Raw genomic sequence first — 57,671 nt, forward strand, 5'->3', positions numbered from 1 at the left:
CCCCCCCCCCCCCCCCCCCCCCCCCCCCCCCCCCCCCCCCCCCCCCCCCCCCCCCCCCCAGATCAGCAGCCATGATCGGCAATGGCCTGCGACCAGAAATCTGGGACGCTTTCCAGCAGCGCTTCGGCATCGAGCACATCGCCGAGTTCTACACGGCCAGCGAATGCAACCTGGCCTTCATCAACGCCCTGGGCCTGCCGCGCACCACGGGGCTGTGCCCGCTGTCTTATGCCATCGTGCGCATGGACCTGGACACCGAACAGCCGGTGCGCAGCGGCCGCAGGCAGCATATGAGCCGGGTCCAGCGCGGCGAGGTCGGGCTGCTCATCACCGAGATCACCACCCGCGCGCCGCTGGACGGCTACACCGATGCCAAGGCAACCGAAGCCAAGGTGCTGCGCAACGTCTTCAAGAAAGGCGACGCCTGGTTCAACACCGGCGACCTGGTGCGGCACCAAGGTCTGCATCACATGCAGTTCGTGGATCGCCTGGGTGACACCTTCCGCTGGAAGGGCGAGAACGTGGCGACCACCGAGGTGGAAGGCGTGCTCGCGCATCAGCCGGAGGTGGCGGAAGCGGTGGTGTACGGGGTGACGGTGCCGGGCACCGACGGACGGGCGGGCATGGCGGCGTTGACCTTGCGCTCACCGGATCAGCCGCTGGACGGGATGGCGCTGGCGCGCGCGCTGTACACCCAACTGCCGCGCTATGCGGTGCCGCTGTTCCTGCGGCTGCGCGACGACCATGCGGTGACCGCCACGTTCAAGTACAGCAAGGTGGTGCTCAAGCGAGAAGGCTATGACCCGACCGTGGTCCACGATGCCTTGTATGTGCTCACACCCGGCGGTTACATGCCCATGACAGGCGAGATCTGGCAGGCCTTGTCGGCCGGCACACACCGGTTCGACTGACGCTTGGCATCTCAGCGCATCCGCTGGATCGCCCGGTTCAGTCCCAGGTCGAATTCAGAACGAGGTTCAAACAACAACGGCCAAAAACCCCCTGCGACCGGCAAGGCGCAGGGGGAAAATGGCAACAACGAGAGAGAGCGCGAGATCAGTCGGCCTGACGACGCAGGAAGGCGGGGATCTCGATCTCGTCCATGCCGTTGCTGGCCAGCGTGTCCACCTTGGCAGCCGCCTGGGTGCGGCCACTGCGCCACACGCTCGGGGTGTTCAGGCCACTGAAGTCACCACCGGCGCTGGCACGGCCCATGCCCAGGCCGCTCGGGTGCGGGGCCACCGGGTCGGTCAGCACGGGGATGTTGTCGGTGCCGGTGCGCAGGGCGCTGTGCACCACGGTCATCGGGGCGGCGGCACGCTTGGCCGAGCTCAGGCCCGTGGCGATCACGGTCACGCGCAGTTGGTCGCCCAGGCTTTCGTCGTAGGCCGTACCGTAGATCACGTGTGCGTCTTCGGCGGCGTAGCGGCGAATGGTGTTCATCGCGTTGCGCGACTCGCTCAGCTTGAAGGTGGCCTTCGAGGCGGCGATCAGCACCAGCACGCCACGGGCGCCCGACAGGTCGATGCCTTCCAGCAGCGGGCAGGCCACGGCAGCTTCGGCCGCCTTGGTGGCGCGGTCCGGACCACCGGCGGTGGCGGTGCCCATCATGGCCTTGCCCGGCTCGCTCATCACGGTCTTGACGTCTTCGAAGTCGACGTTCACCAGGCCGGGAATGTGGATGATGTCCGAGATGCCGCCGACGGCATTTTTCAGCACGTCGTTGGCCTTGCCGAAGGCTTCTTCCTGGGTGACGTCGTCACCCATGACTTCCAGCAGCTTCTCGTTGAGGACGACGATCAGCGAGTCGACATTGGCCTCGAGTTCGGCCAGACCGGCATCGGCCTGCTTCAGACGGCGGTTGCCTTCGAAGTCGAAAGGCTTGGTTACCACGCCGACGGTCAGGATGCCCATTTCCTTGGCCACACGGGCGATCACGGGTGCGGCGCCGGTGCCGGTGCCGCCGCCCATGCCGGCAGTGATGAAGACCATGTGGGCTCCGTCCAGCGCGTTGCGGATCTGGTCCACGGCCTCTTCGGCCGCGGCCTTGCCGGCTTCAGGCTTGGCGCCAGCGCCCAGGCCCGAATTGCCCAGTTGCAGCAGCACTTCGGCGCTGGAGCGGTTGAGTGCCTGCGAGTCGGTGTTCGCGCAGATGAACTGCACGCCTTGCACGCTCTCGCTGATCATGTGCTCGACAGCGTTACCGCCGCCGCCGCCCACGCCGATCACCTTGATCTGTGTGCCCATGTCAAAGTTGTCGATCATCTCGATGGCCATGTCGTACCTCTCTCTTGTCTAACGGTTGCCGGTTGAAATCGTGAGAAAAACTATTTTTTAGAAACTGCCTACGAACCAGTCGCGCACGCGGCCGAACAGGGTCTGAACCGACCCGACCTGCTGCGCCGCCTTCATCCCGCGCGTGCGCGCGAGTCTTGCCTCTTCGAGCAAGCCCATGACGGTGGCCGAGCGGGGGCTGGCCACCATGTCGTGGAGGGGGCCTGCGTACAAGGGCGTCCCCTTGCGCACAGGCTTGAGGAAGATGTCTTCGGCCAGTTCGACCATGCCGGGCATGACCGCCGAGCCGCCCGTCAGGACAATGCCCGACGACAACAGTTCCTCGTAACCAGACTCGCGGATCACCTGGTGAACCAGCGAGAAAATCTCTTCCACCCGCGGCTCGATCACGCCAGCCAAAGCCTGACGTGAGAGCATGCGCGGTGCGCGATCGCCCAAGCCGGGCACTTCGACATGTTCGTTGGGGTCGGCCAGCAGTTGCTTGGCCACGCCGTAATCCACTTTGATGTCTTCCGCGTCCTTGGTCGGCGTGCGCAAGGCCATCGCAATATCGCTGGTGATCAGGTCGCCTGCAATAGGGATCACTGCGGTGTGTCGCACAGCGCCATCGGTGAAGATGGACACGTCCGTGGTGCCGGCACCGATGTCCACCAGGGCCACGCCCAGGGACTTCTCGTCTTCGGTCAGGACGGCGGCGCTGGAGGCGCTGGGATTGAGCACCAACTGCTCGGCTTCCAGACCGCAACGACGCACGCATTTCACGATGTTTTCCGCGGCACTTTGTGCACCGGTCACGATGTGGACTTTGACCTCCAGACGACCGCCGCTCATGCCAATCGGCTCTTTGACCTCATGTCCATCAATGATGAACTCCTGAGGCTCAACCAGCAAGAGTCTTTGGTCGTTGGGAATGTTGATGGCCTTGGCGGTTTCCACCACACGCTGCACATCAATGGGCGCCACTTCCTTGTCGCGGACGATGACCATGCCCGTGCTGTTCTGGCCGCGGATGTGGCTGCCGGTGATGCCGGTCCACACGCGGCTGATCTTGCAGTCGGCCATCAACTCGGCCTCTTTGAGTGCCTGTTGAATGGACTGCACGGTGGCGTCGATGTTGACCACCACACCGCGCTTGAGACCGTGGCTGGGCGCCATGCCCAGGCCGGCAATCCACAGGTCGCCACCGGGCATGACCTCGGCCACGACCGCCATCACCTTGGCGGTGCCGATGTCGAGTCCGACGACCAGATCCTTGTATTCCTTGGCCATGGTGTGTGTTGCGTTATCGGGTTGAAGACTGAGTGGGTTTGGATTTGCCGTTGGGAACGTTCAAGGTCGTCAGACCTCTCATCTTCACGGCATACCCTTCCGGATATCGAAGGTCGGCATACGACAGCGGGGCTGCGTATTGCCTTTGCAATTGGGGTAAGGTGTGCACGAAGCGTGCCGTGCGGGCCAGCACCTCTTCTTCGCCCCCCCGGCCGAGTTCGACGACGGCGTCGTTGTCCAGCACGACCGACCACGAGCCTCGCTCGGTGAGCTTGAGGGTTTCGATGTCGCCCAAGGGCTTGAGCACCGGGGTCAGGCGATGCAGCATGTTCAACATCAGCGCGGCATCACGCGACTCCGGATTGGCCGGCGCCTCCAGCGTAGGCAGGTGCTCGTCTTCCACATCACCGAGGTTGGCATCGAAGACTTCACCAAAGGTGTTGACCAGCTGGTCGTCACGGTCCTCGTGGTGCCAGTAGGCGGCCGGGCGATGCTCTTCGAGCACCACACGCAACTCGTTGGGCCACACGCGGCGCACCACGGCCTTGCGAACCCAGGGCACAGCCTCGAACACATCGCGCGCACGGCTCAAGTCAACACTGAAGAACCCGCCATCCATGCGAGGCACGATGTTGGCGCGGACGGTGGCCACGTTGTTGCGCGACAGGTCGCCCTCCAGCTGCACGCGCTGCAGGTTGAAGTACGGCAGACGGGTCAGCTTGGACAAGCCCGACGCGATCAGCATGCACACCACCACCCCGACCAGCGCAAGCGCGGCCGCGTTCATCCAGCGGATGTCTTGCGGCACCTCGCTGGTTGAGCGGTATTGGTTGAGGGCGGCGGCGGCCTGCATGGCGGGCTTTCAGTCCTTGTCGGTTCAGGCTTGTGCATCCAGGCTGGCAGCAGCCAGCAGGTGCACACACAATTGTTCGTAGCTCAAGCCTGCCACCTTGGCCGACATGGGCACCAGCGAGTGGCTGGTCATGCCAGGAGAGGTGTTGATCTCAAGCAGGAAAGGTTGACGGTCGCTCTTGCGGATCATGACGTCGGCGCGGGCCCAGCCGCGGCAGCCCAGCGTCTTGAACGCGCGCACGACCTCGCGCTGGATTTCGGCCTCTTCGGCCGCATCCAGACCGCTCGGACACAGGTAGCGCACGTCGTCGGTGAAGTACTTGTTCTGGTAGTCGTAGTTGCCATCAGGAGCCTGGATGCGGATCACGGGCAAGGCCTGAGCCTGCCCCTCCACGATCAGCACAGGACAGGTGGTCTCTTCGCCGTCGATGAACTGTTCGCACAGCACTTCCGGATCGTGCTGGGCCGCGGCCGCGTAGGCCGCTGCGCATTGCGAAGCATCGGTCACCTTGGTCAGACCGATGGACGAGCCTTCGCGAGCAGGCTTGACGATCATGGGGGCACCGAGCGCCACCAGCGCCTGCTCGCACTCATGGGCATTGGCCACCATGCGCCAGTCAGGTGTGGGCAAGCCTTCAAAGCGCCAGATGCGCTTGGTCATGATCTTGTCCATGGCGATGGACGACGCCATGACGCCCGAGCCGGTGTACGGGATCTTCAACAGTTCCAAGGCCCCTTGCACGGTACCGTCTTCGCCGCCGCGGCCATGCAGGGCGATGAAGCAGCGATCCACGCCTTCGGCCTTCAGCTCTTGCAGCGGGCGCTCAGCGGGATCAAACGCGAAGGCATTCACGCCTTGCGATTGCAGGGCCTTGAGCACGCCTGCGCCCGACATCAACGACACATCGCGCTCGGCAGACGAACCACCGAACAGCACGGCCACCTTGCCCAGGTCGGCCGGATTCACTGCAGGGGCCTTGAGGGAAACGGTGCTCATGATCAGTTCTTGTCCTTCAACAGTTCAGCGGTCTTGGCGGCCACGGTGCCAATCGAGCCGGCACCCATGCAGATGACGACGTCGCCACCCCGCGCGTTGGCGGCAATGGCCTGGGGCAGTTCGGCCACATCGTCCACAAAGACGGGCTCGACCTTGCCCGACACGCGCACGGCACGGGTCAGCGCGCGGCCATCGGCGGCCACGATGGGTGCCTCGCCAGCGGCGTAGACCTCGGTCAGCAACACGGCATCGGCCGTGCCCAGGACCTTCACGAAATCTTCAAAACAGTCGCGCGTACGGGTGAATCGGTGCGGCTGGAAGGCCAGCATCAGGCGTTGCCCCGGGAAGGCGCCTCGCGCCGCGCTGATGACAGCCGCCATCTCGACGGGGTGATGGCCGTAGTCGTCGATCAGTGTGAATCGGCCACCGTCGGCAGCCGGGTGATCGCCATAACGCTGGAAGCGACGGCCCACGCCCGTGAACGCACCCAGCGCACGGATGATCGGCTCATCGGGCAACTCAATCTCGGTGGCGACGGCAATCGCAGCCAGGGCGTTGAGCACGTTGTGCACGCCCGGCAGGTTCAGGGTCACGGTGATGTCGGGCATCACGGTGCCATTGCGACGCTGCACATCAAAACGCATCTGGCCACCGGGCAAGGCCTCGACGTTGACGGCGCGCACCTGCGCGTCTTCACCAAAGCCATAGGTGATGACGGGACGCGACACCATCGGAATGATGGAGCGCACGCCGGGATCATCCGCACACAGGATGGCCGAGCCGTAGAAGGGCATGCGGTGCAGGAAGTCCACGAAGGCCTGCTTCAGCTTGGCGAAGTCGTGCCCATAGGTGTCCATGTGATCGGCGTCGATGTTGGTCACCACCGACAACACAGGCATCAGGTTCAGGAAGGAGGCGTCCGACTCATCGGCCTCCACCACGATGAACTCGCCCTTGCCCAAGGCCGAGTTGGCCCCGGCGCTGTGCAGCTTGCCACCGATCACGAAGGTGGGGTCCACACCTGCTTCGGTCAGGATGGCCGTCACCAGCGAGGTAGTCGTGGTCTTGCCATGGGTGCCGGCGATGGCGATGCCCTTGCGCAGGCGCATCAATTCGGCCAGCATCACGGCGCGCGGCACCACCGGGATGCGCTTGGCGCGTGCCGCGATGACTTCCGGGTTGTCGCCCTTGACGGCCGTGGAGGTGACGACCGCTTCCGCGCCGTCGATGTGCGCCGCGTCGTGACCGACATGCACCTGGATGCCCAGCGAGGCCAGACGGCGCGAGGTCGCGCTGTCGGCCTGGTCAGAGCCCGACACGACATAGCCGAGGTTGTGCAGGATCTCGGCGATGCCGCTCATGCCGGCCCCACCGATGCCCACAAAATGAATGCGTTTGACGGCGTGCTTCATGCCGACGCTCCCTTGGATGCTGGCTGCACTTGCTGCTCAATGGCATCGGCCACCGCGGCGGCAGCTTGCAAGCGGCCCAGCTTGCGTGCCCGACGTGCCATGACCAACAGGTCATCCCGGTTCATGGCCTGCAGACGCGCGGCCAGCGACTCGGCGTTGAGCTCGGCTTGGGGCAGGTGCACGGCTGCGCCATGCTGGTCCATGTACTCGGCGTTGTCACGCTGATGCGCGGTGGTCGACACCACCAGCGGAATCAGGATGCTGGGCACACCGGCGGCGCACAGTTCGCTGACGGTGATCGCCCCGGCGCGGCAGATGATGACATCGCACTCGGCCAGGCGCTTGGCCATGTTGTTGATGAAGGGCAAGACCTCGGCGTCCTTGGCCGGATCCAGACCTGCCTTGACGTAGTCAGCCTTCACTTCGGCGAAGTTGGCCATGCCGGTCTGATGGGTGATGCGCGGACGCTGATCCACAGGCAGGCGCGCCAGCGCCTGCGGCACGGCATCGTTCAAGGCTTTGGCGCCCAGGCTACCGCCCACCACGAGAATGCGCAGCGGACCGTCACGGTCGGCAAAACGCTGATCGGGCGGTGCAATGGCTTCGATCTCGGCGCGCACAGGGTTGCCCGTGACGCGTGCGACGCTGCGCTGCGAAGCCGCGCCATCAAAACCACAAGCCAGCACATCGGTGATGGGCAGCAGGGCTTTGTTGCTCAGCAGCAGGGCGGCGTCGGCATTGACCATGATCAACGGCAGCCCACGCAGCTTGGCCATCAGCCCGCCGGGGAAGCACACATAGCCGCCCATGCCCAGCACCGCCGTGGCCTGGCGCTTGCGCAGGATGGACCAGCACTCGGCAAAGCTCTTGACCAGCTTGAGCGCGCCTTGCAGGCCGCCCTTGAAGCCTTTGCCACGCAGGCCTGAGAAAGTGATCTTGTCCAGCTCGATGCCCGCGGGCGGCACCAGGCGGTTTTCCATGCCGTTCTCGGTGCCCAGCCAGCTCACGGTCCAGCCACGGCGCTTCATGTCTTCGGCCACAGCCAGACCGGGCATGATGTGCCCGCCGGTGCCCGCAGCCATGATCACGAGGTGACGAGGTGTGGTGCTCATACGCGACCTCCTCGCATCAGTTGTCGGTTTTCCATGTCCACTCGCAGGCAGATCGCCAGGGCAATGCAGTTGAGCATCACGCCGGATCCACCAAAACTCATCAAAGGCAAGGTCAGGCCTTTCGTGGGCAACACGCCCAGGTTCACACCCATGTTGATGAAGCTCTGACCACCCATCCACACCGCCACGCCTTGCGCGACCAGCCCCGAAAACACGCGGTCCAGCGCGATGGCCTGACGACCAATGTTGAACAGACGCACCACCAACCAGAAGAAGGTCAGGATGACGATGGCCACGCCCACGAAGCCCAGCTCTTCGCCAATCACGGCCAGCAAGAAGTCGGTGTGGGCCTCGGGCAGGTAGTGCAGTTTTTCCAGACTGGAACCCAGGCCTTCGCCAAAGATTTCGCCACGGCCGAACGCGATCAGCGAATGCGTCAACTGGTAGGCCTTGCCCAGCGCGTTGTGCTCAGACCAGGGGTCGAGGTAGGCGAAGATGCGCTCGCGGCGCCACGGGCTCAGGGTGATCATCAGCACGAACGCACCCAGCAGCACGGCCGTGATCAGGAAGAACATCCGGCCATTGACCCCGCCCAGGAACAGGATCGCCATGGCAATCGTGGCGATCACCATGAAGGCGCCCATGTCGGGCTCGGCCAGCAAGAGCAAGCCCACCACGCCGACCGCAACGGCCATGGGCGCCACCGCACGGAAGAAGTGCTCTTTGACTTCCATCTTGCGGACCATGTAGTCCGACGCATACAGCACGATGGCCAGCTTGGCCAGCTCAGAGGGCTGGAAGTTCATGAAGCCCAGTGGCAACCAGCGTCGCGCACCGTAAACGACTTTGCCCACGTGCGGGATCAACACCAGCACCAGCAGCACGAGGGACGCCACAAACAGCCAAGGCGCCATGCGCTCCCAACTGGACATCGGCACCTGCGTCACCACCGCCGCCACGGCAACCGCCATGGCAATGGCGATCATGTGGCGCTGGAAGAAAAAGGTCGGCGTGTAATTGGCAAACCGGGGGCTGTCCGGCAAGGCAATCGTCGCCGAATAGACCATGACCAGGCCCATCAGCAAGAGCGCCAGCGTGACCCAGACCAAGGGCTGATCAAAGCCCATCAAGCGCGATGGCTGCCCGGAGTTCACGTTGACGAAATCGCGGACCGGCAACACGCCCACCCCTTCGGCCTGGGCGTGACCGAGCCGAGCGCGCACGGCACTCAGCACAGACGACAACCAGGAACGACGGGTGGAATCGGTCATGCCATCTCCCCACGGTCGATCGCCAGTTCGCGCACGGTGTCCACGAACACTTGGGCGCGATGCGCGTAATTGCGGAACATGTCCAGGCTGGCGCAAGCCGGGCTCAACAGCACGGCATCCCCTGCTTGCGCCTGTTCAAACGCCCAGCGAGTGGCAGCTTCCAGGCTGTCGTGCGCGCACAGCGTCAGGGCTTCACCCGACGGCGTCGTCACGTCGGCCAGCACGGCGCCAATGGCCTGCGCATCGCGGCCAATCAAGGCCACCGCGCGGGCGAACCGGCTGACGGGCTCAGCCAGAGGCGCAAAGTCCTGCCCCTTGCCGTCCCCACCCAAAATCACCACCAGCTTGCCGGGCGACAGATCCGCGCCCAAGCCCAACAAGGCCGCCACGGTAGCGCCCACGTTGGTGCCCTTGGAATCGTCGATGGCATCGATGCCCGTCACAGTGGCCACATGCTCGACGCGATGCGGCTCGCCACGGTATTCCCGCAAACCGTGCAGCATGGGCGCCAGGGGGCAACCGATGGCGGTTGCCAAAGCCAGCGCAGCCAGGGCGTTCGACGCATTGTGCCGGCCGCGGATACGCAAGGCATCGGCAGGCATCAGGCGCTGCAGGATGATCTCTTCTTCGGGCTCGCCCTTCTTGCGCTTGATGGTGGGATCGGCTTCGCGGGCCCGCACCAGCCAGGCCATGCCCGACTCGGTCACCAGTCCGAAGTCGCCCGGGTGACGCGGTGCGTCCAGCCCGAAACGCACCACGCGGCGGTGCACCAGCTTGGCCGGACGGCCGCGCACGCCGGACTTGATCACCTCGGGTGGCGGCACCATGGCGTCCACCTCGGCATCGTCACGGTTGATGACCATCACTGCGTTCTGGCCATAGATGCGTGCCTTGGCTGCGGCATAAGCCGCCATCGAGCCATGCCAGTCCAAGTGGTCTTGCGTGATGTTGAGGACGACCGACGCGTCGGGATCAAAGTTGGTGACGCCATCCAACTGGAAGCTCGACAGTTCGAGCACCCACGCGTCGGGCAGCACCTCGAACACCGGCGCGGCCGGGGGCGGCGGCGTCAGCTCGATCAAGGGGGCATCGGCATCGTCGATCAGCGTCTCGGCGGCATCCTGGGTCGCCACATCGTCTTCCACGTCCTGCGGCGCCTCGGCCACGTCAGCCGCCTCGCCATCGTTCGACAGGGCGGACACATCGGTGGCTGCGGCGGCCGTCATGCCCGCCTCAGCCTCGCATGGCAGCACCACCGCCTCTGCTTGTGCTTCGCGCACAGGTTCAGCGTCCAATGCCACACGCAAGGTATCGAGCAAGGTCGGACCGATGTTGCCCGCAAGCCCCACGCGCAGGCCCGCACGCTCAATCAGTTGCGCGGTCAGCGAGGTGGTGGTCGTTTTGCCGTTGGTGCCCGTGATGGCCACCACCTTCGGCGCATAACCCAGATCGGTCTTCAGGTCGGCCAACGCAGAAGCAAACAAGGCCAGTTCACCGCGCACCGGAATGCCCAAGGCATCAGCCCGGGCCGTCAAGGCGGCGACATCCGGAGCATTGGGCATCAGGCCAGGGCTTTTCAAGACCAGATTCACCCCGTCCAGCAAGGTCACATCCAGCCCGTGGTGCAGCGTGGCGTGCGGCACATCGGCTGCCAAGGTCGCGGCCTGGGGCGGCTGAGCCCGTGTGTCGGCCACACGCACCTGGGCTCCACACCGCGCACACCAGCGCGCCATGGCCAAGCCCGAGTCACCCAGACCCAGGATCAGCACAGTGAGGTTGTGAAGGTCATGCATGACGAACGATCAGCGCAGCTTGAGGGTGGACAGGCCCAGTAGACAAAGCAGCATGGTGATGATCCAGAAGCGGACCACGACCTGCGTCTCTTTCCAGCCAGACTTTTCAAAGTGGTGGTGCAAAGGCGCCATCAGCAAGATGCGGCGGCCTTCGCCGTATTTCTTCTTCGTGTACTTGAAGTAGCTGACTTGCAGCATCACCGACAGCGCTTCGAGCACGAACACGCCGCCCATGAAGGCCAGCACGATTTCCTGGCGCACGATCACGGCGATGGTGCCCAGCGCCCCGCCCAAAGCCAGGGCGCCCACGTCCCCCATGAAGACCTGTGCTGGATAGGCGTTGAACCAGAGGAAGGCCAAGCCCGCCCCCGACAGTGCCGCGCAGAACACCAGCAACTCCCCCGCGCCCGGAATGTGGGGCAGCAAAAGGTATTTGGCGAAGACGGCATTGCCGGTCACGTAGGCAAAAATGCCCAGCGCGGCCGACACCATCACCACAGGCATGATGGCCAGGCCATCCAGGCCATCGGTCAGGTTGACGGCATTGGACGTGCCCACAATCACGATGTAGGTCAACACCATGAAGCCCCACACACCCAGCGGGTAGCTCACGGTCTTGAAGAACGGTACGATCAAGTCAGCCTTGGGAGGCAGGTCATTCGAGAAGCCCGATGCCACCCAGCGGCCAAACAACTCCAGCACGCGCAGGGCGTTCACTTCGGAGACGTTGAAAGCCAGGTAGATGGCTGCGAACAAGCCAATGAGGGACTGCCAGAAGTACTTCTCGCGAGAGGGCATGCCCTCAGGGTCTTTCAGCACGACTTTGCGCCAGTCATCCACCCAGCCAATGGCGCCGAAGCCGGTCGTCACGATCATCACGATCCACACGAAGCGGTTGTTCCAGTCGAACCACAACAGGGTCGACAGACCAATCGACAGCAAGATCAGCGCGCCGCCCATGGTGGGGGTGCCGCGCTTGGCCAAATGCGTCTGCACGCCGTACTCGCGGATGGGCTGACCAATCTTGAGTTCGGTCAGCTTGCGGATGACATACGGCCCCAGCAACAAGCCGATGATCAGGGCCGTCATGGCCGCCATCACCGAGCGGAACGTCAGGTATTGGAAGACCCGCAGGAAGCCCCATTCGGGGTGCAGCCCTTGCAACCAAAGCGCCAGATTAAGCAGCATGGGCACCTCCGGCGAGGACGTTGACAACTTGTTCCATCTTCATGAATCGAGAACCTTTGACCAGTACCGACGCCGCATGAGGCGCATCGGCAGGTGTCGGCAATGCGGCGACGATGTCTGCCGCACTGTTGAAATGACGGGCGGACGCCCCCAGCACCTGTGCGGTGTGCGCGCACAATGCACCAGCAGTCCAGACGTGTTCGATGCCACGCTCGCGGGCATAGGCACCCACTTCCTCATGGAAGGCTGGGCCTTGCGTGCCCACCTCGCCCATGTCACCCAGCACGAGCCAATGGGGCCCAGGCAAGCCAGCCAGCATGTCGATGGCCGCACGCACCGAATCGGGGTTGGCGTTGTAGCTGTCGTCGACCAAGGTGACCGGGCGGCCACCCACCGTGATGCAGCGCAATTGCGAACGACCCTTGACGGGTTCGAATGCCTCCAGCCCGCGAACCACCGTGTGCAAGGGAACCCCGGCGCTCAATGTGGCGGCCGTGGCAGCCAACGCATTGCGCACGTTGTGCTGACCCGCCATGCGCAAGGCCACTTGGGCCAGTCCGTGCTGGGTGGCCATCTCGATCACCCAATGCGGTGATGGCTCCGCGTGCCACTGCGCGCGGCCCGTGACGGCAGCCTCACCTTCGGTGGCGAAATCGACCGTGGCATAGCCCGTCGCTTGCTCGCGCCAGATGGCTGCATGCGCGTCATCGGCCGGGAACACAGCGGTCCCCGAGCGGCTGAGCGAATGCAGGACGGCGCCGTTTTCACGTGCCACCGCTTCAACGGTGTGCATGAATTCCTGATGCTCGCGCTGGGCGTTGTTCACCACCCCCACCGTGGGTGCCGCAATGGCGGCCAGTTGCTCGATCTCGCCGGGATGGTTCATGCCCAACTCGACCACGGCACAACGGTGCACCCCTTCACGCAAGCGCAACAAGGTCAAGGGCACGCCGATGTCGTTGTTGAAGTTGCCCACGGTGGCCAGCGCCGCATCGGGATGACCTTGCTCGGCCATCCAAGTGCGCAGGATCGAGGCGATCATCTGCGTCACGGTGGTCTTGCCATTGCTGCCGGTGACGCCGATCAAAGGCATGTCAAAGCGAGCACGCCAAGAGGCGGCCAGGTGGCCCAAGGCGGCACGGGTGTCCACCACCGTCAAACCAGGCAGACCACTGGCGGCCACACCACGCTGTGCGATCACGGCCGACGCGCCAGACTGGGCAACGTGCGGCAGGAAATCGTGCGCGTCAAAGCGCTCGCCGCGCAACGCCAGAAACAGATCGCCTGCCTGCAAGGTGCGGGTATCGGTGTGCACCCGGCCAATCGGCGTGGCGGGATCCCCATGCAACACCGAGCCAGGCAGCAGTGAATGGGCCTGGCCCAAGGTCATCATCATGTCGCTCATGCGGCACCTCGCTTGGCCAGCGCAGCCGCAGCCTCATCTGGATCACTGAATGGCAACTTGGTGCCTGCAATGTCTTGCGTGGACTCATGCCCCTTGCCGGCAACCAGCACCACGTCTTCCGGCAGTGCCTGGGTGAGCGCATGTGCAATGGCTTCACGCCGGTCTTCCAGCACATCCACACCATCCTGGCGCGCAATACCCGCCAGGATTTGCGACAAGATGAGCGCAGGCGATTCGCTGCGCGGGTTGTCGCTGGTCAACACGACACGGTCAGCGTGCTGCTCGGCCACGGCGCCCATCAGAGGACGCTTGATCGGATCACGATCGCCGCCACAGCCAAACACGCACCACAGCTTGCCGCCGCGCGCCGTGGCCACCGGACGCAAGGCCTGCAAGGCCTGACTCAAGGCATCGGGCGTGTGGGCGTAGTCCACGGCGACCAGGGGCTGAACAGCGGTCGCAGGCACCAGTTGCATGCGACCTGGCACAGCCACCAGACGACTGCAGGCCTTCGCGGCCGTGTGCAAGGCAAACCCTTTGGCACGCAAGGCGCCCAGCACCGCCAGCAGGTTGGCCACATTGAACGCCCCGATGACCGGTGCTTGCACCACCGCCTGATCCGACACCGCGTCGAGCGAGGCGTGCCGCTCCAGAACCGTGAAGCTCAGGCCATTGGGCTGATACGTCACATCGATGGCCTGCAGGCGAACCGGCCCATTCAGGCCATACGTCCACACATCCAACCCGCGCGCACGGGCATGCTCAGCCAGCCGATAGCCCATCGCATCGTCCTGATTGATCACGGCCGCCTTGAGTCCGGGCCAGTCGAACAGGGCGCGCTTGGCCAACCAATAGGCTTCCATGCTGCCGTGGTAGTCCAGGTGGTCCTGTGTGAAATTGGTGAACTGCGCCACGTCAATGTGTGTGGCGTGCAAGCGCAACTCTTCCAGCCCGATGGACGAAGCCTCGATGGCGGCCGCGCTCAAGCCTTGCTGAACAAAGTGACGGAACGTGGCGTGCAAGGTCACGGGATCCGGTGTCGTCAAGCCCGTTGGGACGAAACTGCCAGCCCCCACTTGCCCCACACCCAGGGTCCCGATCACACCACACGGCTGACCCAGCGCCGTCAGGGCCTGCGAGGTCCACCACGATGTCGAGGTCTTGCCGTTGGTGCCCGTCACGGCCACCACGCTCAGTTCCGCGCTGGGCTCACCATAGAAGCCATGCGCGATCTCGGCCACACGCGCTTTCAAGTTCGGCACAGCCACGATGCGTGGATCGGCAAACGCAAACGACGCCACGCCCTCAGCTTCGACCAGGCAGGCGCGCGCGCCCTCTTGCAGAGCCTGCGCCACGAAGGCCCGGCCATCACGTGCCGCGCCCGGCCAGGCGATGAAGCACACACCTTGCGACGACAAGGTCGTCACCTGACGGCTATCCACCGTCAATTGCGACACCGCATGCTGGCGCAACCACGCCAGCACTTGGGCAACGTCCGACATCTGCATCAACGTGGCATTTGTCATCAGAAACTCTCCACTTCGGCCGGCGCGGTGGTGCTGATCTGCGAGCGGACTTCGATGTCGGGCAACACACCCAAACGGTTCAAGGTCTGCTGGACCACCTGACTGAAGACCGGTGCCGCCACCTCACCGCCGAAGTACACCCCATTGCTGGGCTCGTCCACCATCACGGCCACCACGATGCGCGGCTTGCTGATCGGCGCGATGCCCACGAACCAGGCGCGGTACTTGTTGCCCGCGTAACCCTTGCCCTCTTGCTTGTGCGCCGTACCGGTCTTGCCGCCCACGCTGTAGCCCATGGTTTGAGCCTTTGGCGCGGTGCCGCCCGGGCCGGTCACCATGTTCAACATGTGCCGCACGGCGCGCGCGGTAACGGGCGAGATCACAGGCGTGCCACGAACGGGCACAGGCTCGGCATTCTGGGGAGCCTCTGGACGTGACGAAGCCGCCTCCGGGCGGAAGGCGGCCTTGAAAGCCAGAACGGGGCGAGGTTGGTCAGCGCCGGCGGTTTGCCGCGCCACCTCCCCTGCATCCCGTTTGATCAGTGTGATGGGAATCAATTCGCCATCGCTGGCAAACACGGTGTAAGCCTGCGCCAGCTGAAAGAGGCTGGCCGACAAACCATAGCCGTAGCTCATGGTGACTTGCTCGATGCGACGCCACGACTTGTAGGGGCGCAGACGTCCGGTCACCGCCCCCGGGAAACCGAGTTGCGGTTTGCGCCCCAACCCAACGGCCGTGAAGATCTCCCACATTTCGCGGGGCTGCATCTGCAGCGCCATCTTGGCCGTGCCGACGTTGCTGGACTTCTGGATCACTTCCTCGACGGTCAGGTCACCGTGCGGGTGCGAATCGGAAATGGTGGACCCGTCAATGGTCAGGCGACCCGGCGCGGTCGAAATCACCGTGTCCGGGCGCACACGATGCGTCTCCAATGCCAGCGCCGCGATCAGCGGCTTCATGGTGGAGCCAGGCTCAAATGTGTCGGTCAAGGCACGGTTGCGCAACTGCGCACCCGTCAGGTTGCTGCGGTTGTCGGGGGTGTAGCTGGGCACATTGGCCAGCGCCAGCACTTCGCCGGTCACGGCATCCAGCACCACGACGCTCCCCGCCTTGGCTTTGTGCTGCTCGACCGCATCGCGGATGCGTTGATAGGCGTAGAACTGAATCTTGGCGTCGATCGACAAACGGATGGCATCGCCATCTTCGGCGGGCACCACATCGCCCACGGCCTCGACCGCGCGACCCAGGCGGTCCTTGATCACATGGCGCGAACCATTGCGCCCGGCCAGTTGCTTCTCGTAAGCGAGCTCAATGCCTTCCTGACCCTGGTCTTCGATGTTCGTGAAGCCCACGATGTGGGCAGCCGATTCCCCTTCAGGGTATTGCCGCTTCCACTCGCGCAACTCATACACACCCTTGATCTTCAGGGCGGCCACCGATTGCGCCACGCTGTCGTCCACCTTGCGACGCAGCCACACGAAGTTGGGGTTGGACGCCAGGCGCTTTTCCAGATCCGCACGGGGCATGCCCAACAGACGCGCCAAAGACTGCACTTCAGCCGTCGAGGCCTGCATGTCCTTGGGGATGGCCCACAGGGATGGCGAAGGCACGCTGGAGGCCAGCAACTCACCATTGCGATCCAGGATGCGCCCACGATTGGCTTGCAGCTCAATGCGACGCTCATAGCGGTTGGCACCTTGCTGCAGGTAGAAATCGTTGTCGATGATCTGCACCCACGCGGCACGACCGATCAACACCACAAAACCCAGGCCAATGCAGCCAATCAGAAACTTCACGCGCCACGGCGGCGTGCGCGACGCCAAAAGCGGGCTGGTGGCATAGCGCACCGTGGGCACCGCCGAAGCTTTTTGCTTCCGCGGTTGCCCTCGCAAACGGCGCATGAACTCACCCAGGCGACTCATGGCTGCCCTCCCTGCGACGCGGGCAGTGCCGCGCCCGATGCCGCCACCACATAGTGCGTCACCGAAGGGTTGTGGCTGAACATGTGCAGCTTCTCGCGCGCAAGCTTTTCAACGCGCAGGGACGTGGCCTGCGCGCGCTTCTCGACTTGCAGGCGCTCGTAGTCGATCTGCAGCTCATGCGCGTGCGACTGAGCCTTGTCGAGCTCCACAAAAAGCGAGCGGGCCTCATAACTGCTGCGAATCAGCCAGAAGCAGCTCAACAACACCACCGCAGCAAGGATCAAGTTCAAGCGCCCCATCACCGACGCCCTCCCTTGCCGGAGCGACCGCCCTTGGTGCGCGAGGACGCCACGTCGGACTGCGCCAATTCAGGCGACCACGGCACATCCGTGCGCTCCGCAATGCGCAACACGGCCGAGCGCGAGCGCGGATTGCCCGCCACTTCGGCTTCAGACGGCTTGACACGCGCGATCGAGCGCAACAGCAGAGGCTTGGGCTGGGCAAATGGCACGCGACGATCAACCTCGTCACGGCTGTGTTTGGCGATGAAGGTTTTGACGATGCGATCTTCCAGCGAGTGGAAGCTGATCACGGCCAGACGCCCGCCGGGCGCCAGCATCTTCAGTGCAGCATCCAGCGCGTCCTCAAGTTCACCGAGTTCACGATTGACGTGAATCCGAAGAGCCTGGAAGGTACGGGTAGCGGGGTCTTGCCCGATTTCACGGGTTTTGACCGAACGAGCCACGAGCGCTGAGAGCTCCCCGGTGGTGCGCACAGGCTGGCCCTCATCGCGGCGAGCGACAAGCGCCTTTGCAATGGGCCAAGCAAACCGTTCTTCTCCATAAGTGCGAATGACCTCTGTGATTTCGTCCACGGACGCGCGCGCCAGAAAATCTGCCGCACTTTCACCTTGCGTGGTGTCCATGCGCATGTCGAGTGGCGCATCAAAACGGAAACTGAAGCCCCGCGCAGGGTTGTCGATCTGGGGAGACGACACGCCGATGTCCATCAGCAAGCCATCCACCGCACCCAAGCCCTGCTGAGCCACCACGTCACCCCATGACGAAAACGGGGCATGCACGATGGTGAAGCGAGGATCCTGAATGGCCGACTCACCCGTGGTGGCGTGCGCAATGGCCTCTGGGTCGCGATCCAGCGCCAGCAAGCGGGCCTGCGGCCCCAACTGAGACAAGATCAGCCGCGAATGACCACCGCGCCAAAAGGTCGCATACACATACACCACAGCAGGGCGCGGACCGGTGGCGGCATCCCACAAACCATCGACTGCCTCGTGCAGCAGAACGGTTTGATGCTGCCAAGGGGTTGGAGCCTGTTGCATCGCGTTAGAAAGTGAAGTCTTGCAATGCATCAGGCATGGGTTGCGCCATGACCTCCGCCTCGTGCGCGGCGTAACGCTGCGCATCCCACAACTCGAAGTGCGTCCCCATGCCCAGCAGCATCACCTCTTTGGAGAGGCCTGCCGCGGCACGCAACTCGGGCGCCACCAGCACACGGGCCGCGCTGTCGATCTCGACATCCTGCGCATTCCCCAAAAAGATGCGCTTCCAACCTGCGGCCGACATGGGCAAGGCCATGACCTTGTCGCGGAAGGACTCCCAAGCTGGACGAGGAAAGACCATCAGGCAGCCCGCTGGGTTCTTGGTGATGGTGATTTGCCCCCCGCACAGAGCCTGCAACGCGTCGCGATGACGCGCAGGGACGGCCATACGCCCCTTTGCGTCCAGCGACAGCGCTGATGAACCCTGAAAGACGAGAGTCACACAAAACCCCACGAATCTGCACTAAATCCCACTTTACCCGATGAACGACACCCAAACAAGGCAAAAGTAAAAAAAAGTTCAATGAAATCAATGACTTAGCCGCCATTTGGTGGCAAAAATCTCAAAAAAAAGTCCTTACAAATCAACGACATGCAAGGAGGTCCGAAAGTGAAAAATGAGGAACCACCCCCATCTGAATGGGGTAATTCCCAAGCACGCGAACCTTCCACCGCATCGCGCAGCACACCACTGTGTGTGAGGTGGATCAATCTCAATCGAAAGTCATTGCGAATAGTTCGCATTCGGACTTAAAATCGTGCGCATGAAAACGCAACGCCACCACCCAGACGGTCAACCCGCCACCACGCTGGATCAGTTACCGGTGCGCACGCACGCCACGATCCGAGAGGTTCGCGGCAGCCATCACGACGGTGGCGCGCTGAAGCGCCGCCTGATGGAGTTGGGCTTCGTGCCCGGCGAGCGCGTGCAAGTGTTGCGACGCGTTTTCCACGGTCATGGCCCCCTGGCTGTGCGCGTAGGGACCAGCACCTTTGCCATGCGCAAGCTGGAATCGTCTTTGATTGAGGTTGTGCCCGCCTGATCGGGATCACACCACTGTCTTTTCTGTCTTGTCGTCTGCAGGAGTGCGTTCATGGCGGCCACGACACCTCATGTGTCCACTACCCCGCTGATCGCACTGGTCGGCAACCCCAACTGCGGCAAGACCGCCCTGTTCAACCGTCTGACGGGCTCCAAGCAAAAGGTGGGGAATTACGCCGGCGTCACGGTGGAGCGCAAGGAAGGCCAGTTTGTGTCACCTGCCGGCCAGTCCTGGCGAGTGCTGGACTTGCCGGGTGCTTACAGCCTGCTGGCTGCCACCCCCGACGAAGCCATCACCCGAGATGTGATCGCCGGGGTGCGCGCCGGTGAAGCGCCGCCTGTCGGCCTGGTGTGCGTGGTGGACGCCACCAACCTGCGCCTGAACCTGCGCATGGTGCTGGAGTTGCAGACGCTGAACGTGCCCATGGTGCTGGTCATCAACATGATGGACCAGGCCACCAAACGCGGCATCCACATCGATGTGCCCCGCCTACAAACTGAATTGGGCATTCCCGTGGTGGAAGCCGTGGCCGTGCGCGCGGGCGGTGAGCAAGCCCTGCTGACCCAACTGGATCAACTGGACTGGCCCAAGCTGCCCGCCCCCGAAGGCGCGCGGCCCATGGAGCGCATTGCGCAAACCCCTGTGGAAGACACGCACCGCCGCGTGGGCGAGTTGCTGGCCGCCTGCGTGGTCATGCCGTCTCATGCGCCGAGCCTGACAGCCCGCCTGGACCGCTACGCCTTGCACCCGGTCATGGGGCCGTTGATCCTGGCAACACTGATGTTCCTGGTCTTCCAAGCCGTGTTCAGTTGGGCTTCGACCCCCATGGACCAGATCGACGAAGGCATGGGCGCGCTGGGGGATCTGGTCAAGACCCACATGGCCGACGGCCCGCTGCGCGGCCTGCTGGTCGAGGGGGTGATTGGCGGGGCCGGCAGCGTGCTGGTCTTCCTGCCACAGATCCTGATCCTGTTTGGCTTCATCCTCGCACTGGAAGACTCGGGCTACCTGCCCCGTGCCGCCTTCCTGCTGGATCGAGTGATGGGCAGCGTCGGCCTGTCGGGCCGCGCCTTCATCCCACTGCTGTCGAGCTTTGCCTGCGCCATTCCCGGCATCATGGCCACGCGCACCATCTCGCAACCGCGCGACCGCCTGGTCACCATCCTGATTGCACCGCTGATGACGTGCTCGGCCCGCCTGCCGGTGTACGCCCTGTTGATCGCGGCCTTCATCCCGGATCGCACCGTGGCGGGCATCTTCAACCTGCAAGGTCTGGTGCTGTTTGCGCTGTACATGAGCGGCATCGTCTCGGCCATGATCGTGGCGCTGGTGCTCAAGCGTGTGATGAAGCAAGGTGGCGCCCAGCCGCTGCTGATGGAATTGCCCGACTACCACTGGCCTCACCTGCGCAACCTGGTGCTGGGCTTGTGGGAGCGTGCCAAGGTGTTCGTGACCCGCACCGGGACCACCATCCTGTCGCTGATGGTGGTGCTGTGGGTGCTGTCGAACTTCCCCGGCGCCCCCGACAACGCCACGCAACCGGCCATCTATTACAGTTTTGCCGGCATGCTGGGGCGCGCGCTGGAAGTGATCTTCGCGCCCATTGGCTTCACCTGGCAGATCTGCATTGCGCTGGTGCCGGGCATGGCGGCGCGCGAAGTGGCCGTGGCCGCATTGGGCACGGTGTACTCGATGTCGCAGACCGGTGACGAATTGAGCACGGCCCTGCAAGCCGTGGTGAGCCAGGCCTGGACGCTGCCCACCGCCCTGTCCCTGATGACCTGGTATGTGTACGCACCACAGTGCCTGCCCACACTGATCGTGGTCAAGCGCGAAACCAATGGCTGGCGCACGCCGCTCATCATGGTGAGCTACCTGTTCACGCTGGCCTACCTGGCTTCGTGGGCGGTGTTCCACCTGTCGACCTACCTGCTTCGCTGAGGAGGCCCCATGCGCATCGATGCCCAAACCGTTCTCACAGCGCTGCTGGTGATGGGTGCGCTGGTTTTTCTGGTGCGCAAATGGTGGCCGATGTTGCGCTCGCTCGTGGCGGGTCAGCCGGCGGCCGGCTGTGGCGCCTCGCCGGCGCAGGCCAGCTCGTGCGGCAGTGGCTGCGGCGGCTGCGGCAGTGCGGCGGCCGGGCGCAAAGACCACCGTGTGAACGTGGTGCGCCGTCCGCGCTGAGTTGCGGGCACCGCCCACTTGCGTATAAACTGCGCCTCGCTCCGGGGTGTGCCGTGCAAGCTTGCTTGCTCAGGCGCTGAGATGGACTGAGGTCCGAACCCGTTGAACTTGATCCGGTTCATACCGGCGAAAGAAGAGCCGTCCTGCTGGAAGTCCGTTCGTGACGCGCTGGCGGGTACAGCCCTTCAAGCGTGCTGTGCCCATGCCGCTTGCAGGCCCCCTGTCCCCGCCATCGTTTCGGTCGCGCGCCACCTTCCGTGGGCACTCCTCGGAGCACGTGTCTTTGTCACACCTGCTGCCAGGAGAGTCGCCCATGAACGCCCCCGATCCCATCGTCGCCCCTCACACGCTCGATGAACTCACCCGCCTGACCCGCGAGCCCTTGCCGGCTTCTCGCAAGGTCTACGTCTCGGGCTCGCATGAGGGCGTGCGCGTCCCGATGCGGGAGGTGTCACTGACCAATGGCGAGCGCGTCACACTGTACGACTGCTCGGGCCCGTACACCGATCCCGCTGTTCAGATTGACGTGACCCGGGGCTTGCCCGCCGTGCGCGAAGCCGCCGTGCTGGCTCGCCGCGACACCGAAGCGTATGACGGTCGTGCGGTGCAAGCCGTGGACGATGGCCTGAAGGCCGGTGAGCGACACGATGCGCACATGAGCGCGTTGCGCCAGGCGGCCGCAGGTCTGCAGCGTGCACCCCGTCGCGCGCAGACCGGTCACAACGTGACCCAGATGCATTACGCGCGGCGCGGCATCATCACCCCCGAAATGGAGTTCGTGGCCCTGCGCGAAAACCAGCGCCGACTGGACCAGGCGGAAGACTGGCGCTGCCGCTACGACCAGAACACCGAGCGCGAGGACCGCCTGCGCGGCAACCCGATGGGCGCACGCATCCCGCGCGAGATCACGCCCGAATTCGTGCGCGAGGAAGTGGCCCGTGGCCGCGCCGTGATCCCCGCCAACATCAACCACACGGAACTGGAGCCCATGATCATCGGGCGCAACTTCCTGGTGAAGATCAACGCCAACATCGGCAACTCGGCGGTCACATCCTCGATCGAGGAAGAGGTCGAAAAGCTGGTGTGGTCGATCCGCTGGGGGGCCGATACCGTGATGGACCTGTCGACCGGCAAGCACATCCACACCACGCGTGACTGGATTGTGCGCAACAGCCCTGTGCCGATTGGCACCGTACCCATCTACCAAGCGCTGGAAAAAGTGGGCGGCGTGGCCGAAGACCTCACCTGGGCCATCTTCCGCGACACGCTGATCGAACAAGCCGAACAAGGGGTGGACTACTTCACCATCCACGCCGGCGTGCGCCTGCCCTTCATCCCGATGACGGCCCAGCGGCGCACCGGCATCGTCTCGCGCGGGGGCTCCATCCTGGCCAAGTGGTGCATGGCTCACCACCAGGAAAACTTCCTGTTCACGCACTTCGAAGAAATCTGCGAGATCATGAAGGCGTATGACGTGACCTTCTCGCTGGGGGACGGTTTGCGCCCAGGCTCACTCAGTGATGCCAACGATGAAGCGCAGTTCGCCGAACTGAAGACACTGGGTGAGCTGACTCAGATTGCCTGGCAGCACGATGTGCAAACCATCATCGAAGGTCCGGGCCACGTGCCCATGCACCTGATCCAGGCCAACATGACCGAGCAACTCCAGCACTGTCATGAGGCGCCGTTTTACACCCTGGGCCCGCTGACCATTGACGTGGCGCCCGGCTACGACCACATCGCCTCGGCCATTGGGGCGGCCATGATCGGCTGGATGGGCACGGCCATGCTTTGCTACGTGACCCCCAAGGAGCACCTGGGCTTGCCCAACCGCGAAGACGTCAAACAAGGCCTGATCGCTTACAAGATTGCCGCGCATGCGGCGGACATTGCCAAGGGTCACCCGGGCGCTCGGGCGCGCGACGATGCGCTGTCGCAAGCCCGATTTGAATTCCGCTGGCAAGACCAGTTCAACCTCGGCCTGGACCCGGACACAGCCAGGGACTTCCACGACGAGACCCTGCCCAAGGATGCCGCCAAGGTGGCGCATTTCTGCTCGATGTGCGGCCCCAAGTTCTGCTCGATGAAGATCACGCAGGAAGTACGGGACTTCGCTGCGGCACAAGGGATGGCGGAGGGCGATGCGCTGACACATGGCTTGGCACACAAGTCCGCAGAGTTCAAGCAGGTAGGAGGCGAGTTGTACATCCCGATCCAGCCCGCTCACCCCGCCACCGAGGTGTGACATGGCGAAGCCCTTGCGCATTGGCGTGGCGGGTGCTGGCTTGCTGGGACGCCTGCTGACCTGGCAACTGTCCCGCCAGGGGCATCAGGTCAGCGTGTTCGACCCGGCGACCACCCCCTCACCCAGCTTTGATGGCCAGGGGGCTGCTGGCTTCACCGCTGCGGGCATGCTCAGCCCTCTGGCTGAGCTGGACGCCTCAGACCCCGATGTGGCCGAGCTGGGCTGGGCCGCCATTGAACGCTGGCAACAGATCGTGAGCACACTGTCGACACCACACGAAGCGCCCTTGCACTTCGCGCGTGCCGGTAGCTTGTTGGTGGCCCACGGCAGCGATGGGGGCGCAGCTCGCCGAGTGCTGGATCGCATCGAGTCGGGTGCTCGCCCCTGGCCACATCAGCCTCAGCGACTGGATGCCCCATCCCTGCACGAACTGGAACCCAGTCTGCACGGCAGCAGTGGCCCCCTGCACGCCTGGCTACTGCCCGGCGAAGGCGCGATCTGTACGGTAGGGACACTCAAGCGATTGCAGTCCAGTGCGACCTCCGCCCACTGGCATTGGGGTCACCGGGTCACAGCGGTCCGCCCCGGTGAGCTGTGCGTGCAGCGCCCCGGGGAGAACGTGTCAGAGACCCTGCGGTTCGATTGGGTCGTGGATGTGCGGGGCGCAGGTGCGCGTCCCGACCTGCCCGTTCGGGGCGTCCGAGGCGAAGTCATCTGGTTGCATGCGCCGGGGATGGTGCTGCATCGCCCTGTCCGCCTGCTGCACCCTCGCTACCGTGTGTACCTGGTGCCACGACCGGGCGATCTGGTCATCGTGGGCGCCAGTGAAATCGAGAGTGAAGACCGCTCACCGCCGTCACTGCGCAGCACGGTTGAATTGCTGGCGGCCGCACACAGCATCGCGCCCGCACTGGCCGAGGCTCGCATCCTGAAGCTGGACAGCAACCTTCGACCAGCATTGCCCGACAACCGCCCGCTGGTGCACGTCGAAAGCGGCCTGACACGCATCAACGGACTTTATCGGCACGGCTGGCTCCTCGCGCCGGCCCTGGTCGACCAAGCCCTCGCCCACATGGAGGCACTGATCGCATGACCCCGAACATCACCATCCACACCGACCTGGGCCCGATGTCACTGCCAGATCAGACCTCTCTGCAGGATGCGCTGCATCATATTTTGAGCCTCAAGCCATTGACACCAGATCAAGTCGCCACGGCCGTGAACGGCACCTTCGTCCCCCGACACGCACGCGCCCAACACATCCTTCAAGACGGCGATGCCGTGCTGTGCTTCACACCCATCACCGGCGGTTGATGACATGACTCACCCCACAGACACCCCCATCGACACCTGGCACATTGGTGACACCTTCTTGCGCAGCCGATTCCTGCTGGGCACGGCTGGCTACCCATCCCCCGAGAGCTTGCGGCAGGCCATTCAGGCCTCTGGCAGCGAAGTGCTCACACTCGGCCTCAAGCGCACGCTGGGCGTGCCGGGCGCGGGAGACAACGGTTTCGTGCAAATCATTCGCGATGCGGCGCGGGATCACAGCGCGCACCTGCTCCCCAATACCGCAGGCTGCCGCAGCGCTCACGAGGCCGTGACCCTGGCGCACATGGCAAGAGAGTTGCTCAACACGAATTGGATCAAGCTGGAGGTCGTGGGCGACGAGCAGACCCTGCAGCCGGATCCGTTCGAGCTGGTGCAGGCGGCCACACAGTTGGTGCGTTCAGGCTTTGAAGTGCTGCCTTATTGCACCGACGATCTGGTCACCGCCCGCAGGCTGCTGGATGCCGGCTGCAAGGTCCTGATGCCATGGGGGGCCCCCATCGGGTCCGGCATGGGCTTGATGAACCCCTGGGCGCTGCGCACCCTGCGTGCGCGCCTGCCGGGCGTGACCCTCATCGTGGACGCTGGATTGGGGGCTCCCTCTCACGCGGCGGCGGCCATGGAATTGGGCATGGACGCGGTTCTGCTGAACTCGGCCGTCTCGCAGTCTGGCGCCCCGGTCCGCATGGCTCGCGCCTTCAAACAGGCCATTGAAGGCGGGCGAGAGGGACATTTGGCCGGGTTGATGGCCAGCAGCGACGTCGCCGTGGCCACCACGCCGGTCAGCGGCCAGCCTTTTTTGCTGGATTGAGTCATGTCACGCTCACCCTTGATCTGGTGCATTGCCGGACACGACAGCGCAGGCGGCGCAGGCCTGAGTGCCGATCTGCGCGCCGCCGATGCACTGGGCGTGCATGGCTGCCCGGTGATCGCGGCCACCACGGCGCAAAACTCACTTGGGGTTCAGGCCGTGAGCCCCACGCCACCCGAGGTGCTGGCGGTACAACTGGAAGCGCTCTCGCAAGACTTGCCTCCATCGGTGATCAAGACTGGCCTGTTGGGCAGCGTACATGCCATCGAACAGGTGGCCGCATGGGTGGATCGCTGGCGCGCACAGGCACCGGCAGGCGTCGACCCACACCGGCAGCTGGGACTGGTGATCGATCCGGTGCTGGGTGCCTCTGCAGGCGGGGCCTCGTTTGCAGACGACGCCCTGGTTCAGGCCTACCGCGACCTGCTGCTCCCCCGGGCCACGGTGATTACCCCCAATCGAGCCGAAGCGCGCGTCCTGCTCGGGATGCCGCACACACACGCGGGGCGCGATGACGCGTTGCCCGCATTGGCACGACGACTCAAAGCCATGGGGCCACGTAGCGTGGTGATCACGGGTGGCGATGCGGCCGATGCCGGCCCACATTGCAGGGACTGGCTGGACACGCCCCACGCGTCAGGCTGGATGGTGACGCCCCGCATGCCAACCCAACACACCCACGGCACAGGCTGCACCTTTGCCAGCGGCGTAGCCAGTGCACTGGCGCTGGGCCATGTCGAAGCCGATGCGGTGGTGCTGGCCAATATGCTGACGCGAGACGCCTTGCAAAACGCACGCGTGGCGGGCAGCGGCCCCGGCCCAGTCATCGCACGCGCAGGCTTTGCCCGATCACCCCGGGCAGGCGGTGCCCCACTGCCCTGGCTGGGGCTGGCAGAAGATCCCCCCTGGGCTCTCTCCCACGGCATGCGCGCGTTTGCGCCCTTCGTGCCACCCGGCAACGGGCTCTATGGCATCGTGCCGGACAGCGATCAGGTGCAGCATGCTGTCCATGCCGGCTTGCAATGCGTACAGCTGCGGCACAAGTCGCACGAGGGGGCGCGGGCTCACATCGCCGCAGCGTTGCAGGCCGTTCGGCAACAAGACGTTCAGCTCTTCATCAATGACCATTGGCAAGACGCGCGGGAGGTCGGGATGGCCCGCGAGCACATGTCAGGATGGGGGCTGCATTTGGGGCAGGAGGACTTGCTCTCACTCACAGCAGACGATCACGCGCAATTGCTGTCGGCACGTCACGCCATCACACTGGGATTGAGCTCCCACAGCTTGTGGGAGCTGGCACGTGCGGCCGGTTGCGGGGCCAGCGTCATCGCTTGCGGCCCGGTTCACCCCACAACCACCAAAGACATGCCGTGGCGCCCACAAGGTCTGGACAATCTGAGTTGGTGGGTCGCCCACAGCCCGGCCCCTGTGGTGGCCATTGGCGGGCTGCTGACGCCTGATGACGTTCAGGATGTGGCGCGCAGTCGCCCTGCCGCCGCCTGCATCGTTCGCGGGCTGGGGAACACGTCCTCCGCCATGCGCCAGGCCGTGCAGGCCCTGCGCACGGCCTGGCAAGCCGGCTTGGCTTTGTCGCCCATGCCAATCCCACCGTTGCCACACCCTGTTTTGCCGCATTCGGGAATTTGAGCGATATCCGACGAACTTCGCCGCGCCAGTCCTGCACGAGCCGTTCGATTCCTGATTAAATGTTCGCGTTCTTGTCACCTCTCGCATGACCTCGACGATCGGCTTTCGCGCCAACTGGCGCATCTACTTGTCCTTGTTAGGCTTGCCGCTGCTCGTCGTGGCCACGGCAACGGCGATTGCCGTGCTGGCCGTTCAGTTGCTGCGGACCAGCTTCACCTACGAAGCCACGCAAGCGCGCCTGAGTGTGCTGCGCACACAAGCCGTGCATGACCTCAAAGCCTTTGCGGTCAGCCGCCAGGATGTGGACTGGGTCGCCGCGCAAAGTGCGCTCAAACGCCTGGCCCTGGAGCGAGAAACCCGCGGCTGGCTGCTAAGCCAGCAGCCAGACAAGCAAAGCCTGGCCCGGAAGGCACTACACGAAGCTGGCTGGCCGCACGACGAAGTGGACATTCTGCTGTGGCCCTATGCCTGGCTGGGGTCCGATTGGGTGCCTGACTTGGCCCAAGCGCACTGGGACCGAATCGACAAGCAAGTCGAAGCGCTGACCACCGAAAGTGCCCGGTTGCAAGCCCTGCCTTCCGATCAGATTGCGGCCGCACTCTTGCGACTGGAGCAGATCGATCAGCGCATGAACGAGAGCAGCCATGCGCTCGACCGGCTGTGGTCACAGTGGTCAAACCGCATCGCCAACACCTTGGTCGCGGGCATTGCGCTGATGGCCGGATGGTTGGCATGGGTCAGCCTGCGACAGATTCGCCGCTCGTTGCGCAAGCAGCGCCAGCATGATCAAACCTTGGGCACGGTACAGCAACACTGGGAGTTAGCCTCCTCTGCGGCCCGGTTGGGCCTCTACAAGCTGGACAAAGACCGCGGCACCATCGAGTTTGATGCGCTGGCATCCAGCATGCATGGCCTGGCGGACAGCCCCCTGACGGTGACGCGCGAACAGGTGCGCGCCATGATCCTGCCCGACGATGTGGAGGCCACGCGGCAAGCGACCGATCAGGCGGGGGAACGCAACAGAAACTATCAGATTCAGTACCGCGTCCGACACCCGGACGGACAGATTCGGACCCTGGAAGCCACCGGCCGGGTGGTTCATGGCCAGCAGGGCCATGGCGACGCACTCGTGGGCGTTCTGCGCGATGTCACCGACGCCTTGCGGCAGGCAGAGCAGGCCATGAAGCGCGAGGCTGCCGAGCACGTCGCGCAAGCGCAGCGCGAATTCTTGTCCAGACTGAGCCATGAGTTGCGCACCCCGCTCAACGCCATCTTGGGCTTTGCACAACTGCTGGATATGGACGTCGATCAAGGCCTGTCGCAGGCACAGCATCAGCAAATTGAATGGATTTTGTCGGCAGGCAAGCAACTGCTGGCCCTGATTGAGGATGTGATGGACCTCAGCAAGGTCGAATCAGGCGAGATCCCCATGCATCTGGCGTCGGCCGACGTGATCGGCATCATCAAAGCCTGCATCCCGATGGTGGACGCAGCCAGGCGACAGCATCAGGTCATCCTGCTGGACCGCACCGATGCCGCACACCCGCTGCTGGCCACGATCGACAGCCAGCGACTGCGACAGGTGCTGGTCAATCTGTTGAGCAATGCGTGCAAGTACAACCGCCCCGGCGGCCATGTGACGATCGATGCGCACACAGATGGCGGGGAGGTGGTGATCGACATCGCCGACAACGGCATTGGCATGAGTGCCGAGGATGCGCGAACGCTCTTTCAGCCGTTCAAGCGCATTGCCTCGGCCGCAGGACATGCAGAAGGCACCGGCCTGGGTCTTTACATCGTCAAACAACTGGTCGAACGCATGCAAGGCAGCGTGGCCCTGGAAAGCTCACCCGGCGTGGGCAGCAAATTCACGGTGCGACTGCGCGCCGCCTGATGCCTTCAGTGGATCGGCCTCACTCAGAGGCCGTCTTCCAGCAGCCATTGCCGCAAGGTCCGCACCATGTCGCGGTCGTTGTGCAGCCAGGCGTTGTGACGATAGTCGTTGTAATAGGCTTCTTCCGCGGTTTGCGCAGCCAAAGCCTCATACACAAAACGCAGCACCATCTGGCCCGCCTGCGGCTCTTCAATGCGCATGGTCAGCCGAATGGGGGCCGTGTCGCCATGGGCCTCAGGCGTGAAGACCAGTTCCGTTTCTGGCGTGACCACGACCTCATCCACCAACTGATGCGGGCCAAAAACCTGCTTGCGCCGGTACACACCGGGCTCGGTTTCCTGCCACTCGCAGGACTCGGGCCCCATGGGAAAGCGCTGAGGCGTCAGCGCGCGGGCCATCAAGCCCCGCCAGAGCTGGGATCGGGTCAAGGTGGGCGTCACCATTTGCAGGTTGCTCGCCGGAGAATTGATTTCAATCAGGTGTTCAAAGCGCATGGCGCAAGCTTAAACCTGACGCAATACCAGCATGCGTCAAACAGCTTCTTTTGACGTCAAGCATGTCACCCGACAAGAGGGCTACACTGGCACCCGTTCCTGTTTTAACACCAGCCGCGTTCAGGCGCGGACCTCGCTCATGTCCCAGTGCACGACTTCTGTTCCTGCTGCTGATCAGGCTGCCAAGCCCATTCAGCTCGTGCCCAAGAAATCCGTTCTCAACAGCCATGGCTGCGGAGGGGATTGCACAGACCCGGACTTCCTGAACGGCCGCTGGCCTCGCGCCGCAGTGCTGGCGTTGTTCAACCTGCCCTTCAACGATTTGCTGTGGCAGGCTCAGCAAGTGCACCGTGAGCACTGGGACCCCAACGAAATCGAACACGCGACGCTGTTGTCCGTCAAGACGGGCGGGTGCCCGGAAGACTGCGGCTACTGCCCTCAGTCGGCGTCGTATGACACGGGTGTGGAAGCCAGCAAACTGATGTCGCCCGAGCAAGTGCGTGAAGCCGTGGTGGCTGCGCGCGATGCCGGCGCCAGTCGCTTCTGCATGGGAGCAGCTTGGCGTGCCCCGAAAGACCGCGACATCGAAAAGGTGGCCGAGCTGATCGGCGTGATCAAGGCCGAAGGGCTGGAAGCCTGCTGCACCCTGGGCATGCTGACCGACAGTCAAGCCTCGGCACTGAAAGATGCGGGACTGGATTACTACAACCACAACCTCGACACCGCGCCCGAGCTGTACGGCGACATCATCACCACGCGGGATCTGCAAGACCGCCTCGACACGCTGGGCCACGTCCGCAACGCCAACATCAAGGTGTGCAGCGGCGGCATCATCGGGATGGGTGAAACGCGTGAAGGCCGTGCGGGCTTGATCGCGCAATTGGCCAACCTGCCCACCTACCCGGAATCGGTCCCCATCAACGATCTGGTGCGGGTGCCGGGCACGCCGCTGGCCGAGACCCCTCAGCTGGATCCATTGGAGTTTGTGCGCACGATCGCCGTGGCCCGCATCACCATGCCAAAGGCCCGTGTGCGCTTGTCTGCAGGTCGCCAGCAAATGAGCGAAGCCGTGCAGGCCATGTGCTTCCTGGCAGGCGCCAACTCGATCTTTTACGGCGACAAGCTGCTGACCACTGGCAACCCCGAGTTCGAGAAGGACCAGGCCTTGATGGCCAAGCTGGGACTGCGCAGCGGCAAGGCCGTGACGGCCAAGGCCGACGCCCCCTGAAAGACAACAGCCCCGTCACCACGCTCAGTGGCAACGGGGCTGCATGCGACCTGAATCAGATCAGAAGCGATAGCCGATGTAGGCGCCCGCAATGACGGGGTTCAGCGTTGCATCGATCTTTTGGCCCGTGCTGAGCGTGGCCGTCACTTTCAACAAGGTCTGCCCGACCATGGTCTCGACAAAGAACTTGTCGTTGACTGCGTACGTGAACCCAATCTGAGGCGTCAGGGCAAACTTGTCACTGACACGCATCGTCGTGCGGCCACCTGGATCGGTGATGGCCGTCAGCGTGCCATTGCCCGTTTCCTTGATGAACGACACATAGGTCAGCCCCAAGCCCACATACGGGCGGCATTTCGACTTGGCATCGTAAAAACGATACTGGGTGAACAAGGTGGCCGGCACCACATCGACTTTGCCGATTTCACCAACATTGCCAATGGCACCATCACCCTTGATGTGATGGGTAAACGGCACGGCCAGGGGCACATCGAACGACACGTGGTCGGACCACATGTAGCTGATGCCGCCGCCCAGCGTGACCGCACTGTCCACCTTGATGCGGGTATCGGGCAAAGACGGTGCCGTCATCTCCCCGCTGTTCACCTGTGGGGCGATCAGCATGGGACCCGCACGCAGCATCCAAGTGCCTGCCGACTGCGCTTGGGCCCCTTGCATGCCAGCCACACAGGCCAGCACGGCCACGCACACGTTACGCAATTGCTGAGTCATCTCGTCCTCCTGCTCAGAGCCAGCCGGCTTCGGTCAAACGCTTGGCCACCATCTGAGCCAGCAACTGATGCCCATAAGGGGTCGGGTGGAAGTTGTCCGCGTAGAGGTACTTTTGCCACCATGTGGTGGTGCCATCGGCACCCGCTGTCGGAGTGATGGCAGAGGCATTGGTGTCGGTACACGCGACCACCGTGGAGGGGGTATCCAACCCGGTCACGCCAGGGGCCAAGGTGCCGCCATGGTTAACGATCTGATCACAGACGGTTTGCGAGACATTGCTCAAACCATACTGCGACGGCGAGTCCATCTCGCTGTTGAAGTTGGTGTAGAAGTCCACGACCACCACTTTGCTGGCATAGCTGGCCACGTTCGCAGCCAGGCGCGCGTTGAAGGCCTGAATCCATGCAGTGGCGATGGTTTTCAGCCCCGTTGCGCTGGCTGTATCGAGTCCCGCCAGAACCGCCTGGAAGCGAGGGGTTCGGGTGACGTCCAGGATGTTCAGGATGGCCACACGCTGTGCGCCTTTGTCCAAGGCATTGGTCACCACAGAATTGACCAACTTGTCCGCCAGGGCCTGGAAATACAGCACGCCAGCGGCCGCCGCATTGGGGGCTGCGGAGAGTTGCTCGCTCGTCAGCAAGGTCAGCATGATCCCCTGGAACGTGACAGGCATCTCCAATGCGGTCAGCACCGTGGCCATGTCATTGGCCGAGGCCTCGCCCACGATCAGCACGTCTTTGCTGGAGAAGCCGGCGTTGCCCGCATCGACGAGTTGCTTGATTTGCGACATGGGCACGCTCTCGACGGCCGTGGTCGTCCCGCCGCTGGTAACGGTGTAGTTCACGCGAGCCCCGGCCACCGCAAAGTTTGTGCACCCCGTGACACGCGTGAAGCTCACGCCGGAGTAGGCATTGCAAAAGCCGTTGATGCCATAAGTGGCGGCGATGCGCTCGGAATACACCTTGTAGCTGGTGCCGCCCGCCGCCTGAACGGTGAACTTGTAGCCAAAGGTGCCTGAGTCAGCCAGGCTGGCGCCCACGACCGTGACGGCTGTCGCCTGGGTCTTGGTGTCACCCGAGTTGCCACCGCCACCGCAGGCACTCAACAGCACAGCAGCAGATACTGCCGCCAACATGAATCTTGTCTTCACCACTCGTCTCCTCGGCGGAACGTCTGCCCGCATCGAAAACGATTGTGACCAACAGGAATAGTTGGCGTCACCTCGGGAAAACTAGGTGTTTGCTGCCAAAAGCGGACATTTGCTTGTCTTCACAGGCCACGGCCCACTCGCCACACCTTAGTCGCGCTTCTTGGAAACCCAGGCCCACACCATTTGCGCCTGAATGGGCTCCTGCCCGGACGCATCGGTGATTTTCACGGCCACAGTGACCTCGCCCTTGTCCTGGGTGCGGATCTGCTTGATCTGGGCCTCGGTCAAGTGCGCCTCTGCACGCATGTCGCCTTGCGAGCGCTTGAGGTAATCCACCTTCATGGTTTTGATCAGAGGCAGCTTGTCGTCGGGCACGTTCATCCCCACGCAAAAGCCTGTCGCGGTTTCCGCCAGAAGCGCCATGGCAGCGGCGTGCACGCCCTGAATGTGGTTTTGCACTTTGCGCTGGTTGCGAATGCTGACCACCACGCGCTCGGTATCGATCGCTTCGTAGCGCAAGCCTGCGGTTCCCACCAACGGCACCGCACGCCCCAGCACTTTGCTGATCGCCCAGGTACGCAGCGGAGCGGGCAATTTGTCAAATTGGCGAACAGTGCGAGCCAAGCGATTGGGTGCGGTCATGGGCAAAGTGTCAAAGGCGGTCAAAGAATGATCGACATGGTAACGCGTCCCATTGAGGCCACATCGATCGATGGACCCGATGCGTCAAAGTGCCGCAAATGCAAGAAATACCCAGCGACACGCTCACACTTTCGTTTGTCATCATTTGTACACAGGCGTAGTCTGGCGGTTTGATATTTCCGAATCAGCACAGGAGACCGCAGACGATGGCCACAAAATCCACCACGGCACGCAAAACAACTCGAACCACACGCACGCCCGCCGCGAAAACCCGCAATGCGGCGGTCCGTCGAGCCAGCGCTGGAGACATCAGCCCATCGCACACCCCGGAAGGGGTCGAGCAGTTTGTGGCCACTCAGGCCACCGAGGCCAGTCAGCAGCATCAGGTGGCCGCGCTGAAGGACATCGTGACGCACACTCGCCCCGAAGCGTTGGCGGAAGTGATCACCACGGTGCTGAAAGGAACCTCCCCCGACGATGCGGCGGTGCTGCGCCATGCTCTGCGCGGCTCGCTGGTTGAACCGCCTGTGCGCGTGGATCCGGACGAAGTGCTGGCGCCGAACTGGCGTGATGCTTCGACCTACCCCTACAAAAACCTCATGTCTCGCAAGAGCTATGAGAAGCAGAAATACCGCCTGCAAGTCGAGTTGCTGAAACTGCAGGCCTGGACCAAGGCCACGGGGCAGAAAGTGGTCATCCTGTTTGAAGGCCGGGATGCAGCCGGCAAGGGCGGCGCCATCAAGCGATTCATGGAGCACTTGAATCCACGGGGCGCGCGCGTGGTGGCCCTGGAAAAGCCGTCGGACCACGAGAAGGGCCAGTGGTACTTCCAGCGCTATGTGCAGCATCTGCCCACGGCGGGCGAGATCGTGCTGTTTGACCGCAGCTGGTACAACCGCGCGGGCGTGGAGCGCGTCATGGGGTTCTGTACCGACGCCGAATACAAGGAGTTCATGCGTCAGGCGCCCGAATTCGAGCGCAATCTGGTTCGCTCAGGCGTGCACCTGATCAAGTTCTGGTTCTCGGTGAGCCAGAAGGAACAACGCCGCCGCTTCAAGGAGCGCGAGACCCATCCGCTCAAGCAGTGGAAGCTGTCGCCCATTGACAAGGCCTCGCTGGACAAGTGGGATGACTACACCCGCGCGAAGGAAGCCATGTTCTTCCACACCGACACGGCCGATGCCCCCTGGACCGTGATCAAGAGCGACTGCAAGAAGCGCGCGCGCCTGAATGCCATGCGCTATGTGCTGCACAAATTGCCGTTCACCAACCGCGACATGGATCACATCCCTCAACCCGACCCGCTGCTGGTGGGCCGGGCCAACGTGGTGTACGAGCAGGGCGAGCACCCAGGCATCACGCCAGCCAGCGAATGACCACGTTGATGTCAAGCTGAAAACAAAGAGGCCCCAAGGGGCCTCTTTGTCATTGCGCGCCTGGAAGCCGATCTTGCGCGACGCGGCCATCAACCAGTTCAACGACCCGGTCACATTGCGCGGCCAGGCGTGGATCATGGGTCACGATCAGGAAGGTGGTGCCGGCGTCGCTGTGAATGCGGCGCATCAAGGCAAACACCTCTGCAGACGATTGCGTATCGAGGTTCCCGGTGGGCTCGTCTGCCAGCACGAGTTGAGGCTCGAGCATGAGGGCCCGCGCCATGGCCACGCGCTGCTGCATCCCGCCGGACAGCTCGGCCGGTTTGCGGTGAAGGGCATGGCTCAGCCCGACGGCTTCGAGCAACTGCGTGGCACGCTCGCGCGCCCGATCCGACACCTGCCCCTCCCGGGACAAGGCGGGCAAGCACACATTTTCCAGCGCAGAAAATGCCGGCAAAAGGTGGTGAAACTGAAAGACAAAACCCAGGGTGTCTCGCCGCATCCGGGTCAGGCCATCGTCATCGAGGTCCTGGGTGGACTGTCCGGCCAAGGCGTACTGCCCAGCGGTGCTGCGCTCCAGCAAACCCAGAATGTTGAGCAAGGTGCTCTTGCCCGACCCCGAAGGGCCAATGAGTGCCACAAACTCGCCGGCGTGCAAGGTCAGGTTCAGACCGTGCAGCACCTCGACCTCGTTGGCCTGCCCCACGTTGTAGGACTTGCGCAGTTGCGTCAATTGAACCAGGGGCGTCGCACTCATCTCATGTCTTTCACAAGCGAATGGCTTGGGCCGGGTCCATTTGTGCGGCACGCCGTGCGGGCGCCACGGCAGCCAGCACACCCGCCAACAAGGTCACGCCCACGATCTGCATGGCCATCTCGGGTGCCAGCGAAATGGAGAACAAGGGCAGGCCATCGGATCCCTTCACAAACGTGGTGAAGGCCTTGATCAACGCCACCGCCAACGCCACCCCCAACACGGACCCGAGGGCGGCCACCACCGTGCCTTGCAGGAGGAACACCCGCTGAATCTGTGCACGAGAACTCCCCATGGCACGCAGGATCCCGATCTCGCGCTGCTTCTGCACCACGGACACCACCAACACACTGGCAATGCCCAGCACCACCACCAGCATCACCACCGATCGGATCAACATGGTGCTGACACTTTGGGCGTTCAGGGCTGAAACCAGTTGCGCATTGGCTTCCTGCCAGCTTTCGACCTTGGTGGGCAACTCGCGCGCCAGGGTCTGGGCCAAAGCTTTGGCTTGCCAGACATCGTCGACCCGCAGATCAATTTGCGTGACCCCGCCCGGCAAATTGAGCATGGTCTGCGCCGAACGCAAGGGCACGATCACCACGCGCCGGTTGAGGTCCTTGATCCCCAGATCGACCAAGCCGGTCAAGCGCAGAGATTCGCTGCGGTCGTTCGTCGACACGGTGATGCGATCCCCCACCCGGACGCCCAGATCGTCGGCCAGGGTTTGACCGATGATGGCGTCACCAGGGGACAAGACCAGCTGCCCTGTCACCAGCTTTTGACGCAGGCTGACGATGCGGTCGTACTGCGCCAAGTCGACCCCTGACAAGGCCACGGCACGGGTGGCTTCGCCCCGGCGCGCCAGTGCAGCCCCCGCCACCATGGGCGACACGGCCGAGACCCCTTCACGCTGCGAGAGCAAGGACACCATGCCCTGCCAATTGGTCAAGGTTTGCAGGCGTTGCGCCCGGGCCTGCGTGTCCGTCCAGCGGATTTCCCCCTCAGCCGCCGGGGGCAGCGCTGGCGTGACCTTCTCGTCCTGTGGCGACAGGGTGATGTGCGCCTGGGCCCCCAAGGTCTTGTCCAGGGTGTTGCGCTGCAAGCCGCTGATCAACGCCGAGATGTAGGTGACCACGGCCACACCCGCCGCCACCCCGACGATCATGAGCACGCTTTGGAAGCGGCCTTCCTTCAAAAAGCGAAGCGCCACCTGCCACTCGAATCCAAGAGAAAAGGACTTGAACTGCATGAGGGGCGCCAGCGCTTATCGCGCAAAGGTGGACGACATGCCAGCGGCCCCGTCCTTGGACAGCCCGACGGGTGCGGCGCTCAGCGCTTGAGCCGACAGTCGGCGCGCATGCAGGCGTGTTCCTTCGGCGAGCGTTGGATCCAGCAAGATCACATCGGCGTCCTTCAGTCCCTGCGTGACTTCAACATGGGACAAGCTGCGCAACCCCAACGTCACACTGCGCGCTCGCGCTCGCCCCCCATCCAGCACCATGACCACGCCCTGCTCCCCTTGCGGCCCCAGCACGATGTCTTTCACGGCTCGCAAAGGCACGGCCACCACATCCGACTTCTGGCCGGTCACCACTTCGACCGACAAGGTCATGTCTTCCCGCAAGAAATTGGGGCGAGGCCCGTCGACCACGAAGGTCACCTCCACCGAGCCACTCTGGGCATTGACCGTGGGGGACAAACGATCCACCCTCGCCTGAAAGGCCTGCTGTGGGTAAGCGTCGGCCACCACACGGGCACGTTGGCCGGCGATCAACTGGCCCAGATAGCGCTCATCCACCGGTGCCACCAGTTCTGTGGGACCCGTGACCGACAAGGACAACAAACCTTTTCCAGGTTGAACGATTTGACCGGGCTCGACCATGCGCGTGAGCACTTGCCCGGCGCCGGGCGCTCGGATGACGGCTTGATCCAACCGCGACCGGGCCACGTCCACTGCGGCCTTGGCGGCTTCCAGTTGGGCCACGGCCGCCTGCTGTTCGCTGCCGGTCGCGCCATTGGCCGCAACCTGAGAGCGGGCCACATCACGCTGTGCGCGGGCCACATCCACATTCCGGCGCGCTTCATCCAGTCGGGCCTGACTGTAGAACTGCGAGGCCACCAGGTCTTGCACCCGAGCCAGGTCACGTTCAGCGACCTGCAAATTGGCTTCGGCCTGCGCCAGCGCGGCTTTGGCGCTTGGCCACGACAAGGCTTGCTGCCCCTGCACCCGCGCTTGCGCTTGCTGCAGGTTGCCTTGGGCTTGCAACCAGTTCGCACGCCATTCGTCGGATTCGAGTTGCAGCAGTGGGGCGCCGGCCTGAACCCAGTCCCCCTCTTTGACCAGCACACGCTGCACACGTCCGGTCACGGTGGCCCCCACCTCGACGCGCGCCGGGGTTTTGACGCGCGCCGTGAACTGCAGCGTCCGCGTCAGGGCTTGTCGCGCCACCGGCACCACATCGGCCGCCACGGGGCGCCACTTCGCCCAGGCCACCACCGCGAGACACAGCACCGCCACCACGCCCAAAACGACGCGACGCTGGCGCCACCAAGGCGTCATCAATGCACTCATGGGGCCCGCTCCGGCCAGAAATCAAAGCTCGCGGTCATGTTCAGCACGCAAATGTGTGGGGTGCGATGAACTTACCACGAAGCCTGCAGCCAGGTGCCTGCAGGGCTTTGATCTGTCTCACCAGGGGGCGGTGTCGCCGCGCGCCTGCGCCAGCTGCGCACGCAGGGTGGCGACGGTCTGGAGCAGTCGGGCAATGGTTTCTTCAGGCGACTCGCCGGGCCGTGGGCCGTCCCCACCTTCGGCGGTCGGCTGCGCCGTAGCCGGTACGTCGTCTGGCGGCACATTCGCTTCGGGGGCTTTAGGCCGCGCGCGGGCCTCTCGCACCTGGCGAGCGGCTTGCTGCAATTCTTTTTTGCCACCGGCGACCGCAGCCACCTGCTCGTCCACCGGCAAGGTGGCCACGGCAGCGGCGGCGTTGATGGAAATGGTGCCCGCCTTCACGGCCTCGACCAGTTCGGGGGCAGCCTGCTTCTGAATCTTTTCGATGTGGCTGACCGTGGTGCTGCTCAAGCGGGCGGCGCGCGCCAGTGCCTCGCGGGTTTCCAGCGCTTCCAGTTCTTGCCGAGCCTCCGGGCTGATCTCGGGCGCCGATGCAGCGCTGGCCTCGCCCGCCGCCGCAGCGGCTTCGGCCTGCGCCGCGGCCAAGGCCGCCTGCAGAGCTTCGCGCCGCGACGCCAGGATCTCTTTCTTGCGCAAGGCCAGCACGCCGCGCTGGAAGTCCGACACGCTGCGACGCCCCAGATGCTGCTCGATCATCCACAGATGCACGTCTTCCATGCAGGTGAAGCGCGGGTTCTGAACCGTCTGAAACGGGATGCCGTGCTTTTGGCAGATGCCGTAGCGGTTGTGCCCATCGACCAGAACATCTCCCCACAGGACCAGGGCATCACGGCAGCCCTCGGCCAGGATGCTGCGCTCCAGCGCTTCGTGCTCGTCCGGCGTGAGCGGGTCGATGTAGGCGCGCAGTTCTTCAAGGACGGTGATGGTCATGGGCAAACAATTCAGGGATCACAACAAACGGGGCCGGCATCCTGCCACAAACCCGGCTCAACCCAGGTCAAATCGCGCCCGCAGCGCATCACAAAAATCGGGGCTGCCGCTGATCGACAAGGTATAGGTGTGGCGCGGCACGCCCGGTGCATGCTGTTGCACCACCACCCGGCTGTTGCGCTCGTCAAAATGCAGCACCTCTTCCAGCGTGAACTCTTGCTGCCCCTGCAGGTCATGGTCCCAGGCGAAGCCATCTTCCAAGGGGCCATGGGCTTCGCCAAAATGCTCGAACGCCCAGGCCAGCACCTGCGTCATCTCACCCAACACGGCCTGCACGTGCTCGGACCCCACGCTGGCCATGGCCTCGAAGGTCCCGATGCCGTCGGTGTCTTCGGCGTAGTCAAATTCAAGGTATTGCAGGGTCATGGTGAGGGTCTCACGAGGCTGACAAGGCGGGCACGGTAGCACGACTTTCAGGCAAGATCGAGCACGTCATCGCCACCTCGCTTTGCTACAAGGACCGTTTTCATGAGCGCCTCTGCCACGCCCTTCCAATGGGCTGATCCCTTGCTGCTGGACCACCAACTCCGCGAAGATGAGCGACTGATCCGCGATGCGGCACGCGACTACGCCCAAGGACGACTGGCCCCACGGGTGGTAGAGGCCTTCCGGCACGAGCGCACCGACCCTGTCATTTTTCGGGAAATGGGTGCGCTGGGTTTGCTGGGTGCAACCATTCCGGAGGCCTACGGCGGCGCGGGCCTCAACGCGGTGAGCTATGGCCTCATCGCCCGCGAAATCGAGCGTGTGGACTCGGGCTACCGCTCGATGATGAGCGTGCAGTCGTCGCTGGTCATGGTGCCCATCCATGAATGGGCGACCGAAGGCGCCCGCCGCCGCTACCTGCCCAAACTGGCGTCGGGCGAGTGGATTGGTTGCTTTGGCTTGACCGAGCCCGACCACGGCTCCGACCCCGCCAACCTGCGCACCCGCGCCACCAAGGTGGATGGGGGCTACACCCTGCGGGGCAGCAAGATGTGGATCACCAATGCCCCCATCGCCGATGTGTTTGTGGTGTGGGCGCAGTGCGAAGAGGACGGCCCCAAGGGGAGGCGGGATCAGATCCGGGGCTTTGTGCTCGAAAAGGGCTGGCAGGGCCTGAGCGCGCCGGCCATCCAGGGCAAGGTCGGCCTGCGAGCATCGGTGACCGGTGAGATCGTGATGGACGATGTGTTCGTGCCCGAGGACAACGCATTCCCGACCGTGAGAGGGCTCAAAGGCCCGTTCACCTGCCTGAACAGTGCCCGCTACGGCATTGCCTGGGGGGCCTTGGGGGCGGCCGAGGATTGCTGGTTCCGCGCCCGCCAGTACGTGCTGGACCGCCAGCAGTTCGGACGCCCCCTGGCAGCCAACCAACTGGTGCAGAAAAAACTGGCCGACATGCAAACCGAGATCACGCTGGGCCTGCAAGGCGCGTTGCGACTGGGGCGCATGAAGGAAGAAGGCACCGACTCGGTCGAGATCACGTCCATCATGAAGCGCAACAACTGCGGCAAGGCCCTGGACATTGCCCGCATGGCCCGGGACATGATGGGTGGCAACGGCATCAGCGACACCTTCGGCGTGGCCCGGCACTTGGTGAACCTGGAAGTGGTCAACACCTACGAGGGCACCCACGACATCCACGCGCTCATACTGGGTCGCGCCCAGACCGGCATCCAGGCCTTCTTCTGAACGGCCCTCGCCAGCCGCCATGCAAGCCTTTTACGCCGATCATTTCGTGTTACCCCTGCCTGTGGGGCACCGCTTCCCGATGGCCAAGTACGCCCTGCTGCGCGACGCCCTGGTCCAGCATCTGCCTGCCGTGCAGTTGGCCGAAGCCACCGCCGCCAGCGATGCCAACCTGGCCCGCGTGCACACGGCGCGCTACATCGAGGCCGTCACACAGGGCAGCCTGAGCGCGGCTGAGCAACGCGAGATTGGCTTTCCGTGGAGCCCGGCCATGGCCGAACGCGCCCGGCGCTCCGTCGGAGCCACCTTGCAGGCCGCCGACGCCGTGCTCAACGGGGCTGGCGTGGCGGCCAACCTGGCCGGCGGCACACACCACGCGTATGCCGACAAGGGCAGCGGCTTTTGCGTTTTCAACGACGCTGCCGTGGCAGCGCGGGCCATGCAGGCCCGGCGCCCAGGCCTGAAAGTGGCCATCGTGGACCTGGACGTGCACCAGGGCAATGGCACAGCCAGCATCTTCCAGGGCGATGACTCGGTGTTCACGCTCTCCCTGCATGGCGATAAGAACTTCCCGTTTCGCAAAGAGGCCAGCGACCTTGATGTGCCCCTGGCCGATGGCTGCACCGACAGCGATTACCTGCCCGCCCTGCACCACGCGCTGGAACAACTGGATCAACGCTTTCAGCCGGATGTGGTGATCTACCTGGCCGGCGCCGACCCACACGAGGGCGATCGCCTCGGACGACTCAAGCTCAGCGACGACGGCATGGCCGAGCGGGATCGCGCCGTGCTGGATTGGGCCTGGCAGCGGCGCCTGCCCGTGGTGCTGACCATGGCCGGGGGCTACGGCCACGACATCCACAGCACCGTCCGCGTGCAACTGCACACCTATCGCATCGCCCTGTCTTACTGGCAGCGCTGGCATCCTTCGGCCGACTTGCTCGCCAACGCGTGACAAGTCCTGCGGCAAGGGGTAAGTTCTCGGCATGCCCACCGCAGCCCCCCCACCCGACGATGCCAGCCCGCTCATGGCGCGCAGCCGGGCCATGGTGACTGCGCTGCAGCAGCAATGGGGCGCCCAGTTGATCGAAACCCACATCTCGTGGGTACTCATTCATGGGCAGCACGCCTGGAAAGTCAAAAAGCCCGTCTGCCTGCCCTTCGTGGATGCCCGACTGCTCAGCACCCGCCGCCATCTCTGCGAAGAAGAATGGCGACTGAACCGACGGTTGGCGCCCGCCTTGTACCTGGGCGTGCAGCCCATCACCGGCACCGAGACGAAGCCTGTCGTGAATGGCCCGGGCGCGGCACAGGACTACGCCGTGCACATGCAGGCCTTTGCCGCCGATGCACTGGCCAGCACAGCCTTGAAGCAAGGACGCCTGCAAGCTCGCCACCTGGAAGATTTCGCCCCAACCTTGGCGCGCTTTCACCGTGCCGCACGTGGCCCGTTGCCGGGGCCGCATCTGGGCGCCCCCGCCAACCTGGTCAAGACGGTGGAGGCCGTGGTGGCCCAACTGGCCGCGTTTTACCCCGCCGAGCCGTTGGCGGCCATCACCACCTGGCTGGCCGAGCAGGCGCAAATCTTGCGCCCGCTGTGGCTGCAACGTCAGCGCGACGGGCACGTGGTGGAGGGCCATGGCGACCTGCACCTCGACAACCTCATCCTGCAAGAAGACCAGCTTCAGGCCTTCGACGGGATTGACTTCAATCTGGAGTTGCGCTGGATCGATGCCATGCAGGACATGGCCTTCCTGGCCATGGACCTGATGGCCCACGATCGCACCGACCTGGCCGCCGTGTGGCTCAACGCCTACCTGGACGCCAGCGGGGACCACGCTGGCCTGCCCTTGCTGCGACATGCCATGGTGTACCGGGCCTTGGTGCGCGCACTGGTCGCGCACTTGCGCGGCCCGGATCACGCGGCCGAAGCACAGCCCTATTTGCGTCTGGTGCACCGTCTGATGGCGTCCGGCGATGTGCGACTGCTCATCACGCACGGGCTGTCGGGCTCAGGCAAAAGCCACCTCAGTGGGCAACTGCTGCAGCGCACCTTGTGTGTTCGCCTGCGCTCGGATGTCGAACGCAAGCGATTGTTTGCGCACACCTCGCCCCAATCGCTGTACAGCACGATGGCCTCCGAACAGACCTACCAGCACCTGCGCAGTCTGAGTCAGATGGCCCTGCAAGCAGGCTGGCGCGTGATCGTGGATGGCTGTTTTTTGAAGCGGGCGCAACGCGACGCTTTCCGGGCCTTGGCGCACCAACTGCACGCCCCCTTTGCCATCGTGCATTGCGAGGCCCCGGTCGCCGAACTGGAGCGGCGCTTGATCGCCCGGCAAGCGCAAGGGCAAGACCCCTCGGATGCCGACATCCACGTTCTGGCTCAACAGCGGCACGCGCCACACCAACTGGATGCAGATGAGTGCGATGCCGTGTTAGCGGGTGAGCAAGCGCCCGATGCGATCGTGTCCGCGTGGCTCAAGCGGACGGCTTCTTGATCCAGGGGCGCATCATGCCCTCTTGCGCGGTCGAGGCCACCAGGCGCCCATCCCGCGTGTAGAAATGGCCGCGACACAAGCCTCTCGCCCCACCGGCATTGGGTGAGTCGATGTCGTAAAGCAGCCAGTCGTCCAAGCGGAAATCGCGGTGGAACCACATCGCGTGATCAATGCTGGCCAGGCGAATGTCGCCTCGCAACAGGCTCAGGCCATGCGGTGCAATCGCAGCCAACAGCAAGCCATGGTCCGAGGCATAAGCCAGCAAGGCGCGATGCATCAGTGGGTCATCGGGCAGCGCATCCATGGCTTTGACCCAGATTTGGGTGGCGCCCTCCCTCGGCTTGGGATTCAAGATGTCCACGTCCTGAACACGACGGAACTCCAGCCCCCGAGGGGCCAGCGCTTTCTCTCGCAAAAAGGCGGGCAGCATCGGCAAGATGGCCTGGCGTTGGGCGTACTCGCTGACCAGCCCTTCTGGGCCAGCCACCTGAGCCATGGGGAACTGATGCTCCGGGCCGGTGTCAGCCGTCTGGAAGGAGGCGGTCAACTCGAAGATGATCTTGTCACGCTGACGCGCAGTCACCCGACGCATGCTGAAACTGCCCCCATCGCGCACGCGGTCCACCTCGTACTGAATGGGCATGTGTTCGCCCGGCAGCAGGAAATACGCGTGCAAGGAATGGATGGCACGACCTTCCGGGGCCGTGCGGCTGGCCGCCATCAAGGCTTGACCCAACACCTGGCCACCAAACACGGCGGGCGTTCCGATGTCATCGCTTTGCGCCTGAAAGCGGTCGGGCCCGATCTCCTCCAATTGCATCAAAGCCAGAAGTAGATCAACTTGTTCTGAGGCATTCGGCGGCATCATGGATTGCAACAAACGGAAAAAACTTGACGCGGCAAGTATTACCCGGGACGGCGGCGCTCGTTACATGGATGACAATCGATGCGACGCATATGCACCACAGACATAAACGGACATGAGGGCGATTCTGCGTCGCGCCCTACCGCCCGAGAGAGGCAGGAGGAGACCATGGACATCACACTGGATGCGGTATCCAGCACCTTGTTGATTCCGCTGGCCGCGCGTGCCCAGGGCGGTGCAAGTTTCCCGTGGATGGCCTGTCAGGACCGGCAGGCAGCCGCCACCCTGTCCGAGCTGAACGTGGATGTCAGCATCTACCTGCGTGACCACGCCACCGTGCTCAACATCTTGTGGCGCACGCAGGTGCTGAAGCAGGCGGGCCAGGACTTCTTTGCGCATCACCCCGAGAGCCTGGGCGCCTGTCTGGGGTGTGGCCTGTCCGATCATTTCCAGTGGTTCGATCAAGGTCGCAACCATTGGATGGATGTGGACCTGCCGGCCGTGATGGCCCTGCGCCAACCCTTGATTCCCATGCACTCGCGTCGGCAGACCCAAGGCAGCAGTTGCCTGAAGGAGCCAGGATGGTGGCAGCGACTGGGCCTGCCCAGCGGCCCGCAGGCCAAGCCCGTCTTTCTGCTGTGTGAGGGGGTGTTGATGTACCTGACGCCCGATCAGGTCGCCAACGTGCTGCGGGAATTCGGCGAGCACGCCCCCGCAGGCTCCCGCTTCCTGCTCGACACCATGTCGCATGTCGCCATTGGCATGGCCAAGTACCACCCCAGCGTCAGCCGCACAGGGGCCGAGTTTCGGTGGGGCCTGCGCAGCATGGACGAGTTGACGGCGCCCCATCCACGCCTGCGTCTGCTGTCCTCACGCAGCGTATCGGAGTGCTATGGGCTGACCGGACAAGCCACCGAAGCGCTCTGGCGCCCATGGATCACCACCCCCATGTACGGCATGGTGGAGTTGGGTGTCGACGCTCAGTGACTCCAGACCCAGATGCGGGCCCCGCTCATGTCCAGGCGGTTGATGGACAACTCGCCCACATTGCCGCCGTTGTAGTGGCCACCCACTTGTTGCAGCACCTGATTCACCGAGAAGGTGTAGTCCGACGGGGGGCCCACCACCATCAACTGGGTCACACCACGGCCGTCATACAGTGAGGCCTCCAGCGTGGTCCCCGCTGCTTGCAACCAGGCCGACTGAAAACTCTCGGCAGACAGGTCCAGCGCAAACACCCGTCCGTCAAAAAACCGCATGAGCGCCTGGGTCACCACATCGGTCGACAGGGTGGGCTCCGGCATCACGAAAATGCTCTCACGCCCTTGCACGTCACGCAGTTGCTCGTCACTCAATGGCTGAGATGACACCTTGAAAATGACCACGGCCAACAAGGCCAGCAAACTGACCACGCCCGTGTGTAACCACCACCGCATCCGCATGGCACCCTCCTCTCGTTCTTCTTTCCGTTTAACTATACGAAGTTGCCGCAGTGCGCACAATGACTGACGCGGCCAGTCATGTATCACGCACCATTGCGCAACAGGGAGGACTCTGGATAGGCTTGCCCGCGGCAAAAGCGTAGACTGTTCAGAGCACTTTTGCACCCATTCCCACCAGGAGTTGGACTTGCTCTCCGCGTACATCACTCACGCAGACTGTGCCCGCCACGAGATGGGCGCTCAGCACCCCGAATGTCCAGAACGTCTGGCAGCCATCAATGACATGCTGCTGACCAAAGGGCTGTTGGATTACATGGTGCCCTATGACGCACCATTGGCCACGGAAGAACAGCTTTCTCGCGCCCATTCAGCCCTGTATGTTCAGGAACTGATTGCTTCTGCGCCAAAAGAAGGCTATCACCAGCTGGATCCGGATACCGCCATGAACCCGTTCACCTTGCCTGCCGCACTGCGGGCAGCGGGTGCCGCCGTCATGGCCACCGACCTGGTGATCCAAGGTGAGGCAGCCAGCGCCTTCTGCTGCGTGCGCCCGCCCGGACACCACGCCGAGCGTGCCGCCACCATGGGCTTTTGCTTCTTCAACAATGTGGCGGTGGGCATCCGGCATGCCCTGGATGTGCACGGTCTGCAGCGCGTGGCGCTGATCGACTTTGACGTGCACCATGGCAATGGCAGCGAAGACATCTTCCGGGGCGACGAACGTGTGCTGATGTGCTCCATCTTCGAGAAGGGGCTCTACCCTTTCAATGGCGAAGAGGCCGTGGGGCCCAACATGGTCAACGTCGGTTTGCCCACACGATCGGGCAGCGAGGCCTTCCGTGAAGCCGTCACCACACAGTGGATCCCCGCACTCGATCAATTCCGTCCGGAGTTGATCTACATCTCGGCGGGCTTTGACGCGCACCGCGAAGATGACATGGGCAATTTGGGGCTGGTCGAAGCCGACTACGCCTGGGTCACGCAGCAACTCATGGCGGTGGCCTGGCGGCATTGCAAAGGTCGCGTGGTGTCCTGCCTGGAGGGGGGGTACGTGATGAGCCCGCTGGCTCGCAGTGCAGCCGCCCACGTTCGCGCCCTGATTGGAGCAGATTGAAGCCATGGACAAGCATTACCTCACCCCATTGTTCGATCCGAGGTCGGTCGCCATCTTTGCTGGCTCACCGGATCACCCGGAAAGCCTGACACCCCAAGCCGCGCTGCTGCACCCTGCGCTGCGTGCGCAGCGCTACACGGGCACCTACCGTTTCATCGACATCCGTGAAACCAGTGGCACGCTGGCCGATCTGGCGCAAGCCCGTGCCGATCTGGCCGTGATCGCCCTGCCGCTGGCCGACGTGGGCCCCGCCATCGAGTTGGCCGGCCGCGTGGGCTGCAAGGCCGCCATGGTGCTGTCCAACGGCGTGACGGCAGAGCAAGCCGAAGAGATGAAAAAGGTGGCACGTGAGGCTGGCATTTACCTGCTGGGCCCCAACTGTGCCGGCATCCAGCGGCCGCCCTCGCTGCTCAACGCCAGCATCTCCGGACCGCTGGCCGGCAAGGGCTCGCTGGCCCTGGTGTCGCAATCGGGCGCGCTCACGGCATCCATGCTGGACTGGGCGTCCAACAACGCGGTGGGTTTTTCTTCGGTGGTGTCGATCGGGCCGCACACCGACATGGACATCGCCGACGTGCTGGACTTTCTGGCCGCCGACCGCCAGACGCACAGCATCATCATTTACGTGGAAGGCATTCAGAACGCCCGCCGCTTCATGAGTTCGCTGCGCTCGGCTGCCACCGCCAAGCCGGTGGTGATCCTCAAAGCCGGGCGCAAGCCCGAGGGCAATCAGGCGGCACAGACCCACAGCAGCGCCATCGTCGGCAGCGACGATGTGTTCGACGCGGCCCTGCGTCGCGCCGGTGCTGTGCGCGTGAAATCCTTCGTGCAACTGTTCTCGGCCGCCAAGTGCCTGGCTTCGCGCTACCGCCCCGTGGGCAAGCGCCTGGCCGTCATCACCAACGGCGGTGGGCCGGGTGTGCTGGCCGCCGACTGGGTCAATGAAATTTCGCTGCAGCTGGGTCGGCTGTCGCCCGAACTGGCTGAGGGGCTGAAGCCGCAACTGCCCGAATTGGCGTCACTGACCGATTTGATCGACCTGTCGATTGACGCCACGCCAGAGCATTTCAAGCTGGCCGTGGCCGCAGCCGCCAAGGACAAGCACATTGATGGCGTGCTGGCGATTTTCTCGCCCCGTGCTGGCGTGGACTCGGCCGAGGTGGCCAAGGCGCTGGCCGAGGCCAATCGCAGCCTGGGCAAGCCCTTGCTGACGTGCTGGATGGGCGATGCCTCGGTGAGCGGCGGACGAGCCGTGCTCAAAGAAGCATCCATCCCCACCTTCCGCACCCCTGAAGCCGCCGTGGGCGCGTTTGGCAACATTGCCAACTTCGCGCAGAACCAGTTGCTGCTGCAGCAGACGCCACCGCCCCTGTCTGCACTGGCTCAACCAGACATTGAAGGCGCACGCCTGGTCATCGAAAGCGTGCTGACCGAGCGACGCAAGGTGCTCACCGAGATGGAGTCGAAGACGCTGCTGTCGGCCTTCCACATCCCGGTGACCGAGACCATCCTGGCACGCAACGCCAGCGAGGCCATGATGATCGCCATGCAACTGGGTTTCCCGGTGGCACTGAAGATCGACTCGCCCGACATCAGCCACAAGTCCGATGTGCAGGGCGTGGTGCTCAATCTCATGAACGGCACGGCCGTGCGTGACAACTTCAACGACATGATCGAGCGCGTCAAGCGCCTGCAGCCAGAGGCCCGCATCAACGGCGTCACCGTGCAGAAGATGGCGCGCACACGCCGCGGTCGCGAGATCTACATCGGCATGGTCACCGACGAGCCCTTTGGCCCGGTGATCGTGTTTGGTGCCGGCGGCACCATGATCGAGCTGATCAACGACCGCGCGATGGAGCTGCCGCCGCTCAACCAGTTCCTGGCGCGACGCCTGATCGACCGCTCACGCGTGGCCGAGACACTCGGTGAATGGCGCGGCGCCCATGCCGTGGACATGGAGGCGCTGGAGCAGTTGCTGCTGCGCGTCTCTGAAATGGTGTGCGAGTTGCCGCAACTGCGCGAGATGGACATCAACCCCATCATCGTGGATGAGCATGGGGCCGTGTCGGTGGATGCCCGCATCGTGATCGACAACGCGCCACAAGCCGTCAGCGGTCGCCACAGCAATTACAACCACCTGGCCATCCTGCCCTACCCGGCGCGCTACGAGCAGTTGCTGCCCATGCGCGGGGGTGGAGAGTACACGATTCGCCCGATTCATCCAGACGATGCGCAGATGCTGCAGGCGCTGGTGCAGGGCCTGTCGTCCGAAAGCCGCTATTTCCGCTTTGCGTCGGCCATGAACGAGCTGCCCGCCCCGATGTTGGCCCGCTTCACGCTGATCGACTACGACCGCGAGATGGCCCTGGTGGCCGTGGTGAAAGAACGCCACGCCAACGACGAAGGCGAGATCACGGAAACCGAACGAATCATTGGTGTGTCGCGCTACATCACCAACCCGGACCAGACCAGTTGCGAGTTCTCGCTGCTGGTGGCCGACGATCTGGCCGGCAAGGGCATTGGCTCTCGCCTGATGGAAGCCATCATGGACGTGGCCCGTGAAAAGGGCCTGCATGAAATCATCGGGCTGGTGCTGACCAACAACTCGAGCATGCTCAAGTTGATGCGCAGCCTGGGTTTCTCGGTGAAGGCCTACCCGGATGACCCGGACTTCCGTCTGGTCACCCACATGCTGTAAGCCCTCGCCGATGCGGCCTGCGATGCGGCTTCAGTGCCGCGTCGCGCCGTCGGGCTCCAAGTCCAGCAGCAGGCTGGCGTTTTCCAGCACGCGCCACAAATGCGCCGGCATCTGCAAGATGCGCTCGGGCGTACGGGCCTGACGCACCCACGCACCAATGTCACGGTGCTGGTCCGCGGTCAGGAGTTGCAGGTCTAGCATCTCGTCGAGCAACAGCATACGGCCTCCTGTGGCAGGGAGAACGACTTCACTATCGCATAGCTGGGGGCAGCGTGGTGTGACATCAAGCCCACGAAGACGGGCTGGATGATGCGTTCGTGTCGTCGCGCAAGCTTTGCACCAGCAAGCTTCGGGCCTGATGCGCCTCGGGGATCGGCAGCACCGGCCAGACGTGCACCATGCCGGGCGCCACCGACAGGTGCAAAGGCACCTGCGCGTCGCGCAAACGACCGGCCAGCGTCAAGGCATCGTGCGAGAGGATGTCTCGCGCCCCCACGAGCAAGGTCACGGGCGGCAGGCCCCGCAGGTCGGCCTGCAAGGGGCTGACATAGGGGTGGGCCATGCCCCACTCGCCGGCATACAGCCGTCCGGCTTCCCGTGCGCCCGCCAGCGCCAGCATGGGGTCGATCCGGGCCGTCTGTTCGGCCTGTGGGTGCGGCACCCGCACATCCACCCATGGGCAAATCAGTGCCAGCGAGGCAGGCAAGGGCAGGCCTTGGTCGCGCAGGGCCAGGGTCAGCGCCAAGACCAGGCCACCGCCCGCCGAATCCCCCATGAACGCCAAGGGCTGCGTGGGCCGGTGTGCCTGCCACGCGGCGCAGAGCGACATCGCCCATGCGATCACATGAGGGGCCGGGTGCTCGGGGGCCAGCGGGTAGAAAGGCACCACAAAGGTCCGCCCGGTTTGGGCCACCAGGTCGGCAATGAGGTCCCAGTGGTAGCGGTTGATGGGGCGCACGTAGGCCCCGCCATGCCAGTACAGCACGGGCGCGGCCGATGAGGGCGCCGCATCGCGCGGGGACACGGTGTACACGTCATGCCCCTGATGCGAATCCAGTTGAATCGACAACCGGGTCTGCAGGGCCGCAGAGGGACGGTGCGGGCCTTCGGCGCGCACGTCTGCAATGCCGCGCATCAAGCCTTCCACCGAGGCGTAGATGCGCTTGCGCCGAATCAGCTTCAGCACGGCAACCAGAAGATGACTGCGCAGGCTGGGCAATTCGGCGCCTCCGATCGTCAGATCAGTTGGGCTTGGCGGCGAACAAGGAGGCCGCGCGCGTCTTGATCTCTTCGAGTTCGTTGGCGCTCACCGAGTACTGGCCGGTGGTGCGGTTCACGTCGATGCGGAATTCGACGTCTTTGCCACGGTTGCTCAGGATGCCGCTGGTGAACTCGTAATCCGAGCGACGGGCCGGCAGGTCCTCGGTGGCCACGTTGTAGTCTTCGTATTCGACTTTCGAGATGTCGCCACTGGCCATGTCCAGCAGGCCCGTGGACTGGATCTCGTCCTCGCTGAGTTCGTCGATGATGGTGATGGGCACTTTCAGGTCCACGGCAAACGCTTTCTGCTCAGATTTGAGCCGGTAAGAGGGACTCGCACGCGAGTCCGAATCAAGTTCAAGGGGGCGGATTCTGGCACGAGCCGATCAAGGTCCTGCGACAGGCTTGGGTGTCAGGCGCCACAAAGAGGTGACTTCTGCGGCACGTGCAGCATGCAAGGGATCTTGTGGATCGTACGCCTTCCCGTGGCGAGGTCGGATGTCCAGGCGACCCGCCACCTGCAGCCCGGCCTGGTCGATCCACTGCAGCAGGTCCTCGCGACTGCGCAAGCCCAGATGTTCGGCCAGATCCGACAGGATCAGCCAACCCTCGCCGCCCGCGCTGAGGTGCGATGCCAGCCCGGCCAGGAAGCCTTTGAGCATCTGGCTGTCGGGGTCGTACACCGCCTGCTCAACCGATGAGTTGGGCCGCGCGGGCACCCATGGCGGATTGCAGACGATCAGGGGCACCTGCCCCGGCGGGAACAGGTCGGTTTGCTGCAGGGTGACCTGCGCGGTCAGCCCCAATCGCGACAGGTTGTCGTGCGCGCAAGCCAAGGCGCGCGGCGCCATGTCGGTGGCGACCACATGCTGCACCCCACGTTGGGCCAGGATGGCCGCGAGCACGCCGGTGCCGGTACCGATGTCGTAGGCGCGACTGTTTGGCGCCAAAGCCGCTGGCAGCGGGGCCTGTTTCATCAGGTCGAGGTACTCGCCCCGCACGGGCGAAAACACACCGTAATGCGGATGAATCGCGGCGCCCAGCGCGGGCACCGGTACGCCTTTTTTGCGCCACTCGTGCGCACCGATGAGACCTTGCAACTCACGCAGGGCGATGACGTAGTCTTCCTGGGCCTCGCCATAGGCTTCCTGACAGGCCAGGGCGACATCCGGCGCACGACGCAAAGGAATCAGGTGCCCCGCGGACACCGGGATCAACAACATGCCCAGCGTGCGTGCACGCTCGGCCTGCCGCTTGCGGTGCAGGTGAAATGCCTGCGCAGGCCCGGTGGGGGCCTCACGCGATGACGTGCGTCGCCCCGCGGCTGCGCGCTTGTCCATGCGGCGGGCCAAGGCCTGCAGCAATTGCCGTCCATTGTGAAAATCGCCCTGCCACAGCAAAGCCGTGCCTTCACAGGCCAGGCGGTAGGCGGTGTCGGCAGGCGTCTGGTCATCGACCTGCATGACGCGCCGGGGCGCAGGCACCCCTGACTCACTGCGCCAACGGGCCGAACAAGTCTGGCCGTGGTGATCGGTCCAGTGGAGGGTGGGGAATGCGCTCATCAGACGCGCATGTTAGCGCCCTCCACCCCTGGGGCGATCAGATCATCCGGATCTGGACCTGCTCGTGCAGGCGCGCGACATCCCCCGGATCACACAGGGCCGTGCCACTCGACAGCAACGCCGCTGCGCTGGTGGCCATGGCATAGCGGAAGGCCTCGGCCACAGGGTGCCCTTGCGACAGGGCCCACACCAGCCCGCCCACGAAACTGTCGCCCGCACCGATGGTGCTGGCCACCTTCACGGTCAAGGCTGGTGCGCGCAGGGCGTAGTCGGCGGTGATCAGCATGGCCCCCTCTTCACCCAAGGACACGGCCACGATCTGGGCTTGACCGGCGTCGATCACGGCCCGCGCTGCGGCCACTTGCGCCGCCTCATCTGGCAAGGGCGCACCCGTCAACTCCGAGAGCTCCCGCAGGCTGGGCTTGACCAGGTACACCCCTTGGGCCAGCGTTTGCGCCAGCGCCGCGCCGTTGGAATCCAGCACCAGACACCCGCCCACGCGCCGGACATGGTGGGCCACCTGGGCATAAAAATCCGCCGGCACGCCCGGAGGCAACCCGCCACTGAGCACCACCCAACTTCCGGCCGTCACACGGGCGGTGACGGCATCCAGGCACTGCTGCCATTCGGCTTCGCTCAAGGTCGGGCCGGGCAACACGAAACGGAAATCCTGCCCGGACGAGGTCTCGTGCGCAGAAAAACTCTCGCGGGTGTCGCCTGCAATGGGCACCACCTCGGCCGCCACGCCCTCTTCGGCCAGCAAACGGCTCAAGGTCTGACCGATGGCGCCGCCGGCGGGATACACCGCTCGCACATCCGCACCAAGACGGTGCAAGACACGAGCCACATTGATCCCGCCTCCCCCTGGATGCCACTGCGCCTCCCCACAACGCAGCTTGTGCACGGGCCGCACACGGTCAATCGACGTGGAGATGTCCAGCGCCGGGTTCATGGTCAAGGTCAGGATCTGGCTCATACAAACTCAAAACGTGAGGATGAGCACATCCTAAGACGAATGGCGGCCCGGTCTTCACGCGCCACGATTGCATGCATTCTGCAATCTTCGGTACTAGGCCACACTCCGTCCTCTTTTCCGTGAATGAACGCCATCAAGCGGGCGCGGCTCTTGCTCGATAGAGCCGCATGAACCACCGGGCTCCCGCCATGAACATCGACAACTTTCTCCCCTACATGCGCGACGTGGTGCGCTGCGAAAGCTCCCTGAGAGAGCTTAATTTGATGTGGCGCGCCATCGAGGCGATGGCTGAGATGAACTGCGGCGACGATGCCAGCGGCCTGCTGCCCATGATTGCTGCCACCCGCCAGGGTTTTGAGAGTCTGGAAAAAGACCTCGTGGTCAGTCTGGTGCGCCAGCGCGTCGACAACGTGATGGCGGAAGTCGGCACCCAAGCGCGCGATGTGATCGACATCGTGGTGCGCAACCTTTACGAACGCACGGCGGATGTGGGCTTCCTCGCCACCGACCACGAGCTGTGCGAATACGCCGCCGGCCTGCGCACCGACCGCGCCGCCGCCGTGGACCGCCTGCGTGCTTACCGCGACAAGTACACCGTTTACGACGAAATCATCCTGCTGGACCCCAAGGGGGCCGTGCTGGCACACATCGACCCGCAGTCGCCCATCGAAGGCAGCCATGATCCGCTGATCCGGGCCACGATGGACAGCGAAGGCTACGTCGAGACCTTCCGCCCCAGCGACCTGCGCCCCGGCGGGCAACCGGCCCTGATCTACTCACACCGCATGCTGCACCCCCACACGGGCTCGGTGGTGGGCGTGCTGTGCCTGGTCTTCGGCTTCAACACCGAAATGGAAGGCATCTTCGCTGCCCGACACCGCGAAGAAGGCCGCTGCAACATCCTGCTGCTCGACGAACACAACCGCGTGCTGGCCAGCGCGGACGAGGGCTGGGTGCCGCGCGGCACCAAAATGCCGGTGAACCGCTCGGGTCAGGCCGACCTGTGCATCCATGCGGGCCGCAAGTACCTGACCCAGACCTTTGCCGCCAAGGGCTACCAAGGCTACCCGGGCCCCAAAGGCTGGCAGGGTCAGGTTATGGTGCCCCTGGAGGTGGCCTTTGACCGGGAAGGCCCTGGCATCCTGGCGCAACTCGACGAAGTCATTGCCGAAGGCCTGTTGTCACACGCCGCCACGTTCTGCCCCCCACTGTTCGAAATCATCCAGACGGCCGAAACCGTGCGTCGGGTGGTGTGGAACGGCGAAGTCATGGCGGCCGGCGATCAACGCGACCTGCGCGCCCTGAAGTCGGTGCTCGGGCAGATCAGCGACAACGGCGCGCGCAGCAATGCGGTGTTTGCCCAATCCATCCGCGACCTGTACGACGCCGCATTGGCCTCCAACCTGGAGTCGGCTGACTTCACAGCACGACTGATGGTTGACCTGCTCGATCGCAACCTGTACGAGCGCGCCAACGACTGCCGCTGGTGGGCCATGACCCCCACGCTGCAGCAAGCCCTGTCCGCGCCCTCGCTGAGCACTGCCGACGCCCAGCACATCCAGCAGATCCTGGCCTACATCAACGGGCTTTACACCGTGTACACCCAGTTGGTGGTCTACGACCGCTACGGACAGATCGTGGCAGCCTCCAAGCCCACCGATGCGGAAGGCGTGTCCGTCCTGGGCCAGCGCATCGACGATGCGGCGCTGGCCAGCACCTTGGCGCTGAGAGACCAGCAGGACTACCACGTGAGCGCCTTCGAGCCCTGCGCCCTGTATGGGGATCGCCCCACTTACGTGTACCACGCAGCCATCCGTGACCCACATGACCAGCAAGTGGTGGGCGGCATCGGCATCGTGTTCGACGCGGAGATCGAATTCAAGGCCATGCTGAAAGACGGTCTGCCGCAGCAAGCGGCCTCTCAGGCGGTCTACCTGGATCGCAATGGCGCGGTGCTGTCCAGCACCGATGCGACGCTGCCGATTGGCTCGCGCTTCGCCCTGCCCCCCGACTTGCTCAAGCTGGAAAAGGGCCAAAGCCTGGCCCGCGTCGTGATCCGCGACGATCAATACGTCGTCATGGCCGCCTGCGTCTCCAACGGGTACCGCGAATACAAGGTCACCGACGGCTATCACAACGACGTCCTGGCCGTCTGCTACTGGCCGCTCGGCGAGGTCCGCACCGCCCAGCTGACACCCGCGCGGCGCCGCGAAGCCGCCCAGCTGGAGCGCAAGATGCTGTCGCACTGCGACCAGTACGCCACTTTCTTTGTGGATGACAGTCTGTTTGCCTTGCCCGCAGCCGCCGTGGTCGAGGCCCTGCCCGCCACCGAACTCAAGCGTCTGACGCTGGAGGGCTCGCAACACCGCATCGGCATGCTGGCCCGTCAGCGCGAAGGCCGAATCGTCAAATACCTGTGGGTGTTCGACCTGTTCACCCTGATGGGCCTGCCCCGCTGCGAGGACCGTGGCGCCCAAGTCATCGTGCTGCGGCAAGGCGACATGGAGGTGGGGCTGCTGGTCGGCGACCTGCACGCCGTGCCCGCCTTTGAGAACAACCAACTCTCGTCCGCCCCTGCCATGGGGGCGGCACAAGGCCTGGTCAGCCACCTCATCCGCGCCAATGCCGGCAAATTGCTCATCCAGTTGCTCGACCCCGTGGCCCTGGCGGCCCGATTGAAGCTCGAAACGCAAATCATGGACCGCTGAAATCGGCGCTCCGGACATCCCCCTGTGCAAACCGTCCGTCAGGGGGCGTCCGGAGCCGGTGGCATCCGGCAAAATGGCGGGATGACCGAAGCGTTCCCCTCCGACACGCCGCGCCTGGACACCAGCCACACCGCGCCTGTCGAGCCGCCCGACAACCCCAGCTTCGACAGCTACTTCCGCGACCCCGAATTTGCCCCCCTGCAAGCGCTGGCCTGGGCATTGACCCGTCGCGCCGAGCTGCTCGAAGCCTTGCGGGGTCTTTTCCATGGCCCGGCGGCCATGGTGCAGTTGCGCCTGTGGTGCTTCATGGAGCTGGCCTGCCAGCCACAAGCCCGCCTGTCGCGTGAAGACATCCACCAGCTGTTCCACGCCGTCTGGCCCGACGCACTCGAGACCGTGCTCAAGCGCCTGCGCGACCTCAACCTGCTGAGCTGGGACGCCTCGGCCCTCGACTACCAGCTCACCGCCCTGGCCCAGCAGGTGCACAGCCTGCTGACGCCACTGACCGCACCGCCCCCGTCCGACGACGCCGAAGACGACCTGGCCCCGCTGCTGGCGCAAGTGGCCGGTGCCCAGCAACTGGGACTGGTCAACGCCAACCAGTTGCGGCACCTGCACGCCTCGCTGGCGCGCCTGCACGACGAATTTGCCGAAGCCATTGCCAGCGGTTCCGAAGCCCGCCTGCGTGCTGCGCAACCGCGCTTTGACCGGGCGCTGCAACTGGTCGACCGCGCCGGTCAGGCCCTGACGGCGCTGATCCGCGCCGAGCACGAAGACCCCCGACTGGAGCGCGAAGCCCGCGCCATCGGTCAGGAGCAAGCCCGCCTGCTGGCCATGGCCAGCCAGTTCACGCGCGCCCTGCAGCAAGCTGACCGCCAGCGCGTCACACTGGGCTCCACGGGCCTGACCACGTCTGATGTGCGGTCCTGGCTGCAAGCCCACCCGGCGCTCTATGAGCTGCTGGGCGATGCCCTGTCGGTGCCCGTGCGCCCGGTTTTCGTCAGCCAGCACGACCTGATCGACGTCACCGAAGGCGAATTCGAGCGCGACCGGCCCGATCCCGAGCGCAGCGTCGGCCTGCCACCGCCCAGTGAAGCGGCAGCCGGCCAACTCGACACCCTGAGCCTGCCCGGCGAACTCTCGGCGCTGATCGACCTGTTGGGCAACTGGTCCCAGCATCTCGCCGAACTGCCGCCCCAAACCGATCCCACCGATGAAGCGGCCCCGCCCCCGGGCAGCCGCCCCTTGCACGAAGCCATCCTGGGGGGACGTTTTGCCCAAGCCGCGTACCGCCTGCAACTCATGCCCTTGCTGGGCGATGCGCAGGCGCAAACGCTCA

51 protein-coding genes and 1 riboswitch (1 of these 52 running past the window's edge) are annotated in these 57,671 nt (G+C 64.2%); of the genes, 20 read left to right on the top strand and 31 right to left on the bottom strand.

Annotated features, from left to right (window positions below; genetic code table 11):
* Nucleotides 1–71: 71 nt before the first annotated feature.
* The gene (locus ACMV18_RS07620; RefSeq protein WP_420817339.1) at nt 72–911 is read left to right on the top strand and encodes an AMP-binding enzyme; all 840 of its coding nucleotides are present in this window, start codon (nt 72–74) and stop codon (nt 909–911) included.
* 145 nt (nt 912–1,056) lie between these two features.
* Here ACMV18_RS07620 and ftsZ read toward each other — a convergent pair whose 3' ends face one another.
* Genes ftsZ through mraZ form a run of 15 tightly spaced genes read right to left on the bottom strand, consistent with a single transcriptional unit; the run spans nt 1,057 to nt 18,823 of the window.
* The gene (gene ftsZ / locus ACMV18_RS07625) at nt 1,057–2,277 is read right to left on the bottom strand and encodes a cell division protein FtsZ (RefSeq protein WP_420817340.1); all 1,221 of its coding nucleotides are present in this window, start codon (nt 2,275–2,277) and stop codon (nt 1,057–1,059) included.
* A gap of 57 nt (nt 2,278–2,334) precedes the next feature.
* Nucleotides 2,335–3,564, bottom strand: a complete 1,230-nt coding sequence (gene ftsA, locus ACMV18_RS07630) for a cell division protein FtsA (protein ID WP_420817341.1) — start codon at nt 3,562–3,564, stop codon at nt 2,335–2,337.
* Nucleotides 3,565–3,577: 13 nt separating this feature from the next.
* On the bottom strand, nt 3,578–4,417 hold the full coding sequence (locus ACMV18_RS07635) for a cell division protein FtsQ/DivIB (RefSeq protein ID WP_420817342.1): 840 nt from the start codon (nt 4,415–4,417) through the stop codon (nt 3,578–3,580).
* 24 nt (nt 4,418–4,441) lie between these two features.
* Nucleotides 4,442–5,413 (bottom strand): D-alanine--D-alanine ligase, encoded by a 972-nt coding sequence (locus ACMV18_RS07640; RefSeq protein WP_374257509.1) that lies wholly within the window; start codon nt 5,411–5,413, stop codon nt 4,442–4,444.
* 2 nt (nt 5,414–5,415) lie between these two features.
* The gene (gene murC / locus ACMV18_RS07645) at nt 5,416–6,825 is read right to left on the bottom strand and encodes a UDP-N-acetylmuramate--L-alanine ligase (RefSeq protein ID WP_374257511.1); all 1,410 of its coding nucleotides are present in this window, start codon (nt 6,823–6,825) and stop codon (nt 5,416–5,418) included.
* Complete coding sequence (murG, locus tag ACMV18_RS07650) at nt 6,822–7,937, bottom strand: undecaprenyldiphospho-muramoylpentapeptide beta-N-acetylglucosaminyltransferase (protein WP_420817343.1); 1,116 nt, start codon at nt 7,935–7,937, stop codon at nt 6,822–6,824. Before murG ends, murC begins: the two co-directional genes overlap by 4 nt.
* On the bottom strand, nt 7,934–9,208 hold the full coding sequence (ftsW, locus tag ACMV18_RS07655; protein WP_374257514.1) for a putative lipid II flippase FtsW: 1,275 nt from the start codon (nt 9,206–9,208) through the stop codon (nt 7,934–7,936). Before ftsW ends, murG begins: the two co-directional genes overlap by 4 nt.
* Nucleotides 9,205–11,001: a UDP-N-acetylmuramoyl-L-alanine--D-glutamate ligase gene (gene murD, locus ACMV18_RS07660; protein WP_420817344.1), complete on the bottom strand. Its 1,797-nt coding sequence runs from the start codon at nt 10,999–11,001 to the stop codon at nt 9,205–9,207. Before murD ends, ftsW begins: the two co-directional genes overlap by 4 nt.
* A 9-nt stretch (nt 11,002–11,010) precedes the next feature.
* On the bottom strand, nt 11,011–12,189 hold the full coding sequence (gene mraY / locus ACMV18_RS07665; RefSeq protein ID WP_374257516.1) for a phospho-N-acetylmuramoyl-pentapeptide-transferase: 1,179 nt from the start codon (nt 12,187–12,189) through the stop codon (nt 11,011–11,013).
* Nucleotides 12,179–13,594 (bottom strand): UDP-N-acetylmuramoyl-tripeptide--D-alanyl-D-alanine ligase, encoded by a 1,416-nt coding sequence (locus ACMV18_RS07670; protein WP_420817345.1) that lies wholly within the window; start codon nt 13,592–13,594, stop codon nt 12,179–12,181. The genes mraY and ACMV18_RS07670 overlap by 11 nt, the downstream gene beginning before the upstream one ends.
* The gene (locus ACMV18_RS07675; protein ID WP_420817346.1) at nt 13,591–15,120 is read right to left on the bottom strand and encodes a UDP-N-acetylmuramoyl-L-alanyl-D-glutamate--2,6-diaminopimelate ligase; all 1,530 of its coding nucleotides are present in this window, start codon (nt 15,118–15,120) and stop codon (nt 13,591–13,593) included. The genes ACMV18_RS07670 and ACMV18_RS07675 overlap by 4 nt, the downstream gene beginning before the upstream one ends.
* Entirely contained in the window at nt 15,120–17,021 is a 1,902-nt protein-coding gene (locus ACMV18_RS07680; protein WP_374257554.1) for a peptidoglycan D,D-transpeptidase FtsI family protein, read from the bottom strand. Before ACMV18_RS07680 ends, ACMV18_RS07675 begins: the two co-directional genes overlap by 1 nt.
* 17 nt (nt 17,022–17,038) lie before the next feature.
* Nucleotides 17,039–17,341 carry a cell division protein FtsL gene (ftsL, locus tag ACMV18_RS07685; RefSeq protein ID WP_420817347.1) on the bottom strand — a complete coding sequence of 101 codons (303 nt, stop codon included), beginning with the start codon at nt 17,339–17,341 and terminating at the stop codon, nt 17,039–17,041.
* Nucleotides 17,341–18,381, bottom strand: a complete 1,041-nt coding sequence (rsmH, locus tag ACMV18_RS07690; RefSeq protein ID WP_420817348.1) for a 16S rRNA (cytosine(1402)-N(4))-methyltransferase RsmH — start codon at nt 18,379–18,381, stop codon at nt 17,341–17,343. Before rsmH ends, ftsL begins: the two co-directional genes overlap by 1 nt.
* 4 nt (nt 18,382–18,385) lie before the next feature.
* The gene (gene mraZ / locus ACMV18_RS07695; RefSeq protein WP_374257524.1) at nt 18,386–18,823 is read right to left on the bottom strand and encodes a division/cell wall cluster transcriptional repressor MraZ; all 438 of its coding nucleotides are present in this window, start codon (nt 18,821–18,823) and stop codon (nt 18,386–18,388) included.
* A 322-nt stretch (nt 18,824–19,145) separates the two neighbouring features.
* Here mraZ and ACMV18_RS07700 point away from each other — a divergent pair, with 322 nt between their 5' ends.
* From ACMV18_RS07700 to ACMV18_RS07740, 9 genes are all read left to right on the top strand, one after another.
* Complete coding sequence (locus ACMV18_RS07700; RefSeq protein WP_374257526.1) at nt 19,146–19,424, top strand: FeoA family protein; 279 nt, start codon at nt 19,146–19,148, stop codon at nt 19,422–19,424.
* Between the two features lie 51 nt (nt 19,425–19,475).
* On the top strand, nt 19,476–21,365 hold the full coding sequence (feoB, locus tag ACMV18_RS07705; protein ID WP_420817349.1) for a ferrous iron transporter B: 1,890 nt from the start codon (nt 19,476–19,478) through the stop codon (nt 21,363–21,365).
* 9 nt (nt 21,366–21,374) lie between these two features.
* Nucleotides 21,375–21,608 carry a hypothetical protein gene (locus tag ACMV18_RS07710; RefSeq protein ID WP_420817350.1) on the top strand — a complete coding sequence of 78 codons (234 nt, stop codon included), beginning with the start codon at nt 21,375–21,377 and terminating at the stop codon, nt 21,606–21,608.
* A 32-nt stretch (nt 21,609–21,640) separates the two neighbouring features.
* Nucleotides 21,641–21,760: riboswitch (TPP riboswitch) on the top strand.
* A gap of 161 nt (nt 21,761–21,921) precedes the next feature.
* Complete coding sequence (gene thiC / locus ACMV18_RS07715; RefSeq protein WP_420817351.1) at nt 21,922–23,853, top strand: phosphomethylpyrimidine synthase ThiC; 1,932 nt, start codon at nt 21,922–21,924, stop codon at nt 23,851–23,853.
* Nucleotide 23,854: 1 nt separating this feature from the next.
* Nucleotides 23,855–24,946, top strand: coding sequence for an FAD-dependent oxidoreductase (locus ACMV18_RS07720; RefSeq protein ID WP_420817352.1), 1,092 nt, complete (start codon nt 23,855–23,857; stop codon nt 24,944–24,946).
* A complete protein-coding gene (thiS, locus tag ACMV18_RS07725) occupies nt 24,943–25,167 on the top strand; it encodes a sulfur carrier protein ThiS (RefSeq protein WP_420817353.1) in 225 nt (74 codons plus the stop codon). The genes ACMV18_RS07720 and thiS overlap by 4 nt, the downstream gene beginning before the upstream one ends.
* Nucleotides 25,168–25,171: 4 nt before the next feature.
* Nucleotides 25,172–25,993 (top strand): thiazole synthase, encoded by an 822-nt coding sequence (locus ACMV18_RS07730; RefSeq protein ID WP_420817354.1) that lies wholly within the window; start codon nt 25,172–25,174, stop codon nt 25,991–25,993.
* Nucleotides 25,994–25,996: 3 nt separating this feature from the next.
* Nucleotides 25,997–27,640: a PfkB family carbohydrate kinase gene (locus ACMV18_RS07735; protein ID WP_420817355.1), complete on the top strand. Its 1,644-nt coding sequence runs from the start codon at nt 25,997–25,999 to the stop codon at nt 27,638–27,640.
* Nucleotides 27,641–27,725: 85 nt separating this feature from the next.
* Entirely contained in the window at nt 27,726–29,534 is a 1,809-nt protein-coding gene (locus ACMV18_RS07740; RefSeq protein WP_420817356.1) for a sensor histidine kinase, read from the top strand.
* A 23-nt stretch (nt 29,535–29,557) separates the two neighbouring features.
* On the opposite strand, the gene ACMV18_RS07745 is transcribed toward ACMV18_RS07740, so the two are convergent.
* On the bottom strand, nt 29,558–30,028 hold the full coding sequence (locus ACMV18_RS07745) for an AtaL-like protein (protein WP_374257537.1): 471 nt from the start codon (nt 30,026–30,028) through the stop codon (nt 29,558–29,560).
* Between the two features lie 139 nt (nt 30,029–30,167).
* Between ACMV18_RS07745 and bioB the strand changes: the two genes are divergently transcribed.
* Entirely contained in the window at nt 30,168–31,256 is a 1,089-nt protein-coding gene (gene bioB, locus ACMV18_RS07750; protein ID WP_420817357.1) for a biotin synthase BioB, read from the top strand.
* Between the two features lie 60 nt (nt 31,257–31,316).
* Here the strand turns inward: bioB and ACMV18_RS07755 are convergent, their stop codons facing one another.
* From ACMV18_RS07755 to ACMV18_RS07765, 3 genes are all read right to left on the bottom strand, one after another.
* Nucleotides 31,317–31,988 carry an OmpW/AlkL family protein gene (locus ACMV18_RS07755; RefSeq protein ID WP_374257540.1) on the bottom strand — a complete coding sequence of 224 codons (672 nt, stop codon included), beginning with the start codon at nt 31,986–31,988 and terminating at the stop codon, nt 31,317–31,319.
* Nucleotides 31,989–32,001: 13 nt separating this feature from the next.
* A complete protein-coding gene (locus tag ACMV18_RS07760) occupies nt 32,002–33,138 on the bottom strand; it encodes an SGNH/GDSL hydrolase family protein (RefSeq protein WP_420817358.1) in 1,137 nt (378 codons plus the stop codon).
* Nucleotides 33,139–33,285: 147 nt separating this feature from the next.
* On the bottom strand, nt 33,286–33,780 hold the full coding sequence (locus tag ACMV18_RS07765) for a DUF4442 domain-containing protein (protein WP_420817359.1): 495 nt from the start codon (nt 33,778–33,780) through the stop codon (nt 33,286–33,288).
* Nucleotides 33,781–33,986: 206 nt separating this feature from the next.
* Here ACMV18_RS07765 and ppk2 point away from each other — a divergent pair, with 206 nt between their 5' ends.
* Nucleotides 33,987–35,156 (top strand): polyphosphate kinase 2, encoded by a 1,170-nt coding sequence (ppk2, locus tag ACMV18_RS07770; RefSeq protein ID WP_374257545.1) that lies wholly within the window; start codon nt 33,987–33,989, stop codon nt 35,154–35,156.
* 49 nt (nt 35,157–35,205) lie between these two features.
* On the opposite strand, the gene ACMV18_RS07775 is transcribed toward ppk2, so the two are convergent.
* From ACMV18_RS07775 to ACMV18_RS07795, 5 genes are all read right to left on the bottom strand, one after another.
* Nucleotides 35,206–35,913: an ABC transporter ATP-binding protein gene (locus tag ACMV18_RS07775; protein ID WP_420817360.1), complete on the bottom strand. Its 708-nt coding sequence runs from the start codon at nt 35,911–35,913 to the stop codon at nt 35,206–35,208.
* Nucleotides 35,914–35,923: 10 nt separating this feature from the next.
* Nucleotides 35,924–37,162 (bottom strand): ABC transporter permease, encoded by a 1,239-nt coding sequence (locus tag ACMV18_RS07780; protein WP_420817361.1) that lies wholly within the window; start codon nt 37,160–37,162, stop codon nt 35,924–35,926.
* Between the two features lie 15 nt (nt 37,163–37,177).
* Nucleotides 37,178–38,485, bottom strand: a complete 1,308-nt coding sequence (locus tag ACMV18_RS07785; protein ID WP_420817362.1) for an efflux RND transporter periplasmic adaptor subunit — start codon at nt 38,483–38,485, stop codon at nt 37,178–37,180.
* A gap of 117 nt (nt 38,486–38,602) precedes the next feature.
* Nucleotides 38,603–39,475: a plasmid replication/partition related protein gene (locus ACMV18_RS07790; RefSeq protein WP_420817363.1), complete on the bottom strand. Its 873-nt coding sequence runs from the start codon at nt 39,473–39,475 to the stop codon at nt 38,603–38,605.
* Nucleotides 39,476–39,532: 57 nt separating this feature from the next.
* On the bottom strand, nt 39,533–39,901 hold the full coding sequence (locus ACMV18_RS07795) for a hypothetical protein (protein WP_420817364.1): 369 nt from the start codon (nt 39,899–39,901) through the stop codon (nt 39,533–39,535).
* 102 nt (nt 39,902–40,003) lie between these two features.
* Here ACMV18_RS07795 and ACMV18_RS07800 point away from each other — a divergent pair, with 102 nt between their 5' ends.
* Genes ACMV18_RS07800 through ACMV18_RS07810 form a run of 3 tightly spaced genes read left to right on the top strand, consistent with a single transcriptional unit; the run spans nt 40,004 to nt 43,707 of the window.
* Complete coding sequence (locus ACMV18_RS07800; protein ID WP_420817365.1) at nt 40,004–41,209, top strand: acyl-CoA dehydrogenase; 1,206 nt, start codon at nt 40,004–40,006, stop codon at nt 41,207–41,209.
* Between the two features lie 19 nt (nt 41,210–41,228).
* Nucleotides 41,229–42,161 carry a histone deacetylase gene (locus ACMV18_RS07805; RefSeq protein ID WP_420817366.1) on the top strand — a complete coding sequence of 311 codons (933 nt, stop codon included), beginning with the start codon at nt 41,229–41,231 and terminating at the stop codon, nt 42,159–42,161.
* A gap of 31 nt (nt 42,162–42,192) precedes the next feature.
* Complete coding sequence (locus ACMV18_RS07810) at nt 42,193–43,707, top strand: AAA family ATPase (RefSeq protein ID WP_420817367.1); 1,515 nt, start codon at nt 42,193–42,195, stop codon at nt 43,705–43,707.
* On the opposite strand, the gene ACMV18_RS07815 is transcribed toward ACMV18_RS07810, so the two are convergent.
* Complete coding sequence (locus ACMV18_RS07815) at nt 43,688–44,527, bottom strand: acyl-CoA thioesterase (protein WP_420817368.1); 840 nt, start codon at nt 44,525–44,527, stop codon at nt 43,688–43,690. The genes ACMV18_RS07810 and ACMV18_RS07815 overlap by 20 nt on opposite strands.
* Before the next feature lie 213 nt (nt 44,528–44,740).
* On the opposite strand from ACMV18_RS07815, the gene ACMV18_RS07820 reads away from it, so the two are divergent.
* Entirely contained in the window at nt 44,741–45,559 is an 819-nt protein-coding gene (locus tag ACMV18_RS07820) for a class I SAM-dependent methyltransferase (protein ID WP_420817369.1), read from the top strand.
* Here the strand turns inward: ACMV18_RS07820 and ACMV18_RS07825 are convergent.
* Entirely contained in the window at nt 45,553–46,014 is a 462-nt protein-coding gene (locus ACMV18_RS07825) for a hypothetical protein (protein WP_420817371.1), read from the bottom strand. The genes ACMV18_RS07820 and ACMV18_RS07825 overlap by 7 nt on opposite strands.
* Nucleotides 46,015–46,201: 187 nt before the next feature.
* Here ACMV18_RS07825 and ACMV18_RS07830 point away from each other — a divergent pair, with 187 nt between their 5' ends.
* Together ACMV18_RS07830 and ACMV18_RS07835 are read left to right on the top strand one after the other, a co-directional pair.
* Nucleotides 46,202–47,128, top strand: coding sequence for a histone deacetylase family protein (locus ACMV18_RS07830; protein WP_420817372.1), 927 nt, complete (start codon nt 46,202–46,204; stop codon nt 47,126–47,128).
* Nucleotides 47,129–47,132: 4 nt separating this feature from the next.
* The gene (locus ACMV18_RS07835) at nt 47,133–49,826 is read left to right on the top strand and encodes a GNAT family N-acetyltransferase (protein WP_420817373.1); all 2,694 of its coding nucleotides are present in this window, start codon (nt 47,133–47,135) and stop codon (nt 49,824–49,826) included.
* Nucleotides 49,827–49,856: 30 nt separating this feature from the next.
* On the opposite strand, the gene ACMV18_RS07840 is transcribed toward ACMV18_RS07835, so the two are convergent.
* The 5 genes from ACMV18_RS07840 to ACMV18_RS07860 form a co-directional block, all read right to left on the bottom strand.
* Nucleotides 49,857–50,045 (bottom strand): hypothetical protein, encoded by a 189-nt coding sequence (locus ACMV18_RS07840; protein ID WP_374259186.1) that lies wholly within the window; start codon nt 50,043–50,045, stop codon nt 49,857–49,859.
* 64 nt (nt 50,046–50,109) lie between these two features.
* Nucleotides 50,110–51,045: an alpha/beta hydrolase gene (locus ACMV18_RS07845; protein ID WP_420817374.1), complete on the bottom strand. Its 936-nt coding sequence runs from the start codon at nt 51,043–51,045 to the stop codon at nt 50,110–50,112.
* A 22-nt stretch (nt 51,046–51,067) separates the two neighbouring features.
* Complete coding sequence (locus ACMV18_RS07850; RefSeq protein WP_374259184.1) at nt 51,068–51,379, bottom strand: hypothetical protein; 312 nt, start codon at nt 51,377–51,379, stop codon at nt 51,068–51,070.
* A gap of 93 nt (nt 51,380–51,472) precedes the next feature.
* The gene (locus tag ACMV18_RS07855) at nt 51,473–52,648 is read right to left on the bottom strand and encodes a methyltransferase (RefSeq protein ID WP_420817375.1); all 1,176 of its coding nucleotides are present in this window, start codon (nt 52,646–52,648) and stop codon (nt 51,473–51,475) included.
* A 37-nt stretch (nt 52,649–52,685) separates the two neighbouring features.
* Complete coding sequence (locus tag ACMV18_RS07860; RefSeq protein ID WP_374259182.1) at nt 52,686–53,624, bottom strand: 1-phosphofructokinase family hexose kinase; 939 nt, start codon at nt 53,622–53,624, stop codon at nt 52,686–52,688.
* A 188-nt stretch (nt 53,625–53,812) separates the two neighbouring features.
* Between ACMV18_RS07860 and ACMV18_RS07865 the strand changes: the two genes are divergently transcribed.
* Together ACMV18_RS07865 and ACMV18_RS07870 are read left to right on the top strand one after the other, a co-directional pair.
* The gene (locus ACMV18_RS07865) at nt 53,813–56,332 is read left to right on the top strand and encodes a chemotaxis protein CheW (RefSeq protein WP_420817376.1); all 2,520 of its coding nucleotides are present in this window, start codon (nt 53,813–53,815) and stop codon (nt 56,330–56,332) included.
* An 81-nt stretch (nt 56,333–56,413) separates the two neighbouring features.
* A protein-coding gene (locus tag ACMV18_RS07870) for a hypothetical protein (protein ID WP_420817377.1) crosses the window boundary here: on the top strand, nt 56,414–57,671 show its 5' portion. 146 nt of this gene lie beyond the right edge of the window; the window shows 1,258 of its 1,404 coding nt (coding positions 1–1,258); the start codon lies at nt 56,414–56,416; its stop codon lies beyond the right edge, outside the window.

The sequence above is a fragment of the Aquabacterium sp. genome, assembly GCF_048860245.1.
Taxonomy (GTDB): Bacteria; Pseudomonadota; Gammaproteobacteria; order Burkholderiales; family Burkholderiaceae_C; genus Aquabacterium.

Coding starts and splice junctions, on each gene's coding strand:
- ACMV18_RS07720 (WP_420817352.1), top strand. CDS start 23,855: ATGGCGAAGCCCTTGCGCATTGGCGTGGCGGGTGCTGGCTTGCTGGGA.
- ACMV18_RS07675 (WP_420817346.1), bottom strand. CDS start 15,120: ATGACAAATGCCACGTTGATGCAGATGTCGGACGTTGCCCAAGTGCTG.
- thiC (WP_420817351.1), top strand. CDS start 21,922: ATGAACGCCCCCGATCCCATCGTCGCCCCTCACACGCTCGATGAACTC.
- mraY (WP_374257516.1), bottom strand. CDS start 12,189: ATGCTGCTTAATCTGGCGCTTTGGTTGCAAGGGCTGCACCCCGAATGG.
- ACMV18_RS07815 (WP_420817368.1), bottom strand. CDS start 44,527: ATGCAATTGGAGGAGATCGGGCCCGACCGCTTTCAGGCGCAAAGCGAT.
- ACMV18_RS07635 (WP_420817342.1), bottom strand. CDS start 4,417: ATGCAGGCCGCCGCCGCCCTCAACCAATACCGCTCAACCAGCGAGGTG.
- ACMV18_RS07795 (WP_420817364.1), bottom strand. CDS start 39,901: ATGACCCTGCAATACCTTGAATTTGACTACGCCGAAGACACCGACGGC.
- ACMV18_RS07670 (WP_420817345.1), bottom strand. CDS start 13,594: ATGAGCGACATGATGATGACCTTGGGCCAGGCCCATTCACTGCTGCCT.
- thiS (WP_420817353.1), top strand. CDS start 24,943: ATGACCCCGAACATCACCATCCACACCGACCTGGGCCCGATGTCACTG.
- ACMV18_RS07765 (WP_420817359.1), bottom strand. CDS start 33,780: ATGACCGCACCCAATCGCTTGGCTCGCACTGTTCGCCAATTTGACAAA.
- feoB (WP_420817349.1), top strand. CDS start 19,476: ATGGCGGCCACGACACCTCATGTGTCCACTACCCCGCTGATCGCACTG.
- bioB (WP_420817357.1), top strand. CDS start 30,168: ATGTCCCAGTGCACGACTTCTGTTCCTGCTGCTGATCAGGCTGCCAAG.
- ACMV18_RS07740 (WP_420817356.1), top strand. CDS start 27,726: ATGACCTCGACGATCGGCTTTCGCGCCAACTGGCGCATCTACTTGTCC.
- ACMV18_RS07860 (WP_374259182.1), bottom strand. CDS start 53,624: ATGAGCCAGATCCTGACCTTGACCATGAACCCGGCGCTGGACATCTCC.
- ACMV18_RS07755 (WP_374257540.1), bottom strand. CDS start 31,988: ATGACTCAGCAATTGCGTAACGTGTGCGTGGCCGTGCTGGCCTGTGTG.
- ACMV18_RS07785 (WP_420817362.1), bottom strand. CDS start 38,485: ATGAGTGCATTGATGACGCCTTGGTGGCGCCAGCGTCGCGTCGTTTTG.
- ACMV18_RS07825 (WP_420817371.1), bottom strand. CDS start 46,014: ATGCGGATGCGGTGGTGGTTACACACGGGCGTGGTCAGTTTGCTGGCC.
- ACMV18_RS07620 (WP_420817339.1), top strand. CDS start 72: ATGATCGGCAATGGCCTGCGACCAGAAATCTGGGACGCTTTCCAGCAG.
- ftsA (WP_420817341.1), bottom strand. CDS start 3,564: ATGGCCAAGGAATACAAGGATCTGGTCGTCGGACTCGACATCGGCACC.
- murG (WP_420817343.1), bottom strand. CDS start 7,937: ATGAGCACCACACCTCGTCACCTCGTGATCATGGCTGCGGGCACCGGC.
- ftsW (WP_374257514.1), bottom strand. CDS start 9,208: ATGACCGATTCCACCCGTCGTTCCTGGTTGTCGTCTGTGCTGAGTGCC.
- ACMV18_RS07805 (WP_420817366.1), top strand. CDS start 41,229: ATGCAAGCCTTTTACGCCGATCATTTCGTGTTACCCCTGCCTGTGGGG.
- ACMV18_RS07745 (WP_374257537.1), bottom strand. CDS start 30,028: ATGCGCTTTGAACACCTGATTGAAATCAATTCTCCGGCGAGCAACCTG.
- ACMV18_RS07680 (WP_374257554.1), bottom strand. CDS start 17,021: ATGCGCCGTTTGCGAGGGCAACCGCGGAAGCAAAAAGCTTCGGCGGTG.
- ftsL (WP_420817347.1), bottom strand. CDS start 17,341: ATGGGGCGCTTGAACTTGATCCTTGCTGCGGTGGTGTTGTTGAGCTGC.
- ACMV18_RS07810 (WP_420817367.1), top strand. CDS start 42,193: ATGCCCACCGCAGCCCCCCCACCCGACGATGCCAGCCCGCTCATGGCG.
- ftsZ (WP_420817340.1), bottom strand. CDS start 2,277: ATGGCCATCGAGATGATCGACAACTTTGACATGGGCACACAGATCAAG.
- ACMV18_RS07840 (WP_374259186.1), bottom strand. CDS start 50,045: ATGCTGTTGCTCGACGAGATGCTAGACCTGCAACTCCTGACCGCGGAC.
- rsmH (WP_420817348.1), bottom strand. CDS start 18,381: ATGCAACAGGCTCCAACCCCTTGGCAGCATCAAACCGTTCTGCTGCAC.
- murC (WP_374257511.1), bottom strand. CDS start 6,825: ATGAAGCACGCCGTCAAACGCATTCATTTTGTGGGCATCGGTGGGGCC.
- ACMV18_RS07640 (WP_374257509.1), bottom strand. CDS start 5,413: ATGAGCACCGTTTCCCTCAAGGCCCCTGCAGTGAATCCGGCCGACCTG.
- ACMV18_RS07780 (WP_420817361.1), bottom strand. CDS start 37,162: ATGCAGTTCAAGTCCTTTTCTCTTGGATTCGAGTGGCAGGTGGCGCTT.
- murD (WP_420817344.1), bottom strand. CDS start 11,001: ATGCATGACCTTCACAACCTCACTGTGCTGATCCTGGGTCTGGGTGAC.
- ACMV18_RS07800 (WP_420817365.1), top strand. CDS start 40,004: ATGAGCGCCTCTGCCACGCCCTTCCAATGGGCTGATCCCTTGCTGCTG.
- ACMV18_RS07735 (WP_420817355.1), top strand. CDS start 25,997: ATGTCACGCTCACCCTTGATCTGGTGCATTGCCGGACACGACAGCGCA.
- ACMV18_RS07700 (WP_374257526.1), top strand. CDS start 19,146: ATGAAAACGCAACGCCACCACCCAGACGGTCAACCCGCCACCACGCTG.
- ppk2 (WP_374257545.1), top strand. CDS start 33,987: ATGGCCACAAAATCCACCACGGCACGCAAAACAACTCGAACCACACGC.
- ACMV18_RS07820 (WP_420817369.1), top strand. CDS start 44,741: ATGGACATCACACTGGATGCGGTATCCAGCACCTTGTTGATTCCGCTG.
- ACMV18_RS07835 (WP_420817373.1), top strand. CDS start 47,133: ATGGACAAGCATTACCTCACCCCATTGTTCGATCCGAGGTCGGTCGCC.
- ACMV18_RS07775 (WP_420817360.1), bottom strand. CDS start 35,913: ATGAGTGCGACGCCCCTGGTTCAATTGACGCAACTGCGCAAGTCCTAC.
- ACMV18_RS07790 (WP_420817363.1), bottom strand. CDS start 39,475: ATGACCATCACCGTCCTTGAAGAACTGCGCGCCTACATCGACCCGCTC.
- ACMV18_RS07730 (WP_420817354.1), top strand. CDS start 25,172: ATGACTCACCCCACAGACACCCCCATCGACACCTGGCACATTGGTGAC.
- ACMV18_RS07710 (WP_420817350.1), top strand. CDS start 21,375: ATGCGCATCGATGCCCAAACCGTTCTCACAGCGCTGCTGGTGATGGGT.
- ACMV18_RS07865 (WP_420817376.1), top strand. CDS start 53,813: ATGAACATCGACAACTTTCTCCCCTACATGCGCGACGTGGTGCGCTGC.
- ACMV18_RS07855 (WP_420817375.1), bottom strand. CDS start 52,648: ATGAGCGCATTCCCCACCCTCCACTGGACCGATCACCACGGCCAGACT.